Below are 55,387 nucleotides of genomic sequence, written 5' to 3'. Positions count from 1 at the left end.
GGTGCCGGACGACGCGGTTTCCGTGGCTGTCGCGCTTGCCGACAAGCTCGACACGCTGGTCGGATTCTGGGCCATTGACGAAAAGCCGACGGGCTCGAAAGATCCCTATGCGCTGCGCCGTGCGGCGCTTGGCGTTATCCGGCTGCTGCTTTCAAGCGACTGGCAGATCGCGCTGCTGCCGCTCTTCCAGACAGCCTTTGCGCAGCTGCGCGAAGACGCCATCGAAAAGCATGTCGAGCGCTACGAGGCGCAGCAGGCCGCCCAGAATTCCGGCGATGTCGATGGTGAGGAAGATGTCACCAACGCCATTTCCGGCTTTGAAAAGCGGTTGCGCGGCGAGGTGGCCGAAAGCGCCCATCCGGTTTTGCTTGATCTCCTGGCGTTCTTCCATGATCGCCTGAAAGTGCATCTGCGCGATCTCGGTGCACGGCATGACCTGATCGATGCGGTGCTGACGGATGGCGCCGACAATCTGCTGCTGATCGCCCGCCGCGTTGAAGCGCTGGTGGTCTATCTCAACTCGGAAGAGGGCAGGAATCTTCTGGCCGGCACCAAGCGCGCGGCCAATATTCTGAGCGCCGAGGAGAAGAAGGGGACGGTTGTCACCGATAGGGTTGACCCGGCGTTGCTTGCGCTCGATGCGGAGAAGAAGCTGTTTGCCGCGGTCAATCAGGCTGAGAAGGACGCGGCGCAAGCGATTCAAAAACAGGATTTTTCCGGCGCCATGATTGCACTGAGTGCTTTGCGTGAACCGGTTGATTCATTTTTTGAAGATGTGCTGGTTAATGACGGGAATCCCGACATCAGGGCCAATCGTCTGGCGCTGCTTGCCCGTATCCGCACGGCCACCAACACGGTCGCCGATTTCTCAAAAATCGCTGGATAATCAAGGGACAGGCGCGAAAACCTCGTGCTTGTCCGTTTGCCTTGGTCCGGCTTATTGCATGCTGGCGCGCAGCGGGGTTGCTTCGACCGCAAGCAGTCCGCTGGCGGGGGATGGTGCCGCAGGTTCCGGTGCTGCCGGTGTTTGGGCGACAGCTGCGGCATCCGTTGACGGCAATGTTGCGGCATTGGCGGTGGCGACGAAAGAGTCCGGTTTGGGGTCATTGCCCTGGAGGCGCGCCATGTACTGTCGCGACCTTTCGCGGCGCTCCAGATAGGCCTGAAGCTTGGCAGCTTCCGCCGCCCGCTGTTCGATGCAGGGCGTGCAGACCGGATTGCCATCGGCATCGAAACTGTCATAACCAACATAGGTCACGGAATTTGGCCGGGCCGAAGGCCCCTTGAGCTTGATGGATTCTCCGGCATGCGCGATGGCCGGTGCGATCAGGGCAGCAGCAATGATGGCAAGCAGATGGCGGAACATGTGGCTCTATCCTCGTTGACCGTTCAGCTTTATCAGGCAAACCTTGCTAATTTTTACCACGGGTGGATTCAATTTTACGCATCACCTCATACGGTGAGTTCATCAGCGCAGGCTTGCGGCAGGGCCTGCCCATCGTGTAGGCAATGCGCACGATCGGAGATGCGCCTTTGGCCGAGACAATAGCACCAGACGAACAGGCAATTCTGAAGGCGGCCCAAACGCTGGCTGCGGGCCAGCTTGTCGCCATTCCGACCGAGACAGTCTATGGCCTGGCCGCCGATGCCACCAATGGCGATGCCGTTGCCGGAATTTTCGAGGCGAAGGGCAGACCGCATTTCAATCCGCTGATCTGCCATGTTTCGGACGTCGCCATGGCGGAACGCTACGCGGTGATCGATCCGCTGTCGCGCCGGCTGATGGATGCGTTCTGGCCCGGCCCTTTGACACTGGTCCTGCCGCTGCGGCCCGGCACGCACATCCATCCCCTGGTGGCCGCCGGTCTCGATACGGTGGCACTGCGCATGCCGCGCGGTATTGCCGGAAAGATTATTGCTGCCCTCGGTCATCCCCTGGCCGCCCCCAGTGCCAACACATCCGGCAGGATCAGCGGCACCAGCGCCGCGGCGGTTGCCGATGACCTCGGCAGCAAGATCGCCCTGATCCTCGATGCCGGCCCGTCCGAGGTCGGTCTGGAATCGACCATCGTCAAGGTGAACGGCGATGCGGTCCTGCTGTTGCGGCCGGGCGGGCTTGCCGCCGAGGAGATCGAAGCTTTCACAGGTCAATCGCTGCGGCGCATGGACCAGCGTGCCGCGATCGAGGCACCCGGCATGATGGCCTCCCACTACGCGCCTTCAGCAGGTGTCCGCCTCAATGTGCACGCGGTGCGCGCTGGCGAGGCGCTCCTGGCCTTTGGCCCGACCCGTGCTGCGGATGCGCACCGGGCAAGCGCGCACCTCAATCTCAGCGAAACCGGCAATCTGCGCGAAGCCGCCACCAATCTTTTCGATTACATGAAGCGTCTCGACCGTCTCGGCGGTGCCGTCATCGCTGTCGAGCCGATCCCCTTCACCGGGCTGGGCGAAGCCATCAATGACCGCCTTGTCCGCGCCGCCGCGCCGCGCGTGCCTCCCATAGAAGAGTTGGAACAGATCAAATGACCCTGACGCCAGAGCTTGTTGCCCGTTTCATTGCCATAGTCGGCGAGAAGAACGCCCTGCTTAACGCGCACGACATCGAACCCTACCTCATCGAGCCGCGGGAAAAATTCGGCGGCAAGACAGGACTGGTCCTGCGGCCGTCCACCGTGGACGAGGTTTCGGCCATTCTCAAACTGGCGACCGAAACCGGTACGGCCATCGTACCGCAGGGCGGCAATACCGGCCTTGTCGGCGGCCAGATGCCTGATGATACGGGCCAGCAGGTTATCCTGTCCCTGTCGCGCCTCAACAGGATCCGCTCCGTCGAACCGGCCGGCAATCTCATTATCGTCGAAGCCGGTGTCGTCCTGCAGAAATTGCAGGAAGCGGCTGAACAGGCGGGGCGCCTGTTTCCGCTTTCGCTGGGCTCGGAAGGTTCCTGCCAGATCGGCGGCAATCTCTCCTCCAATGCGGGCGGCACGGCGGTGCTTGCCTATGGCAATACGCGCGAACTGTGCCTTGGCGTCGAGGTGGTGTTGCCGACGGGCGAGATTCTCAATGATCTGCGCTACGTCAAGAAGGACAATACCGGCTACGACCTGAAGGATCTGTTTGTCGGCGCGGAAGGCACGCTCGGCGTCATTACCGCTGCGGTGATGAAGCTCTTCCCGCTGCCCAAGGGCAAGGGCGTTGCCTATGCCGGGCTGAACAGCCCCGAGGATGCCTTGAAACTTCTGGGGCTGGCGCAGAGCCATGCGGGCGCGGCGCTCACCGGCTTCGAACTGATGCCGCGTATCGGCGTCGAGTTTTCGGTGGCGCATACGGAAGGTGTGCGCGATCCGCTGCAGGGCGTGCACAACTGGTATGTGCTGATCGATATTTCATCGTCGCGCTCTGCCGAGGATGCGCGCGAGACCGTCGAGGCTATTCTGACGGAGGCTTTTGAAGCGGGACTGGTCGAAGATGCCACCATCGCCGACAGCACCGCGCAGGAAAAATCCTTCTGGCATATGCGCGAAGCCATGTCGATGGCGCAAAAGCCCGAGGGCGGCTCGATCAAACACGACATATCGGTGCCCGTGGCCCGCATCCCGGAATTCATTGCCGAAGCCGATGCGGCTGTGCTCGATATGATACCCGGCGCGCGTATCGTGTCGTTCGGCCATATGGGTGACGGCAATCTGCATTATAACATCACCCAGCCCGCCGGTGCCGACAAGGAGGCGTTCCTTGCGCGCTGGGGCGAAGTCAATGCCCGCGTGCACGGGATTGTCCGCGCCTACAAGGGATCGATCTCTGCCGAGCACGGTATCGGCCAGCTGAAGCGCAAGGAATTGTCGCAAACCAAATCGCCGGTGGCGCTGGATCTGATGCGCCGGATCAAGGCATCCTTCGATCCGGCCGGCATCATGAATCCCGGCAAGGTGATCTGAACGCGCCGTTTCATGGTTTTATGCGTGGCGGGGACGTGTTTCGATGCAAGTCGAGCTTCCCCGTCAGTCTTTTGTTTATCTCTCTTTTTGAAATCTTACCGATGGTCGAATTTCGATAACCATTCCCCGCGATGAGAAACGGTTAACCGCGTTCGTTAAGCGGAAGCGGGGGGATTGGCGCCTATTGTTTCCCCATACGAGACCAGAAAAAATTGGTCCGCTTCTACAGGGAAATACAAAAGAGAAGACCGGAAAACCGGCTCTCAGGATCGACAGAAGGCGTCACATGAAAAAAGCCGGAGCAAAGCCGGTTTGGGCAGGCCAGGAATTCCGGCTCGACCCATTCCACCTGCCACAGACCGTCACCTACGCCACCCGCGATGACCGGGGCGACATTACCTTCTCGCTGCATGAGCGCGGTGCGGTGGTCAAGCGTGTGCTGCCGAACAGCAACCTGCCGGTCTCGCTGGCCCTGCCGGTCTGCGCCTTTCAGGGCGTGACGGCCCGTGCCGCCGAGGACGAGCTTGGCGACATCACCGTAACGCTCGAACTGATGCACAGCGATCCGCACCTTTCGGTGCCGCTGCTGGTCGCCCATGATCTCAATGACATCGCGGCGGACTGGCGCGCCTGGTCCAATCTGTTCAAGCTGCCGATGATGCTGGTCGAGGAAGACGGCGAAGCCCGCCAGCTCGAACAGAGCATCGGACCGGTTGCCGTGGGCGATCCTATGGAACGCCGCCAGGGCCGTGAACCGCGCCGCCGCCGTCCGCGTTTTCTCGCCCGCCGCAAGATGGGCAATCTCGGGCTGCGTCTCGTCGTCGGTGGCGAGGAAATCATCGCGTCCGGCAGCCGCTGAACAATCGGTTTTACTGTCAAGTCCTTCATGCTGTTGTGACATTGGAGCCCTAATCAGGAACCAGATGGAACACATGCGTGAAGGATCGGCCCGATGCCAGGTATAGAACGTCGTCATTTTTTGATGGGCAGCGCTGCAACCGCGCTCGCCGCAACAATCGTCAAGGCATCAGCCATGGAAACAGCGGTGCTTCCTGCCGCCAACGACACGGCGATTGCCACGGACCGCGCCTATTGGGCCGCTGTAAGCGATCTCTACGATGTCGAGCGCTCCATCGCCAATCTTGAGAACGGCTATTGGGGCATCATGGCCCGCCCTGTGCTGCAGGCTTATCTGGAAAACACCCAGCGCGTAAACCGGCAGAATACCGTCTATGCCCGCAATGCCTTTGGCAAGGATGCCGAGGACGTGCGCAACCGTGTTGCCGGTGCCGTTGGTGCAGCGCCGGAGGAAGTTGCCCTGACGCGCGGCGCCACCGAAGCCCTGCAAAAACTGATCACCGGTTACAACAAGCTGCAACCGGGCGATGCGGTGATCTATTCCGACCTCGATTATGACTCCATGCAGTATGCCATGAATGCGCTGGCGAGCCGCAGGGGTGTCGAGGTCAAGACCTTCGCCATTCCGGAGCCGGCAACGCGGGAAGCCGTGCTCGACGCCTATCGCGCCGTGCTGGAGGCGACCCCCAAGGCGAAGCTGCTGCTTCTGACCCATCTGTCCCATCGCACCGGACTTGTCATGCCCATTCGCGAGATTGCCGACATGGCCCGTGCCCGCGGCGTGGATGTGGTGGTCGATGCGGCCCATTCCTGGGGCCAGATGGATTTCAAGGTAACGGACCTTGGCGCCGATTTCGTCGGCTTCAATCTGCATAAATGGATCGGCGCACCCGTCGGCATGGGCTTCCTGTACATTCGCAAGGAAAGGCTGGCCGATGTGGACCGTGATCTGGCCGATGAGGACTGGCCGAAGGACGATATTCGCTCGCGTGTTCATACCGGCACGACGAATTTCGCTGCGACCCTGACCGTGCCAGCCGCGCTCGATCTCCATGAAATGATCACCTCGAAGCGTAAACAGGCGCGCCTGACCTATCTGCGCAACTACTGGGTGAAAAAGGTGCGGGCGATCGAAACTGTCGAGATCCTCACGCCCGATGACGACGCCCTGCATGCCGGCATCACATCATTCCGCATCAAGGGCAAGACCAGCAAGGACGATAACAATGCCCTGATGACGGCCCTGCGCGACAAGCACCGGGTGCTGACCGTCCGGCGCACCGGCGTGGCCAAGGGGCAGTGTCTGCGGGTTTCGCCCGCGCTTTACACGACCGAAGCCGAACTGGACCGGCTGGTGGAAGGTTTGAGTGCGATCAGTTCGAGCTAAAAGAACGGCTTGACCACCGTCCACAGCGCACCCAGCACCAGCCCGGCGAAGATCAGCCAGCCGACCACGGTGTTCGACTTGAACAGGCGCAGGCATTGCGCCGGATCGTCGATGTCGAGCACCATGATCTGGCGGTACATATGGGCTCCTGCTGCCAAAAGGCCGGCGACGGCGGGCATGGGCACCTCGGCCATGGCAAAGGCCCAGAGAAACAGCACGAGCGCGCCGCCATAGAGCACCATCAGCGCTTCGCGGGTGCGGCTGCCGAACAGCCGTGCCGTCGAACGCACGCCGACGAGCGCGTCATCTTCCTTGTCCTGATGGGCATAGATCGTGTCATAGCCGATCACCCAGAGGATCGAACCCGCGTAAAGCAGCAGGGCGGGGAGAAAGTCCTTCAGCGTTGCAGGTGCGCCGAAATGCGCCGACCAGCCGACCAGCGCGCCCCAGGAGAAGGCAAGCCCGAGCACAAGCTGCGGCCAGTTGGTGATGCGCTTCATGAACGGGTAGATCGCCACGATCACCAGCGAGGCGATGGCCAGAAGAATGGTGAAGCCATTGAACTGGATGAGCACCAGCAATCCGGCGAGTGCCTGCAGCACAAGAAAGATTTTGGCCTGTTTGCGCGTCACCTGACCCGAGGGCAGCGGACGTGAACGGGTGCGTGCCACCTGATTGTCGATGTCCTCGTCGGCCAGATCATTATAGGTGCAGCCCGCGCCGCGCATGGCGATCGCACCGATCAGGAACAGGATGAGGTGCCAGGGCGAGGGAACGATCGACCAGACGGAATCACCGACTTTGGCACCGGCACTGGACGCCAGCGCGACGGACCACCAGCAGGGCCAAAGCAAGAGCCACCAGCCAATGGGACGGTCCCAGCGCGCCAGCTGCGCATAGGGCCAGAGCCAGGCTGGCAGTGCGCGATAAACCCAATGGCCCGATGGCGCGTCGAAAACGCGGCCACGGCCTTCGCTCGACTGTATGATGTCTTTTTCCGGTGTCATGGCGTGACCTTGCAGCGGGCGCTTTGCCAGTCAAGTAAATTACGCCTGAATTCGGGGCAAATCTGTGATTGTGCGCTTGACCCTTCGCGCCCGAGGCCATACCGACACCATAACCCCTTCATGCACGGAGCAGAAAACGATGAACGTCTTGCTTATTGGTTCCGGTGGCCGCGAACACGCTCTCGCCTGGAAGATCGCGGCGTCCCCCGTGCTGACAAAGCTTTATTGCGCACCGGGCAATCCCGGCATTGCGGATGAGGCTGAATGTGTGGCGCTTGATCCGGCCGATCATGCCGCCATTGTTGCATTCTGCAAGGAAAAAGCGGTTGATTTCGTCGTTGTCGGTCCGGAAGCGCCGCTGGTGGCCGGTATAGCCGACGATCTGCGGACCGCTGGTATTTCGGTGTTCGGCCCGTCCAGGGCTGCGGCGCAGCTGGAGGGCTCAAAGGGTTTCACCAAGGATCTCTGTGCCCGCTTCAATATCCCGACCGGCGCCTATGGGCGCTTTGCCGATGCCGCCACCGCCCGCGCCTATGTGGAGAAGCAGGGCGCGCCCATCGTGGTCAAGGCGGATGGCCTGGCGGCGGGCAAGGGCGTCGTGGTGGCCATGACCGTACAGGAGGCCCTCGACGCGGTGGATGCCTGTTTTGACGGCGCATTCGGCGGCGCCGGCGCCGAAGTGGTGGTGGAAGAGTTTCTCGATGGCGAGGAAGCCAGTTTCTTCTGCCTCTGCGACGGCAAGACGGCATTGCCGTTCGGCACGGCACAGGATCACAAGCGCGTCGGCGACGGCGACACCGGCGCCAACACCGGCGGCATGGGCGCCTATTCGCCCGCACCTGTGATGACGCAGGCGATCATCGACCGCACCATGCGCGAGCTGATTGAGCCGACCATGCGCGGCATGGCGGAAATCGGTGCGCCGTTCAGCGGCGTACTGTTTGCCGGCCTGATGATCACCGGGGACGGTCCGAAGCTGATCGAATACAACACCCGTTTCGGCGACCCGGAAACACAGGTGCTGATGCTGCGGCTGAAGGATGACGTGCTTCTCCTGTTGAAGGCTACCGCCGATGGCGCGCTGGACCAGATGTCGGTGCGCTGGAATGATGATCCGGCGCTGACGGTCGTCATGGCGGCGAAGGGTTATCCCGCATCTCCGCAGAAGGGCAGCGTCATCCGCGGCGTGGATGTGGCGCAGTCGGACACCGTGAGAATATTCCATGCCGGCACCGCGGAGAAGGACGGCGCTCTTGTCGCCAATGGCGGGCGTGTGCTTAATGTCACAGCGAGCGGCAAAACGGTGCAGCAGGCGCAGGATGCCGCCTATGCGGCGATTGCCCGGATCGACTGGCCGGAAGGCTTTTACCGGCGGGATATTGGCTGGCGCGCTATCGCCCGCGAGAAGGGTGAGCTATAGTAAAAAGCGCCGTTCATCCGGTTTTCAACATTGACATCGGCGGTTCGTAGCGCAATGTCTCTTTCAAATCGGAACGAACGGTTCGCTGAGCCGAGTCTTCTGTTCAAACTGTCGGAGAAATTCACCGTGTCCATAACAGCCAAGCGAAGCCTCACTGCGATCCTGCTGATGACTTCGGTTCTGACGGCAACGCCTTCCATGGCCGAAACGATTTTCGGTGCGATGTCGAAGGCCTATCAGAACAATTCGACGCTGAATGCGAACCGCGCCGGCGTGCGGGTGACGGACGAGAACGTGGCGATTGCCAAGTCCGGTTACCGCCCGCGCGTGACCGGTCAGGTGTCGGTCAATACTCAGCGCAGCAAACTTGACGGGCAAAGGGCCGGAACGAAAAGCTCATCCACCGAGGGGGTCGAAGTCGACCAGATGCTGTTCGACGGTTTTCAGACCAGGAACAATGTCGCGGCGGCAGAGACCGGCGTTCTCGCAGCCCGCGAAGACCTGCGCGGTAGTGAACAGACAACGCTGGCCGCGGCGGTGCAGGCCTATATGGATGTGTACCTCAACCGTCAGATCGTCGCCCTGCGCGAAAAGAACCTGGCATTCCTCAATGAGCAGGTCCGCTCCAACCGGGCACGCTTCGATGTGGGCGAGGGCACCCGCACCGACGTTGCCCAGGCCGAGGCATCGCAGGCGACAGCGGTCAACGACCGCAACACCGCCCGCGCCAATGTGAAGATCGCCGAGGCCACCTATATCCAGACTGTCGGCGCGACTCCAGGCTCGCTGAGCGCGGCAGCTCCGGCAAAATCATTGCCGAAATCGCTCAATCAGGCCTATTCCATTGCCGATGCCAATCATCCCTCGATTGGTTCGGCGAAACTCAACACCGATGTTGCCGGGTATCAGGTCAAGGTGAATGAGGGTGTGCTGCTGCCGCAGGCCGGCCTCACGGGAACACTCAGCCGGACCGACGTTTTCCAGGGCGGATCGGCGACCTCACCCAACAACTCCTCCGCGTCGGCCAAGCTGAACGTGACGATTCCGATCTATGGCGCCGGCCAAACCGCGGCGAAAGTGCGCCAGTCGAAGGAAAATCTCGGCCAGCGGCGCATCGAGGTGGATGTGTCGAAAGACAGCGTTCGTCAGGCTGTTGCCGCCGCATGGTCCAAGCTGGATGCGGCGAGAGCTTCCATTGTCGCACAGAAGAGCGTCGTGGCCGCTGCACAGCTCGCACTCAACGGTGTGATCGAGGAGCGCAAGGTCGGCCAGCGCACGACCCTCGATGTTCTGAATGCCCAGGCGGATGTCATCACCGGCCAACTCGCGCTGGTGCAGGCGGAGCATGACAGCGTCGTCAGCAGCTATCAGGTTCTGTCCGCCATGGGCCGCTTGACGGCCAGGCAGGTTGGCCTGCAGGTCGCCGAATACAAGCCGGAAGAGCATTTTGACGCCGTGAAGGACAAGTGGGGCGGCACAAAAACCCCCGACGGACGCTGAACAGGCCTTCGGGCATCATTGATGCTCCTGCGTCTTGAAGCAAACACCGTCAAGCGGGACGATTCCCTTTAAGCAGGAAAGGCTCTAAATCAGCTCTTCTGCAGGGCGAGATGGACGCCGAGGCCGACCAGGATCGTTCCGCCGGCGCGCTGCATCAGCCGCTGGGCATGGCTTGAGCGCTTGAGGCGTGTGACCACGGCGCCCGCCAGGATCACACAGGCGAGATCGGCGGAAGAGAACATCAGGTTCACCATCGTTCCGAGCAGCACGAACTGCAGCCAGACCGGAAACGCCGCAGAAACGTCGATGAACTGCGGCAGGAATGCCATGAAGAAAATCGCCGTCTTCGGATTGAGGACTTCGACGCTGATGCTTTCAAGAAAGGCGCGGCGGGCGGATTTCTGCTCTACGCCAGGCATGGTGACGTCGCCATTGACCTTGGCTCGAAACAGGGAAATGCCGAGCCAGACCAGATAGGCCGCGCCGCAGAACTTGACCGCGAGATACAGCACCGGCACGGCGTGGAACAGCACCGACAATCCGGCCGCCGCAGCGAACACGTGCACGTAGCCGCCGAGGTGGATGCCGAACGCTGCCATCAGCCCGGACCAGCGGCCGCGCGCAATGGTTTGCGCCGCCGCGTAAAGCATGGCGGGACCGGGTATATAGGCGAAGATCGCCGTGGTGATGAAAAAGGCGATCAAAAGCTCGGTGGATGGCATGTGCGGCTCCGGATACGGGTCCCAAGGGGATGGAACTGGAAGTATAGACAAAAAGTGCTCTGGCGGAAGCGGCATTCGGTTTTGGTCCGGGTGTCCTATCGAGCATCCGCCTCTCCGGTCATTCTGGTTGATTGAAAACCGCTTCGACGTGGTGTCCATCGGGATCGACGGCGAAGGCGGCGTAATAATGCGCGCCATAGTGGGGCCGCAGTCCAGGTTTGCCATTGTCGCTGCCACCATGGCTGAGGGCAGCCGCATGAAACCGGTCGACCGCCTACCGGTCCGGTGCCGCAAAGGCAAGGTGAAAGCCGGGGCCGGGCACGTGCCTGCCTTCCGGCTGATGCTTGATCGCCAGCTTGTCGCCGCCGCCCGGCGCGCCATAACCGACCGCCTGATCCGCTTCGCCGGGCCGCAAATCTTCCCAGACCCTGACATATCCAAGCGGGGCGAGCGCCGCATCGTAAAAGGACGCCGCGCGCCCGATATCGGCAACGCCGAGGGAGAGGTGATGGAGCATGTGCATGGCGGGGGACTCCGGCGCAGTTTGATAGGGTGCGATGAAATGCTAAGCGCCCATCCGTTAGGACGCAAGCGGCGCCAGCATCTGGAATATCGCCAAGACACGCGGTTGACTTATTTCCACTATAGAGATAATTTCTCATATATGGGAAATATCTCGATTGATACCGGTTCTATGGATGAACGCATCGCCAGGCGCCTGAAAGGATTGCGGGTGGAGCGCGAGTGGTCGCTGGATGAGCTTGCCCGCCGTAGCATGGTGAGCCGCGCGACACTGTCCCGGCTCGAAAATGCCGAGGTCAGCCCGACCGCCCAGGTGCTTGGCAAGCTGTGCTCCGCCTATGGCCTCACGATGTCGCGGCTGATGCACATGGTCGAGGATGAATTCGCACCGCTCATTCGCCGCGATGCGCAGGCCGTGTGGATTGATCCGAGTGTCGGTTTTCGGCGCCGTTCCGTATCGCCGCCCGCGCAGACTCTGGCGGGAGAGGTGCTGGAATGCGAACTCGATCCTGGCGCCCGCATTTCCTATGACAATCCTCCGCGTCCGGGTCTTGAACATTATTTGCTGCTGATCGAAGGCCAGCTTGAGGTGAGTGTCGATGGTCAGGCCCACGCTCTCAATCCCGGTGACTGTCTGCGCTATCAGCTGTTCGGGCCCAGCACTTTCGCCACATCCGAACATTCCGGTGCACGTTACGTGCTTTTTATACTGTGAGGCTCAATTGACCACCACCATTGCCGTTTTTGATGCCGATGACGCCGAGGGCCATGTGCAGGCACTCGGTACACTCCTGCACGCCTGTGTGCATGATGGTGCCAGTATCGGCTTCGTCTTGCCGTTCTCGCAAGCGGACGCGGAGGCCTTCTGGACATTGAATGTGCTTCCGGCAGTCCGGCAGGGCAGGCGGCTGTTGCTTGTCGCCTGCAAGGACGGCAGGATCGCGGGGACCGGCCAGCTTGATTACGACACGCCGCCCAATCAGCCGCATCGGGCCGAAATCCGCAAAGTGATGGTGCATCCGGACTTCCGCCGCCAGGGGATCGCCAAGGCGTTGATGGCCGGGCTGGAAAGCGCGGCGCACCGGTTGGGGCGGGGACTGATTACCCTGGACACGCGTACCGGCGACAAGGCGGAACCGCTTTATCTGGCCCTGGGTTATCGGGTTGCCGGGGTCATTCCGGATTACTGCCGTGATCCGTTCAAGGACCATCTCGATGCCACGACCATCATGTACAAGGCCATTTCAGCTTAGTCCGCTGCCGTTTCGAACACCGGGAGCACACCGAGAATATTGGCCGAACGCCGGATGATTTCTGCGGCCATCGGCGCTGCGTTGAGGCCTGCACCGGCTGCAACCTGACCGTCGACGGGCTTGGGTTCGTCGATGATGGTCAGCACGACATAGCGTGGGTTCTCGATCGGGTAAGCGGCGATGAAGGTATTGAAGCGGACCTCTTTGGAGTAGCGTCCGTTGATGACTTTTTCGGCAGTTCCGGTTTTGCCGCCAACGCGATATCCGGGAACCTGCGTCCGGCTGGCGGAACCGCCCGTGCCCTTCTGCGCATTGAGCCGGTAGAGATAGCGCAGATCATCGCTGGTCTTCTTGCTCACCACACGTTTGGCCATCGTCCGCGCTTCCTCAATGTCGCGCGGCAGGAATGTCGGGGCGATCAGCATGCCGCCGTTGAGCAGGGCTGCGGCACCCACCGCCGTCTGCAGCGGCGTGGTGGCCATGCCATGGCCGAAGGAGATGGTGATCGAGTGGACTTTCTTCCATACTTTCGGCTCTGTCGGACGCGCCACCTCGGGCAATTCCGTCTGCATCCGGTCGAGCAGGCCGAGCCGGACCAGGAATTCACGGTGCCCTTCGATACCGACCACGTCCGCTTCCTTGGCCGAGCCGATATTGGAGGAAAACAGGAATACTTCCGGTAAAGTCAGCACGCGGCGTTTGCCGTGGAAATCATGGATGGTCTGGCGGCCGATGGTGATGGGGCGGGTGGCGTCAAAGGTGCTGTTGAGATCCACCTTGCCGGAATCGAGCGCCATGGCCGTGGTGAAGGTCTTGATGGTCGAGCCCATCTCGTAGACACCGGCGGACATGCGGTTGAGCCGGTCCTTCTCCAGCGCGTTGAACGGATTGTTCGGATCAAAATCCGGCACCGAGCCCATCGCCAGGACTTCGCCGGTATTGGCATCGAGCACCACGGCACCCGCGGCAATGGCACGGTAACGCTCGACCGCATTGACCAGCACATCACGCACCACATGCTGGACCCTGAGGTCAATGGAAAGCTTCACCGGCGCAAGCTTGCGCCCATGGGCAAGGCCGACGTCACGCAGGTCCGACAGCCCTTGCGAGTCGATATATTTTTCCATGCCGGCAATGCCCTGATTGTCGATGTTGACGAGGCCGAGAATATGCGCCGCCGTCGGGCCGCCGGGATAGAAGCGCGACTTCTCCGTGCGGAACCCGATACCGGGTATGCCCAGCGCCATGATCTGGCTCTTGTGTTTGGGCGTCAGGCCGCGTTTGAGCCAGGCAAAACCGGCATTGCCCTTCAGGCGGGCGTAGGTCTGCTCGAAATTGAGATCCGGCAGGACGGTGGCAAGCAGCTCGAACGCCTCGTCAGGGTCGATGATCTTGCGCGGTTCGGCATAGAGCGAGACCGTATTGATATCGGTCGCCAGCACCGCACCATTGCGGTCGAGAATGTCGGGGCGGGCGGCCAGAACGGAACCCGTCGGCCCGTTGAAATCCACCGGATCGTCCTTCATGCCGTAAAAGACCAGCCGCCCGCTGATAATGCAGAAAATCCCGATGAAACAGGCCATGACGATCAGGATACGGTTTTGGGCGCGGGCGCTGCGTGGGGTCATCATCTCATTGTGAAACTGTGGATTGGGGCTGATTGCAGCAAGGTAGCATCGTTTGATCAGCTGCAATTCTCACGATTTCCGGAATGTCTTGTTAACCTGAACAGATGCTTAACATCGGTTTTTAGCGTGGATAACTTCGGGAAAATGCTGGCGGCCTCTGGTCAAAATCCGCTTGCAGGCGTTCCGCGAAAATGGTCCGTGCGAAGCTGCCCCGCAAAAGCGGCAGGAGATTGGGATGAGGGAAATTCATCCCTGCCTTCGGCCTGAATGCGCATGAAAATTTACTTATAAATTTGAAATATTTTACAAGTAAAACAAGTATACATAATGTTTTTTGTTTTCATAAAACGACACTTGCTTGTCACGAGTCCTTACATATACTCCGCCATCACAAGCTTTTGGGGAGATCATTTTGATGGCAAAGATAGTAGGTGGTGGCGCAAGCGATGTTCTGCACGGGACGGACGAGAACGACAATCTCTGGGGTCTCGGCGGCAATGACATTCTCGATGGTGGCGCGGGCGATGACTTTCTCTATGGCGGGGCCGGGAATGACATCCTGACCAGCTCAAGCGGCTTTGACCAGCTTGAAGGTGGCGATGGAGACGACCGGCTGGTGTTCAACGGTGTTGGCGGAGCCGCGCGCGGCGGCACGGGGATCGACACCCTTGCGGTCGATCTTTCCCGCTCTGCCGAACCGGTCACGTTCAACGGTTCCAGCGGTCACCTCTTTTTCGGTGATGCGACCGTTCCGGCCAATCACCTCTATTTCGTCGACCTGGAGCGGCTCGAGCTGACGACCGGTGCGGGCAATGACAAGATCATTGCCACGAACTTTTCCCAAATCGACGTCAACGCTGGCGCAGGCGATGACCGCGTCGAAGGGGGCGATGGCAATGACCGCATATTTGGCGGCGATGGCAATGACACGCTGTTCGGCGGCGGCGGCAATGATGAACTGCATGGTGATGGCGGCAACGACTACATCGACGGCGGCAATGGTGATGACAGCATCTGGGGCGGCGATGGCAAAGATGCACTCTTCGGCGGTCGCGGCAATGATTACCTTGATGGCGGTGCCGGCAATGACACCCTGAACGGCGGCGATGGCAATGACACGCTGCTGGGCGGTGCGGGTGATGACGTCCTCAAGGGCGGGACGGGCAATGATTTCCTGGACGGAGGTACCGGCACGGACCATCTCTTCGGCGGCGCGGGCGCCGATACATTTATCTTCGATGCGAAAACCCTCGGTGGCGTCGACCACATTGCGGATTTCAATGTGGCGGAGGGTGATGTGATCAATCTTCGCGATTTCACCGCGGGCAGCACCGGCATTCACGACTTCGACAGTTTTCTCGCGGCCTCGCACGACACGGCTGACGGCGTCTATGTCAGCTTTGACGGCGATTCCAGCGGTATCCTGATCGAGCACGTGTCCCTTGCTGATCTCTCACCGGATGACGTTGTATTTTCTTGAGCAAGAGATCGAATGCGTTGCCCCGTGCGGGACAGCCCAAAGGTATTCCAGGAGGCATGTAAATAGAAACGACCTGAGGGAGGACGAGGGTCATGGCAAAGATAGTCGGTAGTGGCGCAAGTGATGTCCTGCACGGGACGGATGAGAATGATAATCTCTGGGGTCTTGGCGGCAACGATACTCTGGACGGTGGCGCCGGGGATGATTTCCTCTATGGCGGCGCCGGAAATGATACATTGACGACATCAAGCGGCTTCGACCAACTCGACGGTGGCGATGGCGATGATCGCCTGGTTTTTATTGGCGTTGGCGGGGCCGCCCGTGGCGGCGCAGGAACCGACACGCTGGCTGTTGATCTTTCAAACTCCGCTCAGGCCATCACGTTGAATGGCTCCAGCGGCCACTTTGCCTTCGGTGATCCGGCCATTCAGGCCAATCACCTCTATTTCGCCGACATCGAACGACTGGGGCTGAAGACCGGCAGCGGCGATGATTCAATCGTCGCCACCAATTTCACCCAGATCAATGTTGACACGGGTGCCGGCAACGACCGCGTTGACGCTGGCGAGGGCAATGACATCGTGTCGGGCGGTGACGGCAAGGACATGCTGTTCGGCTACGGCGGCAATGATGAAATCCACGGTGGCGCCGGCGATGACTACATCGATGGTGGCAATGGCAACGACAAGATTTGGGGCGATGCCGGCAATGACAGCCTCGCTGGCGGCCGTGGTGATGATTGGATCGATGGCGGCGACGGCAACAACAACATTAATGGCGGTGACGGCAACGACACTCTTTATGGCGGTGCTGGCAATGACATTCTCACGGGCGGGGCCGGTAACGACAACATTTGGGGCGGTACCGGAGGGGATGATCGCCTGTTCGGCGGCGATGGCAATGATAGCCTTTCCAGCGACGGTGGGTGGGATGTCCTCCTCGACGGCGGCAACGGTGATGACACGTTGAGAGACGGGAGCGTGGACGCCCCTTTCCTCGGAGGCAATGCCAATCTTCGCGGCGGCGCCGGGAATGATCACCTCATTGTATATTCAGAGGGTGGAATCGGCGGTTTGAATGGGGGAGATGGCTACGATACGGCTCACCTGAATTTCTCCTCCACGCCGCAAGGATTCACGTTCGACGCAGCGCTTTACTCAACGGTTGAGGAGTTTCACGTCTCGGTATTCGGCGGTTATCAGGGCGTCAAGCTATATGGCGCCGACGGTAATGATGAGCTTGGAAGCTACGATGCCTACAGACCCGGTGCCAGCGGCAATGATTACATCGATGGCCGCGGCGGTGATGACGTGCTGAATGGAGGCGGCGGTGCCGATCATCTGATCGGCGGTGCCGGCAATGACACGCTTACCGGTGAAGGGCTCGTCACAATTCCCAGTGCCTACAACGATATTCTTGAAGGTGGCGAAGGCAACGATATCCTCAGGGGTATGTATGGGGCGGATATTCTCGATGGCGGTACGGGCGCCGATACGCTGGAAGGCGGCAGTGAGGCCGACACCTTTGTCTGGGATGAGGCAACGGCGCGCGAGAATGGTGGCATCGATCACATCACCGATTTTGATGCGGCAGGCGGCGATGTGATCAGCTTGCGCGGATTTGAGCCCGGCAGCGCTACCGGCATCTACGATTTTACCAGCTTTCTTGCCGCCTCGCACGATACTGCGGCGGGTGTCTATGTCAGCTTTGATGGCGATTCCAGCGGCATCCTGATCGAGCAGGTGTCCCTTGCCGATCTCTCATCGAGCGATGTCGTCTTTTCCTGAGATTGCGCAGGCAGGCGGATGAGCTTTGAAGCGGCGTTTGTGTTCAAGCGCCTCTGTCTCCCTGAAGGTCAATGCTGCAGGACGTAGGCCGGCAGAGGGCGCATGCCCGCGCTGGTTTCATCAAAGCAGAAGCTGACCATCCCGGCGATCATGCGGCTGTCCGGGTGGTCGTCGGGCGGTGCCACCGGTTCTCGCAGGCTGGTCCCGATCGTTTCCAGTGTCGGTTTTTCACTTGGGTGTGATTTGGCCATGCGGCTGACGGACGCCGTTGCCATGGCATCGACCGCTGGCGGTGTCTCGCCGAGGCTATCGATATAGGCGTGCACGGTGGCAGCCAGTGCTTCGGCAGCGGCGATCAGCTGACCCGGCATGTGCCGGAAGCCGCTATAGTCGACAAGCGGGAGGTCCATCGACGCCATCAGTATATCGTTTGGCAGGGCAGGCCGCTCGCCGGGTTTCGGCATGTCATCGGGCGGGATAGCCGGGACGAGCGTGTCGAACGGCCAGGCCCGTTTCAACTCTGCAACGGTCATATCGGCGATGTTCACATCGATGTCGCGGTTCGTGCCATTGGGCCGGTAGGGGCAGCGCGTCTTGCTGCAATTGTTCTGCGAGGCAAACTGCCAGAGCGCGTAGTCCTGCCAGTTGCCTTTCGGAAAATGCGGGGCGATGTCGGTCTCGTACCGTGCATACCAGAGCGGCAGGCGCGAAAGGACCGGCAGTGCCAGCCGGTGATCGGCAATGTATTTGGCCGTGGTGCCATTGGTGTAGAGCACGGGATAGCGGCCGGTGCGCAGTTTGATCTGTGCGACGAATATCTCACCGTCCGCCAGCGACATGAACCGGGCGGGGTCATTGTCCTCAATATCGATGGCCATCAACTCGTCGCTGGTCGGCTCGGCATAATCGATGAAATGGTTTGCCTGTTCTATGGGATTGCCGGGGCGGGCCAGATGATAGGAGCCCCATTTCAGGCCGAGCGCTTTGGCCAGAACACGCCGCGTCTGGTAAAGCTCGCGCGACACCGCGTAGTTGCGCCAGATGCGGCGGCATATTTCCTGGTCCTTCGCATCGGCAATCCGCCCGCAATGGTACGTGGCGGGCATGCCGTCGGATGCCTTGTGAATGAAGGCGGCAATGCGGGGATCCCTCACGATTTCCGGGAGATTGAATGAATTGTGCTCATAGCCATCGAGAACAATGGCGCGCTGCTGGTTGGACCATGGGGTCTGGAACTGGGAGTCCGCACGGGAGGGGGCGCTGTAAAGCAACGCGGTGACAAGGGCAGCAAGGGCGAAAACCTGCGCTTGGATTGTCAAATGCCTGTCCCTTCACACCTCGTGGTCTGCTGCTTCGGATACAAGCGCCTATGGTCGCTGGTTCATGGTTAAAATGCTGTAAATACGGCCGCGACATTGCTCGGGCCTTTGTCTGGACAAGTGGCGGACAGGTTTTGCGCCATGCATTTCATGCTCCATAGACCGCCTCGATACGTGTTTTCTTACGTTTACGTAAAAATCCGCTTGCCTTGCCCGGCGGGGGGCGGCAATGTCTATCCGCAACGACGCAGCATCACTGGATGAGGAGACATGTGATCAATGTACCGGGCGCCCGTCGAGGAAATCGCACATACTTTGAAGAAGATTGCCGGTCTGGATGAGGCCATCGCCGCGGGGCGTTTTGCTGACCTCTCCGACGATCTGGTCGATGCCATCCTGGAAGAGGCCGGAAAGTTCGCGTCTACGCGCGTTGCGCCGCTTCTGGAGGTCGGCGACAAGCACGGAACACCGCTCAGGGATGCCGAGGTCACCATGCCGCCCGGCTGGAAAGACGTCTACAACGAATGGATCGGCGGTGGCTGGAATGCCCTGACCGGCAAGGAAGAGTTCGGCGGGCAGGGCCTGCCGATGATGCTTGCGGTGGCGGCGCTGGAAATGTGGAATTCCGGCTCCATGGCCTTCGGTATCGGCCCGACCTTGACGCTCGGCGCCATCGAGGCGCTTGAAGCCCATGCGACGGACGATCTGAAACACACCTATCTGCCAAAGCTGGTTTCGGGCGAGTGGATGGGGACCATGAACCTCACCGAACCGCAGGCGGGTTCCGATGTGGGAGCATTGCGCTCACGGGCCGAGCGGGCCGATGACGGCACATACCGCATTTTTGGCCAGAAGATTTTCATCACCTATGGCGAGCATGATCTGACCGACAACATCATCCATCTGGTTCTGGCGCGGCTGCCCGATGCGCCGCAGGGAACCAAGGGGATATCGCTGTTTCTGGTGCCGAAATTCCTGGTGAATGCCGATGGTTCGCTCGGTGCCCGCAATGACGTGTTCTGCAGCGGCGTCGAGCACAAGATGGGCATTCACGGATCGCCCACCTGCACGATGATCTATGGCGATGGTTTTGCCAAGGATGCCAAGCCGGGGGCCATCGGCTGGCTTATCGGCGAGGAAAACCGCGGTCTGGCCTGCATGTTCACCATGATGAACAATGCAAGGCTTGCCGTGGGCATTCAGGGGGTTGCGGTGGCGGAAGCGGCCTATCAGAAATCCCTGGCCTATGCACAGGAGCGCCGCCAGATGCGCGCGCCAGGCTGGACCGGCGAGGGCATGAGCCCGATCATCGAGCACCCCGACGTGCAGCGCAACCTTCTGACCATGAAGGGTCTGACGGGTGCGGCACGCTCCATCGCCTATGCCTGCGCCCACGCGCTCGATATGGCCCGGACCGGCGCGGGCGATGACAAAAAGCATTGGGCGGATCGCGCCAATCTGCTGACGCCGGTTGCCAAGGCGTTTTCCACCGATGTGGGTGTGGACGTTGCCTCGATCGGCATCCAGATTCATGGCGGCATGGGCTTCATCGAGGAGACAGGCGCCGCGCAGTTTTTGCGCGATGCCCGCATTGCTCCAATCTATGAGGGAACCAACGGCATTCAGGCGATCGACCTTGTCCAGCGCAAGCTGCCGCTCGATGGCGGCAACCACGTCAAGGACTATATCGCCGAGCTGCGCACGGTTGCGGAAGCCGTTTCGCTGAGCAACAGCGCCGGCTTCGGCCAGACGGCGGCGCGCCTGCAGGCTGGTCTTGACGATCTGGAGGTCGCGACATTGTGGCTGCAGAAGACCCTCGCCGATGGTGATGTAAGCAATGTGCTTGCCGGTGCGACGCCCTATCTGCGCCTCTTTGGCCTTGCCGCCGGGGCGAGCTATCTCGCCAAGGGTGCCCTGGGCGAAAACAATGCGGGGCGGACAACGCTCGCGCGGTTCTTTGCCGAAAATCTTCTCAACGAAACATCGGCGCTGAAGGATCGCGTCATCAACGGTGCCCCGAGCCTGCTCGGTGCCCGCGCCGCATTGCAATAGGAAAACGCCATGTCAGATCATATCGTCATCGAGCGCCATGGCGCCGTCCAGACCATCCGGATGAACCGCCCGGACAAGAAGAACGCCCTGACCCGCGCCATGTATACCGCCATGACCGAAGCATTGGTGGAGGGCGATGCGAACCCGGATATTCGTGCACATGTTTTCTTCGGCGTGCCGGGCGCATTTTCATCGGGCAACGATCTGCAGGATTTCATGGCCTTTGCCACGTCAGGCACGATGGGCACGGAAGTTATTGATTTCCTCATCACATTGACCAACGGCAGGAAGCCTGTTGTTGCGGGTGTGGATGGGCTTGCCATCGGCATCGGCACGACGCTCAATTTCCATTGCGATCTGACCTTCGCCACGCCGCAATCCCTGTTCAAGACGCCCTTTGTCGATCTGGGCCTCGTGCCGGAAGCGGGCTCAAGCCTGCTCGGACCCGCCCTGATGGGCCGCCAGCAGGCCTTTGCCTTCCTGGCCATGGGGAGCGAGCTGAACGCTGCCGAGGCGAAGGATGCCGGCCTTGTCTACCGGATCGTCGAAGCGGACCAGCTGGAAAGCACTGTTCTGGCCGTGGCGACGGAAATCGCCGCCAAGCCGCCGGAAGCCATGCGGATCGCGCGTGATCTCCTGCGCATGCCGCGCGCTGAAACAGTCGAGCGCATCAAGCTGGAAGCCGGGCATTTTGCCGACCGGCTCCAGTCGGAAGAGGCGCGGGGCGCCCTGATGGCCTTCCTGACGCGCAAGAAGGGCTAGTGGAACGAATTTGACGTTCGCATCCCATTTCACATCACGGGCAGCATGCGAACGTCAAATTCAAAGTTCCACTAGAATCATATCGTTACTAGTGGTCCTTTGATTCTGACATTTGCCTGAACGGCCTGTATCAACGGGATGCAAATGTCAGAATCGGACCACTAGTGGGTTTATGGGTACAGACGGGTTTTGCCCCAGTTGCCATCCGGCGTCTCGCGGCTGAAAACCACGCGGTCATGCAGGCGGAACGGCCGGTCATGCCAGAATTCAATGGATGTCGGGCGGATGCGGAAGCCCGACCAATGGGCTGGCCGGGGAATCTCGCCAATGGCGTAGCGGGCGGTGTATTCCGCCACGGCTTTTTCCAGGGCAAAACGGCTTTCCAGCGGCCGCGATTGCTTGGATGCCCAGGCGCCGATGCGGCTGCCGCGCGGGCGGGTGGCGTAGTAGGTATCGGCTTCCGCATCGCTGACAATTTCCACAGGACCGCGCACCCGCACTTGACGGCGCAGCGTTTTCCAATGAAAACACATGGCGGCCTTCATTGAGCCCAGTATTTCCTGACCTTTCTGACTTTCAAAATTTGTATAAAAAACAAAGCCTTGCTCGTCAAAACCTTTAAGAAGAACCATGCGGACATCCGGTAGACCATCATTATCCACCGTTGCGAGAGCGACAGCATTGGGGTCGTTCGGCTCCGATTTGGCCGCATCTTTAAGCCATTCGTCGAAGAGCGCGAAGGGCTCGGTTTTTTCTGTGAAGTCACCGGTTGTTAACTTCATTTCACCCATAGTCATAGCTGGTTGACCTTGTTAAAGAGAGATATGCGTTTGGCATTGGCAATACCAGATATCAAGAACCTTGGGGCGAAAATTCCGGTGCGGACAGCGCCGTTCGCCGCTGTTTTTGCGCTTTGTCTTCTCTCCGGCTGCGCCATGAAAAGCTTCAGCATCGAGAATGCGGTCCCGGACAAGGCGACGGTAACGGGCTCGGTTGCTCCGGCACCGCAGGTGGATGCCAAGGGTGCCGCCGATCAGTCGACGGTCCGCAATATCGTGTCGGCCCTCAATTTCACCCAATGGGGCAACAAGCCGCTGCCATGGTCCAATCCGGAGACCGGCAGTCAGGGTACGATCACGGCAATTGCCGAGAAGAAGACCGAGACGGGGCTTTGCCGCGAGTTTCAGACATCCCGCGAATCCTTTGACGGCGTCATGCTCTACAAGGGTGAGACCTGCATGCAGGACGGCGGGCAATGGACCCTGAAATCCTTCGCGCCGATTTGATTCTCTGAAGCTGAATGATATTTTCGATGAAACCGGGCAGCGATTGCAGATTTCTTGACAGGAAGTCTGGAATTTCTTCCTATTAATGCGCATATAACGGGCAATTATCCCCAACGCACCCCGTTTATGCCAGTGGAACGAATTTGACATTCGCATCCCATTGTACATGACGAGGAATATGCGAATGTCAAATTCGTTCCTCCAGGAAAGGCACACACATGCGCGATCCTTATACCGTGCTGGGCGTCGCCAAGACGGCGAAGCCTGAAGAAATCAAGTCGGCGTTTCGCAAGCTCGCCAAGAAATACCATCCTGACCAGAATCAGGATGATCCGAAGGCACAGGCAAATTTCTCCGAAATCAACCAGGCCTATGAGATTATTGGTGACAAGGAGCGCCGTGGCCAGTTTGACCGGGGCGAGATCGACGCCGAGGGCAAGCAGCGCGCGCCGCAGGGGTTTGAGGGTTTTGCCGGCGGCGGCGATCCCTTCGCCGGTTTCGGCGGCGCACGCGGTGCGCGGTCGGGTGGATTCGACTACCGTAGCGGTACGGCCGGTTTCGGCGCTGAAGATATTCTAAGCAGCCTCTTCGGTGAGGGCGCTGGTGCTTTCGGCGGCGGGCCGCGCCGCGCCGGTCCGCGCAAGGGCACGGACCTGCAGGCAACCATCGACGTGACGCTGGAGCAGGCTGTCGGTGCCGAGAAGGTTGAAGCGGTTTTCCCCAATGGCAAAAGGCTGGCGATCAAGCTGCCCGCGCAGGTTGAAAACGGCCAAACGATTCGCTTGAAGGGGCAGGGCGAGGCTATTCCCGGCGGAACGCCAGGCGATGCGCTGGTCACGATCCGTTTCAAGCCTCATCCAAAATTCAAGGTGGAGGGGCATGACCTGCATCTCGACCTGCCGGTGTCCTTGCGCGATGCGGTGCTCGGTTCCAGGCAGGAAGTGGAGACCCTGAACGGCCGTGTGGCGGTGAAAATAGCGCCATGGACCAGTTCCGACCGGGTTTTGCGCCTGAAAGGCAAGGGTTTGCCGAAAAAGCCGGATGGTCACGGCGATCTTTTTGTTCATGTTCGCGTCATGTTGCCCGAGCATGGTGATGCGGCATTGGAAGCATTTCTGCGCGATTCGAGTCTCTGAAAATCAACGGTTCCCGAAAATCCTTGACGAAACTGACACGATGCTTGAAGCCCGGCGCGGGCTGTGCGATACCGCAAATCAATCATATGTCTTTCGTGAAGGGTTGGTAAATGACCGCCAAAACTGGTTTGATGCAAGGTAAACGCGGACTTATTATGGGCGTTGCCAATAATCGGTCGATCGCCTGGGGCATTGCCAAGGCGGCCCATGATGCCGGTGCCGAGCTTGCTTTCACCTATCAGGGCGATGCGCTGAAGAAGCGCGTCGAGCCGCTGGCGCAGGAACTCGGGGCTTTTCTCTGCGGCCATTGCGATGTTTCCGATGCCTCGACCATCGATGCATGCTTTGCCGCGCTGGAAGAAAAATGGGGCAAGATCGACTTTCTCGTGCATGCCATCGGCTTCTCCGACAAGGATGAACTGACCGGCCGCTATGTCGATACGTCGGAAGCGAATTTCACCAAGACCATGCTGATTTCCGTATTCTCGCTGACGGCGGTTGCCAAGCGTGCGGAAAAGCTGATGACCGATGGCGGATCGATCCTGACGCTGACCTATTACGGCGCGGAAAAGGTCATGCCCAACTACAACGTCATGGGTGTTGCCAAGGCGGCACTGGAAGCCAGCGTGAAATATCTGGCTGTCGATCTCGGCCCGGACAATATCCGCGTCAACGCGATCTCCGCCGGTCCGATCAAGACACTGGCCGCATCCGGCATCGGCGATTTCCGCTACATCCTCAAATGGAACGAATACAATGCGCCGTTGCGCCGTACCGTTACCATCGAGGAAGTCGGCGACGCCGGCCTGTATTTCCTCTCCGACCTGTCCCGTTCGGTCACGGGCGAAATTCACCATGCCGACAGCGGCTATCATGTCGTTGGCATGAAGGCTGTGGACGCGCCGGATATCTCTGTCGTCAAGGACTGACCTTAAAGTGAACCTGCCGGACTCGATTGTTTATTTCTCGCGTCACGGCGAGACGGACTGGAACGTGTCCGAGCGAATCCAGGGGCAGGAAGACGTCGATATCAATGCGCGCGGCGAGCAGCAGGCTGCGCGCAACGGCGATATGCTTAAATCGCTGATCGGGGAGGGCGCGGGTTTCGACTTTGTTGCCAGCCCTTTGCGCCGGACCCGCGATACGATGGAGCGGATCAGGACCCGCATGGGGATCGATCCCTGGGCCTACCGGACCGACGCCCGCCTCATGGAGGTGAATTTCGGCGATTGGCAGGGCTTTATGCTGGAAGATATCGAGGCCCGTTCTCCGGAGCTTGTGGCGGCGCGTGCCCGCGACAAATGGAATTTTGTTCCGCCGGGACCCACGGCCGAAAGCTATGCCATCCTGGCAAAACGCATAGGCAGCTGGTTGTCGGAGGTCCGCGAGCCGACCGTATGCGTGACGCATGGCGGCTGCATGCGGACCATCTTCCAGATGGTTGAAGACCTTGACGGCCATGATGCGGCGAATCTTGCCATCACCCAGGATAAAATTCTGCGTCTTGAAAAAGGCAGTCTGACCTGGATGTAGCCATCCAGGTCCTAGCTTGTGACAAACAGGTGCCTATTGCACCGATTCTTCAATATCGGTGATGAAGCGCTCTTTGTTGACGAGGTCGAACATCAACGTGACCTTCATGCCCTTTTCAATGGCGCTGAAATCAAACTCACCTGGAAGCTTGTAAACCTTGCCATCGTCGAGCGTAATGGTCGAGTTGTCTTCGTCGATTTTGGTGATGGTGCCCTGTGCATCGTCAGCGAGCGCGCCGACCGGAAGCAGGGAAGCGACGAACATGAAGGTTGCGACGATGAAACGCATTTTGATATCCTCTTTAATCAAAATCTGGTGGCCGATTTGTCCGTCACCTTAAAGCGCGCATTTGTGGCAAAACAATTGCTTTTTTCGCGGTGGATGAAGGAATTTCAGCGACGGGTTTGACCACGGGCGTAAACGCTCATAAAACCCCCTGACATAACGCCGGGTAACCTCATGTCGCATAATACTTTCGGTCATCTTTTTCGTGTCACTACCTGGGGTGAAAGCCATGGAATCGCGCTTGGTTGCGTGGTGGACGGCTGTCCGCCCGGCATCCATTTCACCGAAGCCGAAATTCAGGCCTATCTCGACAAGCGCAAGCCCGGCCAGTCGAAATACACCACGCAGCGGCGCGAACCGGACCAGGTGAAAGTCCTGTCCGGTTTCATGCTGCAGGACGACGGCGTGACCATGATCTCCACCGGCACGCCGATCTCGATGATGATCGAGAACACCGACCAGCGCTCCAAGGATTATGGCGACATTGCCCGCCAGTACCGTCCCGGCCACGCCGATTACACCTATGATGTCAAATACGGCATCCGCGACTATCGCGGCGGCGGGCGATCGTCGGCGCGCGAAACCGCGGCACGGGTTGCCGCCGGTGCCATCGCCCGCAAGGTTGTGCCTGGCCTGATCGTGCGCGGCGCGCTGGTCGGCATGGGCATCCATACGATCGACCGTGATCGCTGGGACTGGGACGAGGTGGACAACAACCCGTTCTTCACGCCGGACCCCGGCTCGGTCGACCTTTTCGCCGGATATCTCGATGGTATCCGCAAGGCTGGTTCCTCCATCGGCGCTGTCGTTGAAATCGTCGCCGAAAACGTGCCTGCCGGGCTCGGTGCACCCGTCTATGGCAAGCTCGATCAGGATATCGCCAGCTATCTCATGTCCATCAATGCGGTGAAGGGCGTTGAAATCGGCGACGGTTTCGCAGCGGCCACGCTCAGCGGCGAGGAAAATGCCGATCAGATGCGCATGGACAATCACGGCAAGCCGATTTTCCTGTCCAATCATGCCGGCGGCATTCTTGGCGGCATTTCCAGCGGCGCGCCTGTCGTCGCGCGCTTTGCCGTCAAGCCCACGTCCTCCATCCTCACCCCGCGCCAGAGCATCGATGCCGATGGCAGGCAGGTGGATGTGATGACCAAGGGCCGCCACGATCCCTGCGTCGGCATCCGCGCTGTTCCCATCGGCGAAGCCATGGTTGCCTGTGCGATTGCCGATCATTATCTCAGACATCGCGGTCAGACCGGCCGCATTTAATCAAGAGGCGCATACATGGCTTACAATCAGAAACGGGTCGTCGATGCGCTGCGCGCGTTCGAACGCGGTGAAATCGTCGTTGTCATGGATGATGACGGGCGCGAGAACGAGGGTGATCTGATCGTCGCGGCGGTGCATTGCACTCCGGAAAAGATGGCGTTCATCGTGCGCCACACCTCCGGCATCGTCTGCACGCCCATGCCGCGCGACCACGCCAAGCGTCTCAACCTCGCGCCGATGGTGGCCGAGAACGACGCGCCGCATTCGACGGCCTTCACCGTGACCGTGGACTACAAACACGGAACCACCACAGGTATTTCCGCCGATGACCGCACCTTGACCGTGCGCAACCTCGCCAATCCCAATGCCGGGGCGACGGATTTCGTGCGTCCGGGGCACATTTTCCCGCTGATCGCGCGCGAGGGCGGTGTGCTCATGCGCTCCGGCCATACCGAAGCCGCCGTCGACCTGTGCAAGCTGGCCGGTCTGCCGCCGGTCGGCGTGATCTGCGAGCTTGTCAACGACGACGGGTCGGTGATGCGCGGCCCGCAGGTGGCAAGCTTTGCCGAGACGCACACGCTGCAGCAGGTGACGGTGGCCGACCTCATCGCCTACCGCCAGCGCAAGGAAACCCTGATCGAACGCATCGGCGAATATGAGATCGATACCTGCGCCGGAGAGGCAAAGGCCATTACCTACGCGCTGCCGTGGGAGCCGATGCATCACGCCGCCATTGTGTTCGGCGATATCCGCGACGGCGAGGACGTGCCCGTCCGCCTGCAGCGTGAGGACATCCTCAGCGATGTCTTTGGCGCGCGCAACACGCTCGACAGCATCATGAAGCGCATTGCCGAGGAAAAACGCGGCGTCATTGTCTATCTGCGCGAAGGCTCTGTCGGCGTCGGCCGCGATGACGACCGCAACCGCGCCACGCTGCAGGACCGCGAGGCCCATGCGGAAGCCAAGGTGCGCGAAGAGGAATGGCGCCAGATCGGCCTTGGCGCGCAGATCCTGAAAGATCTCGGCATCACTTCGATCCGCCTTCTATCATCGCGCGAACGGCACTATGTCGGTCTTGAAGGCTTTGGTATCCAGATCACCCGGACGGATATTATCTGAGCGGTTTCAGCATGAGGCTGTTTATCACTCGCAAGGTAGTCAGCAGCCTGCTTCAATTGGCAAGAATATGCTGTTGCCGCTGCTACACGTAAATCTTCGGGATGTGTTCGCGCATGGCGCAATATATTTCTTCCGGATCAACAGACCACTGTTGGGCAAGATCGAATGCTGTGATTGACTGATCAGCTTGATCTCCGAGCAAAACCACTTCGTCGCCAATCGAAGCGCTTTTTATGTGAGTCAAGTCAATACGAATCTGCTCGAGATGCACTGGTATCAGCACCTTGGCGAGTTCGCCGTTGACGAGAACAAAAGCATCTTCAGATACACGTTTTGGAAAGCCGTCACCCCAGCCAAAAGTGACAACCCCAAGCCTTTTGACCGATGGCGGAATGTCGATTGAGCTGGGAAGATCGGGAACGACTGATTTGATCGTGGTAACGTGTGACTTGATGGCGGATAGTGCACCCTTGAGTTTCAGCTTTTTGATATTTTCCTGCGAGGTCAAGCCAAAGAGCAGCGCGCCAACATCGACCGTGTTATAATCGAGCGCCCGGTAGGAAATGATGGTTTCGGAGCTGGAAGCACATATATAATCCAAGTCGGGTAAAATTTGACGGCACAACATAACGGCGTGATCGAATATCCGCTTTTGCTCTTCAATGCCTTCGTGGCCAATATCCGTTCTCTCTGACAAATGTGTATAAACGCCAACGAAAACCAACTGATCGCAGGCATGCAATCCATTGTTTAGAAAATCCGCCAGTTCTGCCAGGCTAAAGCCGAAGCGCAACAAGCCCACATCAATCTTGATGAATGCCGGCCGCTTTCGCGTTACGCGCCGGTTCCATTCTTTCGCGTCATTGGCCGAGCCAATCGTAATGGTAAGATCAAACTCCTCAACTGAAGCAATTTGGTCAGGAAGCGTTCCCCCATATAGCAAAATTGGGGTTTTAACGCCGCTTGAGCGGATGCGCATGGCATCTGCAAGAGCGGCCACTGCAAATCCATCTGCACCAGCGTCCGCCAGAACGCGCGCCACCTCTTTTGCTCCGCAACCGTAACCATCGCGCTTAAGGCAGCAAAAAATGTGGGTCTCGGGGGCGAGAAGTGCACGTAAACGCCGGAAGTTATCGCGAATGGCAGTATGACTTATCTCATAGCGCGGAGATGCAACATTGTTGGTTTCTTTTGACATAGGAGAATCTGGTTCACTAGTCGGGAATGAACGAGAAATATGACTTCTCTGCTCGAAGGAATTTGGCGAATGTTTTGACCAAGTGTTCGCCATTTGGCGGAAGCTTTGTGGTCTTACGTTGTGCGAGCCATAATTCCGTTCGCGGCTCCGGACTTAGCGGAAGGGAAGGGACGATGTCTCGCAATGCAAAGCTGGCATGAGCGTCAACGATTGCAATCGCATTATGGCGAAGCACCCAGGCGCAGCACATAAATCGATGTTTGTGACGAACGCGGGATGGTATTCTATGCCGCAAGATCGAAACCATTGTTCGACGATCTCTAGGGATCCTTCGTCTTCTTCGATTCCGATCAGCGGCGCATTTACAAAGTCTGCTCCTGTTAGGCGTGAATTCCCCGTCTCGTCTTGAAAAGTCGGAGGAATAATCGCTCTCAGTGCATATGTTCCGAAGCGCCAGGTTTCGAAACTCGGGTCAAGCAATGGCCTTGCCACAATTCCGATGTCGATTTCCCGGCTGTGTAAGCTCTCTGTAATTTGCCGGGCGGAAAACGCCCGGATAATAAGTTGCGGCGATGTGGTTAGCCAGTTTGAACTGATCGCTGAAAAGATATCGCTCAAGGCGGCAGCTACAGACGGCATGCACCCGATCTTTAAAACGGTATTGTCAGGCTGACCCAAACGCTTTGCCTTGCGAGCGATCTGACGGACACTGTGAACCGCGCCGTCAAGTTCTTCCTTGAGTAGTAGTGCTTGATCGGTCGGCACCAGACCAAAGCCGGATCGTGTAAACATGGAGACGCCGAGTTCGGCTTCCAGGTCGCGGATCAGGCCACTTAGCGTAGGCTGGGATACTCCAAGACGTCGTGCCGCAAGACTGATCGATCCGTATTCCAGAACGGCCTGCAGTGCTTCAATTTGGCGAAACGTTATCCGTTCTTTCGGCATCTCGCTCACCTCAAATCGTATTGTAAACACCTATATTGATGCCAGCATATTTATCAATATATCCCGGTCAATTCTAAGATACTAACCAGAAATGCGCTTTCAAACAGGCGCATAATTCATAATTTGATATTGGAAAAACCTATGTCAAATTATCAAAGCTGTTGTGGCGACGCGGTCACCGCCCCGTTAATTTCCCCTGATGATTAGGTGCGAGCTTCGAAACTCGATCAAAATAAAGTCATAAGGAGGGAAACGATGAACCCGAAGCTAATTGCGATCTCCATCCTATCAGCTTTGGCTTTTACATGTGGCGCGAACGCTGGCGATCTAAAGAAAATTCGCATTGGAACGGAGGGCGCTTATCCGCCATTCAATCAAATCAATGCCGATGGCTCCCTTGCTGGGTTTGATATCGAACTTGCTCGTGCGCTTTGCTCGGATATGAAGGTGGAGTGTGAGTTTGTAACGCAGGATTGGGACGGGATTATTCCGGGACTTATCACTGGTAAGTTCGATGCCATTGTCGCGTCGATGTCGATCACCGCTGAAAGGGCCCAGAAAGTGGCCTTTACTGATTCATATTACCGGACACCAAAATACTTCGTTGCAGCAAATGACACTGGCATGACCGATACTTCGGTGACTGGCATGAAAGGTAAGGTTATTGGGGCACAGTCGTCGACAGCGGCGGCAAACTATCTTCAAGACCTTTATCGAGAATCCGACCTACGTCTCTATGAAAAATTGGATGACGCAACTCACGATCTTCAGGCAAGGCGTATTGATGCGATTTTGGGGGACGGTATTGTTTTGGCAGAGTGGCTGAAGAAGGCTGGTAAAGAATGTTGTGCCGTAATCGGTGAGCGCGTTGAGAATGTTGAATATTTTGGCGCAGGTATCGGCATTGCTGTCAGAAAAGATTCAGAGGATCTGCGACAAAAAATAAATGCTTCTATCAAGTATATTCGATCGAATGGCGAGTATGCAAAAATCAATGCACGGTATTTCGGCTTTGACATATTTTAATTGAGGCTTCTCGGCGGATTCAGATATCCCATTTATCCGGGCCGATATAGTCTGAATATTGACAGCGGACGCCCGGTGTTACCTAACACACCAAGGCCCCCGCAGTCTGGACAAATATGTATTGAAATACATGGAAAAAACTGCAGTCAAGCGGCTTCGTGCCTCTTATGGATATCAAGAAGCGATTTGGTCTGGCTGTGAAGGAAAGACGAGGAGCCCTCGGCATCTCGCAGGAAGAATTGGCGATGCGCATTGGCGCAGATCAGGCCTACGTCAGCCGCATGGAAGCGGGGCGGATGAACGTTACCCTGGAAACCGCCGAGCAGGTTGCAGCGGCAATGCTTTGCGACGTTGCAGAGCTGCTTGGCAAAACCGGATAGCGTGTTGATGAGGTTTCCGGGCGGAAGAACTGATCGGCGGTCAGGCCCTTCTTTGAACCTTCTTCTCATCATGCACGAGATGATAGGGCTGTACGAGAAGTTCGGCAGGAATATGCCATTCGCGATTAAGCTTGAACACCATATCCATCGTTAGGGCGCGCTTTCTCGCCATGACTTCGGAGGCTCTCGGTGCAGAGCCAAGAACCTCTGCCAGGGCCCGGCGATTCAGCCCGGCCATTTCCATGTGTGCGGCGATGGTGGAAATTGGGTCCAATGCCGGAATGGGATAATGCTCGTCTTCATAGGCTTCGATTAAAATTGCAAGAACGTCGAACCGGTCACCCTCAGGTGTTCCCGGCTCGGGTTGATTGTCGAAATAGTGCGTGATTTCACCAATCGCCCAGTCATAGTCTTCTTCAGTTTTGATCGGCCGAATGTTTTTCATCACACAGTTTCCGGGTCGATAGCATCGTACTCTTTATGCGTGCCGACAAATTTGATGAGCACACGTTCGAACGGGTAGGCGACATGCACGATAAGGCGGTACTTGTTGCCGGCAATGTCAAAGATCACCCTGTTGTCGCGGACAACGTCGACAGAGTTGCCGAATTGCATTTTTACGTCCGCCGGTGTTTTCCATTCAGCCCTGCTCACAGCCACATACCAAGCCGCCAAGGGTACTTCAGCCTGATTGTGCGCCAGCCAAAATGCCCGCAGCGCTTTCTTGGCTATGATCTGCATCAGGCATGTATAGCAGCTTCCCATATTGGGAACAAGTGAAAATTCCCATTTTGGGAATGAATGACCTAAACCCGCCGCTCCTTGATCGTGTTCATGACAAAGCTGGTCTCGATGGAAGCGACGCATTTCAGCCGCGCAATCTTCTCCTTGATGAAGCGTTCATACTGTTCCAGTCCGGCGCTCATGACTTTCAGCACATAATCGCGCGAGCCTGTGACAAGGTGGCATTCCAGCACTTCATCCCAGCCGCGGATCGCCTCCTCGAACATGACAATCTCATCCTCATGCTGGCGGCTAAGCCGGATCGTGGCGATGGCGGCCATGGTCCAGCCCTCGATGATGGGGTCGACAAGGGCGGTGTAGCCACGGATGATCCCGGCTTCCTCCATGCGCCGCAGGCGGCGCAGGCAGGGGGACGGGGACAGTCCGACCCGCTCGGCCAGATCGTTGTTGGTGATGCGCGCATCCGCCTGCAGTTCCCTGAGAATGCGCCGGTCGGTCTCGTCAGCAATTTTCTGCGTCATAATCTATCATTCATGGCAATTGTTGGCGTCAATCAATGCAATTTGATCGTAAAAAGCAAGGATTGATCCCAGCATTTGATATAATTTGCTTGATAGCACCCCACCCCTCACGCGAGGAGATTCGCATGGCCGCTCCCCATCCGTCCAAAACCCATATCGGCAACCACAAATTGCATCCTGAAACATTGATGCTGAATTATGGCTACGATCCGGAACTGTCGGAAGGCGCGGTCAAGCCGCCGGTGTTCCTGACGTCGACCTTCGTGTTCAAATCCGCCGAGGAAGGCCGCGATTTCTTCGATTTCGTCTCCGGCCGCAAGGAGCCGCCGGCCGGTGTCGGTGCGGGTCTTGTCTATTCCCGCTTCAACCACCCCAACAGCGAGATCGTCGAGGACCGTCTGGCCGTCTATGAGCGTACGGAAAGCTGCGCGCTGTTTTCCTCCGGCATGTCGGCCATTGCCACGACCCTGCTGGCCTTCGTGCGTCCGGGCGACGCGGTGCTGCATTCGCAGCCGCTCTACGGCGGCACGGAAACCCTGCTGGCCAAAACGTTCCTCAACATGGGCGTGGCTGCCATCGGTTTTGCCGATGGCGTCAACGAGGCTTCGGTGCAGGCGGCGGCCGACGAGGCGATGACCAAGGGCCGCGTCTCCATCATCCTCATCGAAACGCCTGCCAACCCCACCAACAGCCTGGTTGATGTGGCGATGATCCGCCGCATTGCCGACGCCATCGGCGAAAAGCAGGGGCACACGCCGGTGATCGCCTGCGACAACACCCTGCTCGGACCGGTTTTCCAGCGCCCGATCGAACATGGCGCCGATATTTCCTTGTACTCACTGACCAAATATGTCGGCGGCCATTCCGACCTGATCGCCGGTGCAGCACTCGGCTCGAAAGCCGTGATGAAACAGGTCAAGGCCCTGCGCGGTGCCATTGGCACGCAGCTCGACCCGCACTCCTGCTGGATGCTCGGCCGCTCGCTCGAAACCCTGAGCATCCGCATGGAGAAGGCCAACAACAATGCGCTTGCCGTCGCGGATTTCCTGCGCGATCACCCGAAAGTGGAGAAAATCCACTATCTGCCCTACCATGACGCGAATTCACCGCTCGGCCGCACTTTTGCCGCGCAATGCACCGGCGCCGGTTCCACCTTCTCGTTCGATATACGCGGCGGCCAGCCCGCAGCCTTCAAATTCCTGAATGCACTGCAAATCCTCAAGCTGGCGGTCAGCCTCGGCGGCACCGAATCCCTCGCCAGCCATCCCGCCACCATGACCCATTCCGGCGTGCCTGTGGATGTGCGCCAAAGGATCGGCGTGCTTGATTCGACCATCCGGCTGTCCATCGGCATCGAACACCCCGACGACCTGATCGCCGATCTTACCCAGGCCCTGGCTGCGGCCTGATCGGCGGAGCGCCCTCCAGTTCCAGCGGGAAGGGCGTTGGCTCCCAGAATTTCTCCAGTTTGCATTTCTGGACAGCCAGCGCCTCCCATTCGTGCAGAATTCTGGCGATTTCGACGCGGTCTCGCGCCAGCAGGGCGGGGCAGAATGACGGTGCCAGTTGCGCGAGATAGTGTTGCATGCTCGGCAATGGTTCGACGATGGATTGAGCAAGGTCCAAATTGCCTGTCGCCGTCGCAACCAGCATTTCAAAGAAGCGATCCCAGTCATAATAGTCACCCGAAGCCTCGTACTGTGCTGCCAGTGCTCGATAATGTTCAAATGCCGTTGTGGAACGAAGTTTTGGCAGAATCCTTTCTTCGAGCACATCGAAAAGCCGCTGAACGGAGTCCGGATTCGTAGCATCCCAGTATCCTGTTTTGGGATCAGAAAGGAAATCGCCAAACCCTAATGTGATGACGTCACTTGGCGGGATCAGGAGAGCAACGACGGTTCTTGGATCAAACATCCACGGATTTCTGCAATAGTCGATGTAGATGCCGCGTCGAAAGTGGTGAATGGGTTTGACAACCATGAAACGTCCCACCATTGCCAGATCATCGTTACGTTCGAGCAATGGTTTTACCATCTTGCGAATTTCAGCGCCGGTGGTCATCAACCTCCCTCCAGTTCCAGCGGGAAGGGCGTTGGCTCCCAGAATTTCTCCAGTTTGTATGTTGCTATCGTCTGAGCTTCCCATTGGTGTAAAAATGCTGCTAGAGCTAAGCGGTCTTTGCTTAAAAGCGCGGTGTAGAAAAACGGAACTTTTGACATCATGTATCGAGAAATTTGAGGGTCGGAATCCCAGATTTCTCGTGCTTTATCAAAATCACCGTGGGCGACAGCCAGAAGCATATGCATGCCCGTAAAAGCTTCGTAACTGACACGCTCGCTCAGTGGTCTTTTTTCTGATGCGACCGCGACAAAGTCGCCAAATGAGATGATCTGACGTAACCCTGGCAGAACCTCATACTCAATCATTTCGCACATTGTATTTATCGCAACAGCATTGTTAGCATCCCATATCCGGTAGGGTGCTTTGTAGAGCTGTCCACCCCATCCCAGCGTCATCATGTGACGGCCAGGCAAGAGGATGTCGACGACCTTGATCGGTACAAATGCGTTGGGATTTCCGCAGCGATCAACGAAAACACCGCGCAATATATGATGGACCGGCTTGATGATGAGAAATCGCCCAACCAGTGCCAGATCGGAATGGCGTGACAGAAGCGGGCGCAACACTTGGCGAACCTGCGCAGTCGTGGTCATCGATCTGGCCTCACTTCAGTGATAATGATTTTGGGGTTGGTGCGATAGCGCCTTGAGACCGATTCACCTATTTCGATTACACGGGGGATACTAAGGCCACTGCGTCCAGTTTTGATGTCGTAGACACAAACAACCTGGTGATGTTCTCTACCTAGAACGTCGATTCTGATAGAACCTCTTTTGCTATATGAAGGATCCTGATGATAAAAACTCTTATCATCCATCACGTCCTCATTGTATTTCACGTAGGAACGCTCAGCGAACAATTGACCGGAATAGTTCTTGTCAACCATCTCTTTCATTCTTGAATGCACTGCCGTTCCCCACAATACCGGTGATGAATAACTGGAGGCTTTGCCTGCGGAGTTTTTGGCTAGATTGGTGAGGTTCTGAACAGTGTCGTATTCAGGGCAGTCCTCTTTGACCTGATCCTTCGTAATCAATTTCACCTCCGCAGACGGTCTTGTCGTCGTTCTTTCTCCGGGATTGTCGGGCTTCCAATCTTTCGGTCGAAACAGAAATATCGGTGTCTTTGTCGGATCGGGTTGTTTTAAGAGACGATTGAACTCGTCTATGCCTTCCTTCAATGGCTTTGAGCCCGGTTCGTCGGGCTTTCGCAGAACATGCTCGACCAGAGCTCTGGCGCCCATCACCGTTGCGGCAGCCAATCCAACAGCACTTCCCCCAACGCTGATCCACTGTCCACCCTCCGGTGTTCCGGCAGGCTCGCGCGGCTGGTCGGGATCGTATTTGCGCAGAAGGTCGATTTCCTCCTGCAGCCTGAGTTCGGCCTCCAGCAAGGCGCGCTCATAGTCGAGCTGGCGGTACTGATCGCGGCGACAGCTGTTGGGCGGTGCGAGTTTCAGTGCCTTGAGCTGGAGCGCGTTGGCGGAAAGATGCCAGCGGAGCCGGAGATGTCTGGAAGAATGTTCATTGTATAAATTCATGAATACTATCCTTTAAAGGGATAATATTCCTACATCGGGCGGGAGGCCGTCAATTAGACATTGGTCGGGGTTTTCGCTGAAATATGCAAAATTTCAATCGCGGCGGCACGGCTGATTCCGCCCGAAGTTCGGGAAAGCCATGCAAGGTCCGCTGCTTTGGCTCTTGTGCGAAGCGCGGTGTCTGTGCACATTCTCCCGGCGCAGCCCAAGCCTGTACCGATGTCCATTCACAGTTGCAGAAAGCCGATATGGTCACCCGTCTTTATTCGCACCCGATCTATCTCGAGCATTTGACGCCCGTCGGCCATCCCGAACGGCCGGACCGGCTGCGCGCGTTGAACAAGGTGCTGGAGGACAGTGCGTTCGATGCGCTGGACCGGACGCTGGCGCCGCCGGGTGACGCGGCGACCATCCTCTATGCGCACCCGGAGCATTATATCGGGCGGGTCCGCGAGGCCATTCCGGATGCGGGGCTTACCCGGGTCGATGCCGATACCTCCGTCAGCCCGAAGAGCTGGGAAGCCGCGCTTGCCGCCATCGGCGCGGCCAATGCGGCGGTCGATGATGTCTTTACCGGCCAGGCGGACAATGTCTTTGTCGCGTCGCGCCCGCCGGGCCACCATGCGGAGCGCAACCGGGCCATGGGCTTTTGCCTGTTCAACAATGCCGCCATTGCTGCCCGCCACGCCCAGAAGGCGCATGGGGCGGAGCGGATCGCCATCGTCGACTGGGATGTGCACCACGGCAATGGCACGCAGGACATTTTCTGGGACGATCCATCCGTGCTGTACTGCTCGACCCATCAGATGCCGCTCTATCCCGGCACCGGCGCCAGGGATGAAACGGGCGCAGGCAATATCGTCAATGCGCCGCTCGCGCCCCAGACCGGAAGCGCGGATTTCCGCGAGGCGTTCCTGACGCGAATCCTGCCGTCGCTCGACAGTTTCAAGCCGGACCTTATCATCATTTCGGCCGGTTTTGATGCGCATCATCGCGATCCCCTGGCCGAGATCAATCTGGACGAGGATGATTTCGACTGGGCCACCGGCGTTTTGCTGGAAAGAGCTGGGAAGTACGCGTCGAACCGGCTTGTCAGCCTGCTGGAAGGCGGCTACGACCTCAAGGGCATGTCGCAGTCTGCCGGTGCACATATCAAACGTTTGATGAAAGGTTGAAACCATGGCCGATGTACAACCCAATGCCGATATCGCCGCCATGAGCTTCGAGCAGGCGCTCGATCAACTGGAAAAGATTGTCGATGACCTCGAGCGCGGCGATGTGCCGCTTGAGCAGTCGATCCGCATTTATGAACGCGGCGAAGCCCTGAAAAAACATTGCGATACGCTGCTGCGCGCCGCCGAGGACAAGGTCGAAAAAATCCGGCTGGGCCGCGACGGCCAGCCCGCAGGCACCGAGCCGCTCGACCCGGAATAGTCCGCGGCTGTTCAGGCGGGCTGCGAGACGCTATGATGCGGCTCCGATGAGTTGGAGCAGCGTTGATGAGCTTTTTTCCCGGCAATGATCCGCAACCCGGCGATTTCACCGCTGTTGATTCGATCGAAACGCTGATCATTCCGCGCACAAGCGATATTGGCGGGTTGGAAGTCCGCCGTGCGCTGCCCACCGCCAAGCGGCGGCTGGTTGGCCCCTTCATTTTCTTTGACCGCATGGGACCGGCCATTCTGCGTCCCACCGATGCGCTGGATGTGCGGCCGCATCCGCATATCGGCCTGTCGACGGTCACCTATCTCTTTGACGGCAATATCCGTCATCGTGACAGTCTCGGCACCGAAATGGTCATCCGTCCGGGCGACGTCAATCTGATGACGGCCGGGCGCGGCATTGTCCATTCCGAACGCTCACCGGAAGAGCTGCGCACCCAGCCACTGCCCATATCGGGCCTGCAGACATGGCTGGCGCTGCCCGACCATCTCGAGGAAATCGACCCCACCTTTGCCAATACGGCGGCGGGCGAACTGCCGGTGCTGCGCGAGGCGGGCATGGAGGCCCGCGTTGTCATGGGAACGTTCCATGGTGCGCAATCTCTGGTCAAGCAGCATGCCGAGACACTCTATGTCGATATCCGCCTGCAACCGGGCGCGCATATCCAGATAAAGGCGGATGCGGCGGAAGAACGGGCAATCTATACGCTGGACGGGCCGGTCGAGATTTCCGGGGAGCGTTTTCCGGCCGACCGCCTGCTGGCCTTCCGCGCCGGAGACGAGATTGTCATATCGGCACCGCAGGGCGCGCATTTCATGCTGTTCGGCGGCGCCACCATGCCATCCAAGCGTTATGTCTGGTGGAATTTCGTCTCGTCATCGAAAGAGCGGATTGAACAGGCGAAGGAGGAATGGCGCTCGGGCCGCTTCGATATCGTACCGGGTGATGAGGAAGAGTTCATACCCCTGCCTGAAAATTGACATGGGCTGGGCGTGACATGGGCTGGGGCAAGGCTGGGCTTCTTGCTGCTTTGGCTGAATTCATCTAGGAAGCGCCAGCCTTCCGGCAAGAATTGACTGTGCAACTGGAACCTGTGCTTTGGCGAAAAAACTGCAAACACCGCTGCTCGACCGCGTCGTCATCCCCACGGATTTGCGTGCCTTGCCGGAGAGCGACCTGCCGCAACTGGCACAGGAGCTGCGGGCGGAGCTGGTGGATGCCGTGTCGACCACGGGCGGCCATCTCGGTGCCGGTCTCGGCGTTGTCGAGCTGACGGTTGCCCTGCATCATGTTTTCGATACGCCGCATGACCGGATCATCTGGGATGTCGGCCACCAGGCCTACCCGCACAAGATACTGACCGGACGCCGCGACCGGATCCGCACGTTGCGGCAGGAGGGCGGGCTGTCCGGCTTTACCAGGCGCAGCGAAAGCCAATACGACCCTTTTGGCGCCGCCCATTCCTCGACCTCCATTTCCGCCGGCCTCGGCATGGCGGTTGCCAGCGATCTCTCAGGCATCAAGCGCAATGTGATCTCGGTCATCGGCGATGGCGCCATGTCGGCGGGCATGGCCTATGAGGCGATGAACAATGCCGGCGCGCTGGATGCGCGGCTGATCGTGATCCTCAATGACAATGACATGTCGATTGCGCCGCCGACGGGGGCCATGAGCGCCTATCTGGCGCGGCTCGTGTCCGGCCGGACCTACCGTTCCATTCGCGAGACCGCCAAGCAATTGGCGAAGAAACTGCCGAAATTCCTGCAGGAAAAGGCGCGGCTTTCGGAAGAATATGTGCGCGGTTTCTGGACCGGCGGCACAATGTTCGAGGAGCTCGGCTTTTACTATGTCGGCCCGATTGACGGGCACAACCTCGACCATCTCCTGCCGGTTCTGAAAAATGTCCGCGATACGATGGATGGCCCGGTGCTTGTTCATGTGGTCACGCAGAAGGGCAAGGGATACGCGCCCGCAGAAGCGGCCGCCGACAAGTATCATGGCGTCAACAAATTCGACGTCATCACCGGCGCGCAGGCCAAGCCGCCTGCCAATGCGCCGAGCTACACCAAGATTTTTGCAACGAGCCTGATCGAGGAAGCCCGCCACGACGACAGGATCGTTGCCGTCACCGCCGCCATGCCGGGCGGCACCGGACTCGATCTCTTCGGTGAAGTCTTTCCCGACCGGGTGTTCGATGTCGGCATTGCCGAACAGCACGCCGTCACCTTTGCCGCGGGCCTTGCGACGGAAGGTTTCAAGCCGTTTGCTGCGATCTATTCCACCTTCCTGCAGCGCGGCTACGACCAGGTCGTGCACGACGTTTCCCTGCAGAATCTCCCCGTGCGTTTCCCGATTGACCGCGCGGGTCTGGTCGGTGCCGACGGCGCGACCCATGCGGGTTCGTTCGATACGGGTTTTCTCGCGGCCCTGCCGGGCTTCGTGGTGATGGCAGCCTCCGACGAGGCCGAACTGCGCCACATGGTGCGCACCGCCGCCGAATATGATGAGGGCCCGATTTCGTTCCGCTATCCGCGCGGCGACGGCATTGGCATCGATCTGCCCGAACGCGGACAAATCCTGCAGATCGGCAAGGGTCGCATCATCCGCGAAGGCAGTAAGGTTGCGCTGCTCTCCTTTGGCACGCGCCTGCAGGAATGTCTGGCGGCTGCCGATGAGCTGGATGCCGCCGGGCTTTCCACCACCGTTGCCGATGCCCGCTTCGCCAAGCCGCTGGATGAGGCCATGATCCGTCGTCTGGCGCGTGAGCATCAGGTGCTTGTGACGGTGGAAGAGGGGGCAATCGGCGGCTTTGCCTCGCACGTCCTGCATTTCCTCAGCCGCGATGGTCTGCTTGACCATGGCTTGCGCGTCCGCACGCTGACTTTGCCGGACCTCTATCTCGACCATGCCAAGCCGGAAGCCATGTATGCACGCTCGGGTCTCGACCGGGCTGGCATCGTCCAGACCGTCTTCGGGGCGCTCGGCCGCGACGATCTGGCAGCACCGGCCAGGGCATAGGCGGCAATGCGGCTGGATCAACTGCTTGTCGAAAAGGGCCTGTTTGCCAGCCGTTCGCGGGCAAGAGACGCAATTGTGCGCGGCACGGTCACCGTCGACCATTCGGTTGTCACCAAGCCCGGAGCAACGTTTTCCGATGCCGCCGTCATTGGCGTTGACGACCCGGCAAGCGGTTACGTCTCACGTGCCGCATTGAAACTGATTGCCGGTCTTGACCGGTTTTCGATCGATGTGCGTGACCGCAGTGCTCTGGATATCGGTGCGTCCACCGGCGGTTTTACCCAGGTCCTGCTGGAACGCGGTGCAGCTCACGTCATTGCCGTCGATGTCGGTCACGACCAGCTGCATGATAGCTTGCGCACCGATGTGCGTGTCAGCAATCTCGAAGGCTTGAATGCACGGGTGCTGTCCCGCAACCATCTGGGCGGGCAAAGAATCGGTCTGGTGGTGTCGGATGTCAGCTTCATCTCGCTGAAACTCGCTTTGCCGCCCGCATTGGAACTGGCAGAGCCCGGCAGTCACTGCGTCCTCCTCGTCAAGCCGCAGTTCGAGGCCGGCCGCGAGGCAATCGGCAAGGGTGGCATTTTGCGCGATCCAATGGATGGCGAACGTGCCGCAAATGATCTAAGGAACTGGCTGGATGGATTGCCGGGCTGGAAAGCCCTGGGGCTGTGCCCTTCGCCCATAGAGGGCGGCGATGGCAATCGCGAATATCTTCTGGCCGGTTTGAAGAGAAAAGATTGAAGAGCTGATGAGCACGCGCGTAACAATTGAGCGGATGGGCGCCGGTGGCGATGGCATTGCCGCAACCACGGCAGGCAGTGTCTATGTACCATTCTCGCTGCCGGGCGAGATTGCCAATGTCGCGCTGGAAAATGGCCGTGCGACGATGATGGCGCTGCTCGAGGCATCAGCGGAGCGGATCAATCCCGCCTGCCGTCATTTCGAGGAATGCGGTGGCTGCGCGCTCCAGCATTGGCAGGAGAGTGCCTACCAGGACTGGAAGCGTTCCCTGGTGCAGGAGGCGCTCGGCGGGCGCGGATTGCAGTTCAAGCTTGATCCGCTCATCCCCTGCGCGCCGCAGACCCGCCGCCGGGCAGTCTTTGCCGTGCGCACGAGTGACCATGGCGCCGTCCTCGGCTTTAACCGGCACCAGAGCCACGAACTCATCGACATCAGCGACTGTGCGGTCACCGTTCCGGAAATCGTTGCACGGCTGGATGATCTGCGCGAGATCGTTGCGGTGCTGGGCGGCGGCATGAAGCCGTTCAAACTGACCGTGACCGCGACGGCATCCGGCCTCGACATCATGGCCTCGGGCTGCGGTGCCCCGGATGCAGCCAAGCGTCACGCCCTGACCAATCTTGTGCTGAAGAAGGGCTTTGCCCGGCTCAGCTTCGAGGGTGAAATCATTGTCGAGCCGAAAAAGCCGCTGGTGCATTTCGGCAAGGTTCCGGTCTATCTTCCGGCCGGCGGGTTCCTGCAGGCAACCGTCGAGGCGGAAGAGGCCATGGCTGCGCTGGTGACGGGGCATCTGGCAAAGGCAAAGAAATCCCTCGATCTGTTCTGTGGTTCCGGCACGTTCGCGCTGCGGATCGCGGAAAAGTCAGCCGTTCATGCGGTGGAGAGCGAGCAGGTCGCGCTTGATGCACTGGACCGTGGCGCACGCCACATGCAGGGCCTGAAGCCGGTCAGTGTCGAGCGCCGCGATCTGTTCCGCCGGCCGTTTCTGGCGCGCGAACTCGCCCCCTATAGCGGGCTGGTCTTTGATCCGCCGCGTGCGGGCGCCGAAACGCAGGCCATCGAGATTGCAAAATCGAATGTGCCGAAAGTGGCAGCCGTCTCCTGCAATCCGGTGACGCTCGGGCGCGATCTGAGCATCCTCGTCAAGGGCGGCTACAAGATTGACCGCGTCGTGCCGATCGACCAGTTTCTCTGGTCGTCGCACGTCGAAGCGGTGGCGCTGCTCTCGAAGAAATAGGCAAGAGAAAACGGCAGATCAGACCGCCGTGCCGCCCACGGTCATCTGGTCCATGCGCAGATGCGGCTGGCCGACGCCAACAGGCACCCACTGGCCGCCCTTGCCGCAATTGCCCATGCCCGTGTCGAGCTGCAGATCGTTGCCGATCATGGAAATGCGCTGCATGGCGTCCGGGCCATTGCCGATCAGCATCGCGCCCTTCACCGGCGCGCCGATCCTGCCATTCTCGATCATGTAGGCCTCGGTGCAGCCGAACACGAACTTGCCCGACGTGATGTCCACCTGGCCGCCACCGAACGACACCGCATAGATACCGTTCTTGACCGAAGCAATGATCTCTTCCGGTGTCTTGTCGCCATCAAGCATATAGGTGTTGGTCATGCGGGGCATCGGCGCGTGCGCATAGGATTCGCGCCGTCCGTTTCCGGTGGGTTGCATGCCCATCAGGCGCGCGTTCTGCCGGTCCTGCATATAGCCGACGAGAATGCCGTCATCGATCAGAACGGTCTTGTTGGTCGGCATGCCTTCGTCATCGACGGTCAGCGAGCCGCGGCGCTCGGAAATCGTGCCGTCATCGACCACGGTGACGCCTTTCGACGCCACCCTCTGGCCGAGCAGGCCGGCAAAAGCCGACGTCTTCTTGCGGTTGAAGTCGCCCTCGAGCCCATGCCCGACCGCCTCATGTAGCATGACGCCGGGCCAGCCATTGGACAGGACAATATCGAATGTTCCCGCCGGGGCAGGGATGGCCTCGAGATTGACCAGCGCCTGGCGCAGCGCTTCATCCGCTGCATGCTGCCATTTCTCGGTGGTGATGAACGCGCCGAAACCGCTGCGTCCGCCGGTTCCGTAGCTGCCGCTTTCCTGCCGGTCGCCATCACCGGCGACAACGGACACGTTGAGCCGGACCATGGGGCGGATGTCGCGGACAAAATGCCCATCGGCACGCAAGATCTCGACCTGCTGCCACGATCCTGCCAGCGAAACGGACACCTGCCGGACCTTCGGATCCTTGGCGCGCAGATAGGCATCGATTTCCTGCAGCAGTTTGACTTTGACTTCGAAGCTGGGCGAGCCAATCGGATTTTCATCGCCGTAAAGGCTGCGGTTGGTTCCGGGAGGAGCCGCGGTATAGGCGCCGGCATAGCCGGTGCGCACGGCCGAGGCCGCATCGGCAGCGCGTTTGAGCGCACCAAGCGAAAGCTCGCCCGCATGCGCATAGCCGACGGCTTCACCGGCAACGGCGCGCAGGCCAAATCCCTGGTCCTGATGGAAGGTCCCGTTCTTCAGGCGGCCATTGTCGAAAGTAAGGCCTTCCGATTCCCGATATTCGATGAAAAGCTCGCCGTCATCGGCGCCATCAAGGCTTTGCTTGACGGTTTCGAGGATTTTTTCGCGCGGCGCGTCAAAACTGTCGATGAGGCTTTTCATGATCATTCATCCGTTCAGGTGATTATGAAGCGGATGTAGGGCCTCGCCCGGCCCGCTACAACAGAAAACTTATGGCGCGATCAGGGAAGGGCGTCGAAACCTTCGCCGAATCCATTGAGTTCGACGGGAATACCGATGCCTTCTTCCGGCGTCTGGAAGACGATGAAGGTTGCAGCCTTGCCAGTCTTGAAGGTCTGGACAAGCTGATCTTCCAGGATAACTTCCGCATAGCAGCCGTCTTCGAAGCAGCGGACGAAATAGGCGCGGCCGATATCCTTGCCATCCACGTTCAGGCCGAGACCGTTGGGCAGAAGCACGCCGAGCGGCGCGAGCACGCGCAGGATCTTGGCCTTGTTGTCGGCGGTTTTGAGAACCACGACCGAAAGACCCATTTCCGGGCGATCCGCTGCGACGACATTCTGAATGAGAGCGCACTGCTCTGATTTTGCGCCTGCCGGCGTGTCGCACAGGATCGACCATGCGCCGTGAGTGGATTTGACCGTGCCGCTCTGCTGTGCTGCCATGGCACCGCCGGAAAAACCGGCAATGGACAGGGAAAGCAGACCGAGGGCGATGCTACGTAGCGCGAAAGAGGACATGTAGGCTCCAAAACGAATCATCCAGACGTTAAACCGCCACGGCCCGGATGAAAAGAATACCGCTCAAACACTCCCCAGCATACAGCGGCTCTGTCATCTCTGGTGTAATGCAAAAATGGCCGGATTGTGAGCCCACCCCGTGTCGCGGGCCAAAATCGTCGGGAAAATGAAAAAAGACACGTCTTTACAAGATGCTGTCATCCACAGGCAGCGCGCTGCGCGCAAAAATGCCGCACGGCATCACGTTCGCCTTCCTTGCGATGTAGGCTAATGTGTGATTTGAACGCGGCATATCTCCGGGCCAGTCATGAAGCCCGGTCTTAACGTATGGAATTGAAGCTTCATTCGGGAGATTTCTAGGTGAAGAAGAACATTGTCACGCTGATGGGTGTCCTGGGGGGCCTGTTGAGTGCCGGTACTGCATATGCTGCACAGCCCGAGCCTTGGCAGATGACGTTCCAGCCAGCTGGATCTGCCATTATGGAGCAGATCATCTGGTTCGAGCACTATACATTGTGGTTCATCGTCCCGATTACACTGTTCGTGATGGTCCTTTTGGGCTGGGTCATGATTCGCTACCGCGCCAGTGCCAATCCGGTTCCGTCCAAGACGAGCCATAACACGGCGGTGGAAGTGGTGTGGACCGTTGGTCCGGTCGTTATCCTTCTGTTCCTGGCAATTCCTTCCTTCCAGCTTCTGACCGCGCAATATTCGCCTGAAGAAGCCAAGATGACGATCAAGGCGACGGGTTACCAGTGGTATTGGGGATATGAATACCAGGTGGGTGATGCGCCTGTCTCCTTCGACTCCGTCATGCTGAAAGATGCTGATCGCGCTGCCGCAGGCAAGGAAGACCGCAAGGCCTATCCGCGTCTGCTTGCTGTTGACAATGAAATGGTTGTTCCCGTGAACACGACCGTTCGTCTTCTGGTAACGGGTGCCGACGTGATCCACTCCTTCTCGATGCCGGCCTTCGGCGTGAAGATGGATGCCGTCACCGGCCGCAGCAACGAAACATGGTTCAAGGCGGATAAGGAAGGCATGTATTATGGTCAGTGCTCGCAGATTTGCGGCAAGGATCATGCCTTCATGCCGATTGCGATCCATGTGGTTTCGCAAAGCCAGTATGATGCGTGGTTTGCTGCTGCCGGGAAGGATCTTCCGGGCGCATACAAGACACTCACCGCTAAAATCGACGCAGACAAGAACATAAACGTAGCCGGCAACTAAGCTGGTTGACGCGAATTATTGAGGAACGGGAGCACTTTGATGGCAGGTTCTGCAGCTCACGAGGCCCATGACGCTCATAAGCCGACAGGCTGGACGCGCTGGGTTTATTCGACCAACCACAAGGATATCGGCACGCTCTATCTGATCTTCGCGATCGTTGCCGGCATCATTGGCGGTTGCCTTTCGATCGCCATGCGTGCCGAGCTTCAGCAGCCCGGCATCCAGATTTTCAGCGGTCTTGCATCGATGGTCTACGGCTTCCAGGGTGATGCCGCCATCGATGGTGGCAAGCAGATGTACAATGTGTTCTCGACGGCACATGGCCTGGTCATGATCTTCTTCATGGTCATGCCGGCGCTGATCGGTGGGTTCGCCAACTGGATGGTTCCGATCATGATCGGTGCACCTGACATGGCCTTCCCGCGCATGAACAACATCTCGTTCTGGCTGCTTCCGCCTGCGCTGCTTCTGCTCCTCCTGTCCATGTTCGTTCCCGGCCCTGCCGGCGGCTATGGCACGGGTGGCGGCTGGACCATCTATCCCCCGTATTCGACAACCGGCCAGCCCGGTCCGGCGATGGATTTTGCCATCCTGTCGCTGCACATTGCCGGTGCATCGTCGATCCTGGGTGCGATCAACTTCATCACCACGATCTTCAACATGCGTGCACCCGGCATGACGCTGCACAAGATGCCGCTGTTTGCCTGGTCCGTGCTGATCACCGCATTCCTGCTGCTGCTGGCTCTGCCGGTTCTGGCGGGTGGTATCACCATGCTTTTGACCGATCGCAACTTCGGCACGACATTCTTCTCGCCGGAAGGCGGCGGCGATCCGCTGCTGTTCCAGCATCTCTTCTGGTTCTTCGGTCATCCTGAAGTGTACATCATGATCCTGCCGGCCTTCGGCATCATCAGCCACATCGTCTCGACCTTCTCGCGCAAGCCGATCTTCGGTTACCTCGGCATGGCCTATGCCATGGTTGCAATCGGCGTGGTCGGCTTCATCGTCTGGGCGCACCACATGTACACCGTTGGCCTGTCGCTGGACACACAGCGCTACTTCGTCTTCGCGACGATGGTCATCGCCGTGCCGACGGGCGTGAAGATCTTCTCGTGGATCGCGACCATGTGGGGCGGTTCCATCGAGTTCAAGCCGCCGATGGTCTGGGCAATCGGCTTCATCTTCCTGTTCACCGTTGGCGGTGTGACGGGTGTGCAGTTGGCCAATGCCGGTCTCGACCGTGCGATGCATGACACCTACTACGTGATCGCGCACTTCCATTACGTGCTGTCGCTGGGTGCCGTGTTCGGAATTTTCGCGGGCTGGTACTACTGGTTCCCGAAGATGACCGGCTATATGTACAACCACACCATTGCGCACACGCACTTCTGGGTGATGTTCGTCGGTGTCAACCTGGTGTTCTTCCCGCAGCACTTCCTCGGACTTGCCGGCATGCCGCGCCGCTACATCGACTATCCCGATGCATTCGCCGGCTGGAATGAAGTATCGTCCATCGGTTCCTACATCTCCGGTGTTGCCGTGCTGATCTTCCTCTTCGGTGTCTTCGAGGCTTTTGCCAAGAAGCGTGAAGCCGGCGCCAACCCCTGGGGTCCAGGTGCGACCACGCTGGAATGGCAGCTGTCTTCGCCGCCGCCCTTCCATCAGTGGGAACAGCTTCCACGCATCAAGTAAGAATACAACCGGGCCGCTGAACCCCAGCGGCCCGGGCATCTTCAAGTTGAAACGACTGAAACAACAAGACTGATCGAATGGCCCTGATTGAGAAAAACGCAACTGTAGATACCGCGATTGGCCTGTCTGAAGCCAATGCGTCGGACTATATTGCCTTGCTCAAGCCACGCGTGATGTCGCTGGTGGTCTTCACTGCCATTGTCGGCATGATGGCCGCACCCGGCCATATCAATCCCATTCTCGGTGTTATCGCCATTCTCTGCATCGCCGTTGGCGCCGGAGCCTCGGGCGCGCTGAACATGTGGTACGATTCCGATATCGATGCCGTGATGAAGCGTACCGCCAACCGTCCCATTCCGGCCGGCCGGATCACGCGTGAAGAGGTGCTGACCTTCGGTCTGCTGCTGTCCGCGTTCTCGGTGGTCACGCTCGGCCTTTTCGTCAATCTTCTCTCGGCGTTCCTGCTGGCCTTCACCATCTTCTTCTATGCGGTGGTCTATACGATGTGGCTGAAGCGCTCGACGCCGCAGAACATCGTTATCGGCGGGGCTGCGGGTGCATTCCCGCCCATGATCGGCTGGGCTGCCGTGACCAATTCGGTCGGCATCGAAAGCATCGTGCTGTTCCTCATCATCTTCCTGTGGACGCCGCCGCATTTCTGGGCGCTGTCGCTGTTCATGTCGGATGATTACGAGAAAGCCAAAATCCCGATGATGCCCAACGTCATGGGTGAAGCGTCGACAAAGTTCCAGATTTTCCTCTATACGCTGCTGGTGGCGCCGGTTGCGGTGCTGCCATGGGTCATGGGCTTTGCCGGGATTGTCTATGGCGTGTTTTCCATTGGCGCCGGTGCACTGTTCCTTTTCTACGCCTGGACCGTCTGGCGTGCGCCGGTTGGTGCGCCGATGATCAAGCCGGCCAAGAAGATGTTCGCTTTCTCGATCTTCTATCTCTTCAGCCTCTACGCCGTGCTTCTCGGCGAAATCCTTGTGCGCAAAGCACTTTTCCTGGCAGGTGCATGACATGAGCGATGATCGCGTTACACTGACACCCAAACAGAAAAGGGCGCAGCGCAGCCGCTCCATCGCGCTTGCCCTGGCCTTGGCCGCGTTTGTCATCCTCGTCTATGTCGGCACGTGGGCCAAGCTTGGTGCCAGGATACTTGAACGGCAAATGTGATGAGCGCTCCTGTGGAAGATAACCAGATACCAGCGGCGGCAAGCACGCCTGAATCCAAGCGCCGGGTTTCCGACCGGACAATTGCGATTTCCTGCCTTGCCTTCTTCTTCGGCATGGTCGGCATGGCCTTTGCCGCCGTGCCGCTCTACGCCATGTTCTGTCAGGTGACCGGTTATGGTGGTACGACCCAGCGGGTCGAGCAGATGTCCGATACGATCCTCGACAAGAAGATCACGGTTCGTTTCGATGCCAATACCTCAGACGGATTGGCATGGCAGTTCAAGCCTGTGCAGCGCGAAGTGACGATGAACATTGGCGAGACCAAGCTCATTCACTACGAAGCGATCAATAAACTGGACAAACCATCAGCTGGCCGCGCAGCCTTCAACGTCACGCCGCAGGCGGCCGGTGCCTATTTCAACAAGGTGGAATGCTTCTGCTTTACCGACACTGTCCTGAAGCCAGGCGAAGACATGCAGATGCCCGTCGTGTTCTTTGTCGATCCGGATATCGTCAATTCGGAAGAACTCAAGGGCGTCAACACGATTACGCTGTCCTATACATTCTTTCCGATCGCGATGCCGGCACCGGTTGCTGCCAGTGCGGATGTGAAGAAAGACAAGCCGTCGGGACAGCTTTGAACTTGCGCTGACATTTTGTCAGTGGCTAAACAGATGAATAGAACTTGCGGGGGTTAAAATGGCCGAAGCGCACACAAAGAACCACGACTACCATATTATTGATCCAAGCCCATGGCCGTTCCTTGGCTCCGTTGGTGCGTTTGTCATGGCTATCGGCGGTATCGCTTACATGCGCTACCACAGTGGCGGTGAGCTGCCGCTTTTCGGGCATAACCTGGCGCAGCCATGGCTGTTCTTCATCGGCCTTGTCATCGTTCTCTACACTATGTTCGGCTGGTGGTCTGATACCATCAGGGAGAGCAAGGAAGGACACCACACCCGCGTCGTATCCCTGCATCTGCGCTATGGCATGATCATGTTCATCGCGTCGGAAGTGATGTTCTTCGTTGCCTGGTTCTGGGCCTTCTTCGATGCCAGCCTGTTCCCCGGCGAAGCGGAGCAGGTCGCCCGTGCGGCCTTCACCGGCGGTCACTGGCCTCCCAAGGGCATTGAAGTTCTCGATCCGCTGCATCTGCCGCTGTACAACACCATCATCCTGCTGCTGTCGGGAACCACGGTCACCTGGGCGCACCATGCGCTGATCCACAAGGACCGCAAGGGCCTGATCACCGGCCTGACGCTGACGGTCCTGCTCGGCATGCTCTTCTCGTTCGTGCAGGGTTACGAATACATGCACGCACCGTTCGCGTTCAAGGATTCGATCTACGGCGCGACCTTCTTCATGGCCACGGGTTTCCATGGCTTTCACGTGATCATCGGAACGATCTTCCTGCTGGTCTGCCTGCTGCGCGCCATGCGCGGTGATTTCACTCCGCAGAAGCATTTCGGCTTCGAGGCTGCCGCCTGGTACTGGCACTTCGTCGACGTGGTCTGGCTGTTCCTGTTCTTCTCGATCTACGTCTGGGCCTCATGGGGCGCGACGCTGGCCGTCGAATAAGCAAGCCGCTGCAAACAGAAATAAAGAGGGCGGTCATGGAAACATGGCCGCCCTTATTGTTTGGCATGATCTCAATGCGGGGCGGGTGCTTCAACTTATCGACTGGACAGGGGGAAGCAATGCCGTCACTAATCGCGCAATGGATGAAATCTGGGCGCTGGTCCAGGATGGAACACCGATCGAGACCAACCCATGAGTGAAGACAGAGCCCTTTATCCGCCAGTTGACCCGTTCAGGGCAGGCGTCAAGGCGCGTTGCCCCCGCTGCGGACAGGGCAGGCTGTTCGATGGCTTTCTGACCCCGGCCCGGCAATGCTCCAGCTGCGGGCTCGATTATTCCTTTATCGATTCGGGTGACGGTCCGGCTGTCCTGGTGATGCTGCTGATCGGGTTTATCGTCGTCGGGCTGGCGCTGTGGATGGAAGTTACGCTCGATCCGCCGCTTTGGGTGCATTTCATCCTGTGGATACCGCTGGCGCTTGTGCTTTGTCTGATGGCCTTGCGCTGGATGAAAGGTGTCCTGATTGCCCTTCAATACAAGCACAAGGCTGCGGAAGGGCGCCTTGATAGTCCCACTGCCCATGAGTGACGTCGCAATGCTAGCAAAATCTGCCCGGTTTCCATGGATCACGCTGAGCCTTAGCGCCATCCTCTTTGTCATTCTGATCGGGCTCGGTACCTGGCAGATGGAACGCCTGCAGTGGAAGGAAGCGCTGCTGGCAACCATCGCCGCGCGCACCCATTCCGCACCGCAACCCCTGGCAGAGATTGAAAAGATCTGGGCACAGGATCATGACGTCGAATACCGTCCCGTGACCGTCACAGGGCGTCTGCTCAATGACCGCGAACGGCATTTCTTTGCCACCTATGAGGGTTATTCCGGTTACTTCATCTATACCCCGCTGCAACTCGACGATGGCCGGGCGGTTTTCGTCAACCGCGGCTTTGTGCCCTACGACCAGAAGAATGCGTCGACGCGCCAGCAGGGTGAAGTGGCAGGACCGGTGACCGTTACCGGGCTTGCGCGCAATCCATTGGCTGGAAAACCGTCCTCCATCCTTCCCGACAATGATCTCGTCAAGAACATCTATTTCTGGAAAGACCTGCCTGTTATGGCGGCGCAGTCCAGCATCAATCCCGAACAGCTCGTGCCGTTTTTCATTGATGCTGATAAAACGCCCAATCCCGGCGGCTTTCCCATCGGCGGCGTCACCATCATCGATCTTCCCAACAGCCATCTGCAATATGCGGTCACGTGGTATGGTCTGGCGGCGACGCTGCTCGCCATCGTGATCATCTCGATGGTGCGGCGCAGGAAGGGCGACAAAGCAGAAACTCAACCTTCGGACTTGACTTCCCGTTGATTGCCGCCCAATTCCATGGGCACATCAAACGCTTCGACTTCCGCGAGACCTATGACCATGGCTGACAAGAAACCACTGACAATCCGCCTGTGCGGACCGCGCGGATTTTGCGCTGGAGTGGATCGCGCCATCCAGATCGTTGTCCTGGCGCTGAAGAAATATGGTGCGCCGGTCTATGTCCGGCATGAGATCGTCCACAATCGCTATGTCGTGCAGGGCCTGCAGGCGCGCGGTGCCGTTTTCGTCGAAGAACTCGACGAAATCCCGGCAGAACATCGCAGCCAGCCCGTGGTTTTCTCCGCGCACGGCGTACCGAAGTCGGTGCCGGAGGACGCGGAACACAAGAACCTTTTTTATCTCGATGCCACCTGTCCGCTTGTCTCCAAGGTGCATAAGCAGGCCATGCGGCATCAGCGGCTTGGACGCCATGTCATTTTGGTCGGCCATTCCGGTCATCCGGAAGTCATCGGAACGATGGGGCAACTGCCGGAGGGCGCGGTAACATTGATCGAAACCATTGAAGACGCGGAGACGTATCAGCCGGCGGACCCCAAGAACCTCGGCTTCGTGACGCAGACGACGCTGTCCGTCGATGACACCGCCGGCATCATTGCCGCCCTGCAGAGCCGCTTTCCGGATCTGACCGCACCGGCGGCCGAATCCATCTGCTATGCCACGACAAACCGGCAGGATGCGGTGAAGGCGGCAGCACCCGGCTGCGATCTCTTCCTTGTCGTTGGTGCGCCGAATTCATCCAATTCGAAACGGCTGGTGGAAGTGGCGGAGCGGTCGGGTGCGGTGCAATCGCTGCTGGTGCAGCGGGCGGCTGATATCGACTGGGATCTGATCGGCGATATTGCGACCGTCGGCCTCTCCGCCGGTGCATCCGCGCCTGAAATCATTGTCGATGAAATCATCCAGTCCTTTTCGGAGCGCTATTCCGTGTCGATTGACCTTGCCGAGACGACCATCGAAACCGAGAATTTCCATGTCATGCGCGATCTGCGCGATGTGGAACTGACCAGCGGCGACATGGCATTCGTCAACGGAAGTCACTGATTATGGCCGTCTATACCGATATCAACGAAATCGACCTCGCGCACTTCCTTCGGGATTATGACATCGGTGAGCTGCTCTCCTACAAGGGCATTGCCGAAGGTGTCGAGAATTCCAACTATCTGCTGCATACCAGCAAGGGATCCTACATCCTGACGCTCTATGAAAAGCGGGTGAACAGCAATGATCTGCCGTTCTTTCTGGGGCTGATGCAGCACCTGGCACGCAAGGGGATCAGCTGTCCCTTGCCGGTCGGACAGAAGAACGGCTCCAGCATAGGTGAACTCGCGGGGCGCCCGGCGGCTATCGTGACCTTCCTGGAAGGCATGTGGATGCGCAGGCCCACGGTGCAGCACTGCCACGCGCTGGGAGAGGCACTGGCGCGCATGCACGTGGCCGGTGCAGATTTCCCCATGCGCCGCACGAATGCGCTCTCCGTCGCTGGCTGGCGGCCATTGTGGAACAATTCAAAGGCCAATGCCGACCGGGTCGAGCCGGGCCTTGCCAGTGAGACGGAAGCCGATCTGGCATTTTTCGAAGCCCATTGGCCGCAACATCTGCCGGCCGGTGTTATTCATGCCGACCTTTTCCCGGACAATGTGTTCTTTCTCGGCGACAAACTTTCCGGCCTGATCGATTTCTATTTCGCCTGCACGGATCTGCTTGCCTACGATGTCGCGGTCTGCCTGAATGCCTGGTGCTTTGAAAAAGACCATTCGTTCAATCTGACCAAGGGCACGGCATTGCTGCGCGGTTATAATTCCGTGCGTCCCCTTTCGGCGCAGGAGGCGGAGAGCCTGCCCATCCTCGCGCGGGGCTCGGCCCTGCGTTTCATGCTGACCCGGCTCTATGACTGGCTGACGGTTCCCGAGGGCAGCTTTGTCGTCAAGAAAGACCCGATGGAATATGTCCGCCGCATGCGCTTCCATCGCCAGATCAAATCCGCCGAAGAATATGGCCTGCTGCCAGTGGATGCCGCCTCGTGAAGTCGATACAGGTTTTTACCGATGGCGCCTGCTCCGGCAATCCCGGCCCCGGCGGCTGGGGCGCTGTCCTGCGCTGGAACGGCAATGAGAAAGAGCTTTCCGGCGGTGAAGCCGATACCACCAACAACCGCATGGAGCTGATGGCCGCCATAGCCGCGCTCAATGCGCTGAAGGAGCCTTGTTCCGTCGATCTCTATACGGATTCGGTCTATGTCCGTGATGGTATTTCCGGCTGGATCGAGGGCTGGAAGCGCAATGGCTGGAAAACCGCCGCCAAGAAGCCCGTGAAGAATGCCGAGCTTTGGCAGGCTCTCGATGAGGCGCGCAAGCGCCACAAGGTGGTCTGGCACTGGGTCAAGGGCCATGCGGGCCATCCGGAGAACGAGCGCGCCGACGAGCTTGCCCGAACCGGCATGGCGCCTTTCAAGAACAAATCCTGAGCAAACAAAAGGGCCGGTCAGACCGGCCCTCTGCATAGGTTCGCTCCATCGCTGCTTACAGCTGGCCGAGCAGGGTCGCTGCGCTTGACGTCACTGCCTGACCCGGCGAATCCTCGATGTTGAGTTCCTTGACCACGCCATCCTCAACAAGCATGGAATAGCGCTTGGAGCGCACGCCCATCGTGCCGGCGGCAAGGTCGATATCAAGGCCGACCGCCTTGGTGAAGGTCGCATTGCCATCCGACAGGTACTGGATCTTGCCTTCGCCATTGGTGGCCTTGGCCCAGGCGCCCATCACATGCGGATCATTGACGGCGACAACGGCGATGGTGTCGACACCCTTGGCCAGAATGGCATCGCGGTTTTCAAGATAACCCGGCAGATGGTTCATGCTGCAGGTCGGGGTGAAGGCACCCGGTACAGCGAACAGCACCACCTTCTTGCCCTTGAACAGCGCGTCCGAGCTGACTTCGCTGACACCGTCATCGGATTTTGTCTTGAACGTGGCGTCCGGCAAACGCTCGCCTACCTTGATTGTCATGAATTGGCTCCATATGAACAAAACTAGCCCTATGGAGATAGGGCGTGCATGATCAAAAGTCGAGGGCGGGCAGGTGCTATTCCTGTGCCTCAAGCTTGCCTGAAACCGCTTT

58 protein-coding genes and 2 pseudogenes (2 of these 60 cut by a window edge) are annotated in these 55,387 nt (G+C 58.8%); 40 read left to right on the top strand and 20 right to left on the bottom strand.

Annotated elements, in window-relative coordinates; genetic code table 11:
• On the top strand, positions 1–886 hold the final stretch of the coding sequence (gene glyS, locus ACTJJ7_RS05055) for a glycine--tRNA ligase subunit beta (RefSeq protein WP_440965755.1). 1,409 nt of this gene lie to the left of the window's left edge; 886 of the gene's 2,295 nt are visible here — the last part of the coding sequence; the start codon falls outside the window, past its left edge; it ends in the stop codon at positions 884–886.
• A 51-nt stretch (positions 887–937) separates the two neighbouring features.
• Here glyS and ACTJJ7_RS05050 read toward each other — a convergent pair whose 3' ends face one another.
• Positions 938–1,366: a hypothetical protein gene (locus ACTJJ7_RS05050; RefSeq protein ID WP_440965753.1), complete on the bottom strand. Its 429-nt coding sequence runs from the start codon at positions 1,364–1,366 to the stop codon at positions 938–940.
• Positions 1,367–1,533: 167 nt separating this feature from the next.
• Here ACTJJ7_RS05050 and ACTJJ7_RS05045 point away from each other — a divergent pair, with 167 nt between their 5' ends.
• From ACTJJ7_RS05045 to ACTJJ7_RS05030, 4 genes are all read left to right on the top strand, one after another.
• The gene (locus ACTJJ7_RS05045; RefSeq protein ID WP_440965752.1) at positions 1,534–2,526 is read left to right on the top strand and encodes an L-threonylcarbamoyladenylate synthase; all 993 of its coding nucleotides are present in this window, start codon (positions 1,534–1,536) and stop codon (positions 2,524–2,526) included.
• Positions 2,523–3,938: an FAD-binding oxidoreductase gene (locus tag ACTJJ7_RS05040; protein ID WP_440965751.1), complete on the top strand. Its 1,416-nt coding sequence runs from the start codon at positions 2,523–2,525 to the stop codon at positions 3,936–3,938. The genes ACTJJ7_RS05045 and ACTJJ7_RS05040 overlap by 4 nt, the downstream gene beginning before the upstream one ends.
• 286 nt (positions 3,939–4,224) lie before the next feature.
• Complete coding sequence (locus ACTJJ7_RS05035) at positions 4,225–4,797, top strand: DUF6101 family protein (protein ID WP_105736943.1); 573 nt, start codon at positions 4,225–4,227, stop codon at positions 4,795–4,797.
• A gap of 93 nt (positions 4,798–4,890) precedes the next feature.
• Complete coding sequence (locus tag ACTJJ7_RS05030) at positions 4,891–6,183, top strand: aminotransferase class V-fold PLP-dependent enzyme (RefSeq protein ID WP_440965749.1); 1,293 nt, start codon at positions 4,891–4,893, stop codon at positions 6,181–6,183.
• Here the strand turns inward: ACTJJ7_RS05030 and ubiA are convergent.
• Positions 6,180–7,190 carry a 4-hydroxybenzoate octaprenyltransferase gene (ubiA, locus tag ACTJJ7_RS05025; protein ID WP_105736948.1) on the bottom strand — a complete coding sequence of 337 codons (1,011 nt, stop codon included), beginning with the start codon at positions 7,188–7,190 and terminating at the stop codon, positions 6,180–6,182. The genes ACTJJ7_RS05030 and ubiA overlap by 4 nt on opposite strands.
• A 139-nt stretch (positions 7,191–7,329) precedes the next feature.
• Here ubiA and purD point away from each other — a divergent pair, with 139 nt between their 5' ends.
• Positions 7,330–8,610 carry a phosphoribosylamine--glycine ligase gene (gene purD / locus ACTJJ7_RS05020; protein WP_440965746.1) on the top strand — a complete coding sequence of 427 codons (1,281 nt, stop codon included), beginning with the start codon at positions 7,330–7,332 and terminating at the stop codon, positions 8,608–8,610.
• Between the two features lie 168 nt (positions 8,611–8,778).
• Entirely contained in the window at positions 8,779–10,110 is a 1,332-nt protein-coding gene (locus ACTJJ7_RS05015) for a TolC family outer membrane protein (RefSeq protein WP_245421222.1), read from the top strand.
• A gap of 89 nt (positions 10,111–10,199) precedes the next feature.
• Here the strand turns inward: ACTJJ7_RS05015 and ACTJJ7_RS05010 are convergent, their stop codons facing one another.
• Both ACTJJ7_RS05010 and ACTJJ7_RS05005 read right to left on the bottom strand, forming a co-directional pair.
• Positions 10,200–10,832, bottom strand: a complete 633-nt coding sequence (locus ACTJJ7_RS05010) for a LysE family translocator (protein WP_105736953.1) — start codon at positions 10,830–10,832, stop codon at positions 10,200–10,202.
• Between the two features lie 118 nt (positions 10,833–10,950).
• Positions 10,951–11,349 (bottom strand): annotated as a pseudogene (locus tag ACTJJ7_RS05005) (VOC family protein).
• A gap of 177 nt (positions 11,350–11,526) precedes the next feature.
• Here ACTJJ7_RS05005 and ACTJJ7_RS05000 point away from each other — a divergent pair.
• The gene (locus tag ACTJJ7_RS05000) at positions 11,527–12,069 is read left to right on the top strand and encodes a helix-turn-helix domain-containing protein (protein WP_440965744.1); all 543 of its coding nucleotides are present in this window, start codon (positions 11,527–11,529) and stop codon (positions 12,067–12,069) included.
• Between the two features lie 7 nt (positions 12,070–12,076).
• Positions 12,077–12,607, top strand: a complete 531-nt coding sequence (locus tag ACTJJ7_RS04995; RefSeq protein WP_440965742.1) for a GNAT family N-acetyltransferase — start codon at positions 12,077–12,079, stop codon at positions 12,605–12,607.
• Here the strand turns inward: ACTJJ7_RS04995 and ACTJJ7_RS04990 are convergent.
• A pseudogene (locus ACTJJ7_RS04990) lies at positions 12,604–14,217 on the bottom strand (peptidoglycan D,D-transpeptidase FtsI family protein); the annotation flags it as partial. The gene ACTJJ7_RS04995 and the pseudogene ACTJJ7_RS04990 sit on opposite strands and share 4 nt — an antisense overlap.
• A gap of 433 nt (positions 14,218–14,650) precedes the next feature.
• On the opposite strand from ACTJJ7_RS04990, the gene ACTJJ7_RS04985 reads away from it, so the two are divergent.
• Both ACTJJ7_RS04985 and ACTJJ7_RS04980 read left to right on the top strand, forming a co-directional pair.
• On the top strand, positions 14,651–15,715 hold the full coding sequence (locus ACTJJ7_RS04985) for a calcium-binding protein (RefSeq protein WP_440965740.1): 1,065 nt from the start codon (positions 14,651–14,653) through the stop codon (positions 15,713–15,715).
• Between the two features lie 92 nt (positions 15,716–15,807).
• A complete protein-coding gene (locus ACTJJ7_RS04980; protein WP_440965738.1) occupies positions 15,808–17,502 on the top strand; it encodes a calcium-binding protein in 1,695 nt (564 codons plus the stop codon).
• 68 nt (positions 17,503–17,570) lie between these two features.
• Here the strand turns inward: ACTJJ7_RS04980 and ACTJJ7_RS04975 are convergent, their stop codons facing one another.
• A complete protein-coding gene (locus ACTJJ7_RS04975; RefSeq protein ID WP_440965736.1) occupies positions 17,571–18,821 on the bottom strand; it encodes a glycoside hydrolase family 25 protein in 1,251 nt (416 codons plus the stop codon).
• 279 nt (positions 18,822–19,100) lie between these two features.
• Here ACTJJ7_RS04975 and ACTJJ7_RS04970 point away from each other — a divergent pair, with 279 nt between their 5' ends.
• On the top strand, positions 19,101–20,873 hold the full coding sequence (locus ACTJJ7_RS04970; RefSeq protein ID WP_440965734.1) for an acyl-CoA dehydrogenase: 1,773 nt from the start codon (positions 19,101–19,103) through the stop codon (positions 20,871–20,873).
• A 9-nt stretch (positions 20,874–20,882) separates the two neighbouring features.
• Entirely contained in the window at positions 20,883–21,635 is a 753-nt protein-coding gene (locus ACTJJ7_RS04965) for a crotonase/enoyl-CoA hydratase family protein (RefSeq protein ID WP_440965732.1), read from the top strand.
• Between the two features lie 170 nt (positions 21,636–21,805).
• Here ACTJJ7_RS04965 and pdxH read toward each other — a convergent pair whose 3' ends face one another.
• Entirely contained in the window at positions 21,806–22,426 is a 621-nt protein-coding gene (gene pdxH / locus ACTJJ7_RS04960) for a pyridoxamine 5'-phosphate oxidase (protein ID WP_440965730.1), read from the bottom strand.
• Positions 22,427–22,459: 33 nt separating this feature from the next.
• On the opposite strand from pdxH, the gene ACTJJ7_RS04955 reads away from it, so the two are divergent.
• From ACTJJ7_RS04955 to ACTJJ7_RS04940, 4 genes are all read left to right on the top strand, one after another.
• Positions 22,460–22,921 (top strand): RT0821/Lpp0805 family surface protein, encoded by a 462-nt coding sequence (locus tag ACTJJ7_RS04955; RefSeq protein WP_440965728.1) that lies wholly within the window; start codon positions 22,460–22,462, stop codon positions 22,919–22,921.
• A 218-nt stretch (positions 22,922–23,139) separates the two neighbouring features.
• Complete coding sequence (locus ACTJJ7_RS04950) at positions 23,140–24,057, top strand: DnaJ C-terminal domain-containing protein (protein WP_440965726.1); 918 nt, start codon at positions 23,140–23,142, stop codon at positions 24,055–24,057.
• A gap of 110 nt (positions 24,058–24,167) precedes the next feature.
• Positions 24,168–24,986 (top strand): enoyl-ACP reductase FabI, encoded by an 819-nt coding sequence (fabI, locus tag ACTJJ7_RS04945; protein ID WP_091880942.1) that lies wholly within the window; start codon positions 24,168–24,170, stop codon positions 24,984–24,986.
• Between the two features lie 13 nt (positions 24,987–24,999).
• Positions 25,000–25,590, top strand: a complete 591-nt coding sequence (locus ACTJJ7_RS04940; protein ID WP_440965884.1) for a histidine phosphatase family protein — start codon at positions 25,000–25,002, stop codon at positions 25,588–25,590.
• A gap of 33 nt (positions 25,591–25,623) precedes the next feature.
• Here ACTJJ7_RS04940 and ACTJJ7_RS04935 read toward each other — a convergent pair whose 3' ends face one another.
• Positions 25,624–25,878 (bottom strand): DUF1344 domain-containing protein, encoded by a 255-nt coding sequence (locus tag ACTJJ7_RS04935; RefSeq protein WP_105736970.1) that lies wholly within the window; start codon positions 25,876–25,878, stop codon positions 25,624–25,626.
• 171 nt (positions 25,879–26,049) lie between these two features.
• Here ACTJJ7_RS04935 and aroC point away from each other — a divergent pair, with 171 nt between their 5' ends.
• Together aroC and ribB are read left to right on the top strand one after the other, a co-directional pair.
• Positions 26,050–27,144, top strand: a complete 1,095-nt coding sequence (aroC, locus tag ACTJJ7_RS04930) for a chorismate synthase (protein ID WP_105736972.1) — start codon at positions 26,050–26,052, stop codon at positions 27,142–27,144.
• Positions 27,145–27,159: 15 nt separating this feature from the next.
• A complete protein-coding gene (gene ribB, locus ACTJJ7_RS04925) occupies positions 27,160–28,263 on the top strand; it encodes a 3,4-dihydroxy-2-butanone-4-phosphate synthase (protein ID WP_440965722.1) in 1,104 nt (367 codons plus the stop codon).
• Positions 28,264–28,345: 82 nt separating this feature from the next.
• Here ribB and alr read toward each other — a convergent pair whose 3' ends face one another.
• Together alr and ACTJJ7_RS04915 are read right to left on the bottom strand one after the other, a co-directional pair.
• Entirely contained in the window at positions 28,346–29,461 is a 1,116-nt protein-coding gene (gene alr, locus ACTJJ7_RS04920; RefSeq protein ID WP_440965720.1) for an alanine racemase, read from the bottom strand.
• Between the two features lie 153 nt (positions 29,462–29,614).
• Positions 29,615–30,406: a LysR family transcriptional regulator gene (locus ACTJJ7_RS04915; protein ID WP_440965718.1), complete on the bottom strand. Its 792-nt coding sequence runs from the start codon at positions 30,404–30,406 to the stop codon at positions 29,615–29,617.
• 255 nt (positions 30,407–30,661) lie between these two features.
• Here ACTJJ7_RS04915 and ACTJJ7_RS04910 point away from each other — a divergent pair, with 255 nt between their 5' ends.
• Together ACTJJ7_RS04910 and ACTJJ7_RS04905 are read left to right on the top strand one after the other, a co-directional pair.
• Positions 30,662–31,432: a transporter substrate-binding domain-containing protein gene (locus tag ACTJJ7_RS04910; RefSeq protein ID WP_440965716.1), complete on the top strand. Its 771-nt coding sequence runs from the start codon at positions 30,662–30,664 to the stop codon at positions 31,430–31,432.
• Positions 31,433–31,599: 167 nt separating this feature from the next.
• Positions 31,600–31,812, top strand: coding sequence for a helix-turn-helix domain-containing protein (locus tag ACTJJ7_RS04905; RefSeq protein ID WP_440965714.1), 213 nt, complete (start codon positions 31,600–31,602; stop codon positions 31,810–31,812).
• A 40-nt stretch (positions 31,813–31,852) separates the two neighbouring features.
• Here ACTJJ7_RS04905 and ACTJJ7_RS04900 read toward each other — a convergent pair whose 3' ends face one another.
• The 3 genes from ACTJJ7_RS04900 to ACTJJ7_RS04890 all read right to left on the bottom strand — a co-directional run bounded on the left by ACTJJ7_RS04900 (position 31,853) and on the right by ACTJJ7_RS04890 (position 33,077).
• Positions 31,853–32,257, bottom strand: coding sequence for a helix-turn-helix domain-containing protein (locus ACTJJ7_RS04900; RefSeq protein WP_105736979.1), 405 nt, complete (start codon positions 32,255–32,257; stop codon positions 31,853–31,855).
• Complete coding sequence (locus tag ACTJJ7_RS04895) at positions 32,257–32,553, bottom strand: type II toxin-antitoxin system HigB family toxin (RefSeq protein ID WP_440965712.1); 297 nt, start codon at positions 32,551–32,553, stop codon at positions 32,257–32,259. Before ACTJJ7_RS04895 ends, ACTJJ7_RS04900 begins: the two co-directional genes overlap by 1 nt.
• Positions 32,554–32,618: 65 nt before the next feature.
• The gene (locus ACTJJ7_RS04890) at positions 32,619–33,077 is read right to left on the bottom strand and encodes an Lrp/AsnC family transcriptional regulator (protein WP_105736981.1); all 459 of its coding nucleotides are present in this window, start codon (positions 33,075–33,077) and stop codon (positions 32,619–32,621) included.
• A gap of 125 nt (positions 33,078–33,202) precedes the next feature.
• Here ACTJJ7_RS04890 and ACTJJ7_RS04885 point away from each other — a divergent pair, with 125 nt between their 5' ends.
• Positions 33,203–34,486: a cystathionine gamma-synthase family protein gene (locus ACTJJ7_RS04885; RefSeq protein WP_440965710.1), complete on the top strand. Its 1,284-nt coding sequence runs from the start codon at positions 33,203–33,205 to the stop codon at positions 34,484–34,486.
• Here the strand turns inward: ACTJJ7_RS04885 and ACTJJ7_RS04880 are convergent.
• The 3 genes from ACTJJ7_RS04880 to ACTJJ7_RS04870 are packed head-to-tail and all read right to left on the bottom strand — an operon-like array spanning position 34,461 to position 36,738.
• Positions 34,461–35,138, bottom strand: a complete 678-nt coding sequence (locus ACTJJ7_RS04880; RefSeq protein ID WP_440965708.1) for a hypothetical protein — start codon at positions 35,136–35,138, stop codon at positions 34,461–34,463. The genes ACTJJ7_RS04885 and ACTJJ7_RS04880 overlap by 26 nt on opposite strands.
• Entirely contained in the window at positions 35,138–35,791 is a 654-nt protein-coding gene (locus ACTJJ7_RS04875; protein ID WP_440965706.1) for a hypothetical protein, read from the bottom strand. Before ACTJJ7_RS04875 ends, ACTJJ7_RS04880 begins: the two co-directional genes overlap by 1 nt.
• Positions 35,788–36,738 (bottom strand): hypothetical protein, encoded by a 951-nt coding sequence (locus tag ACTJJ7_RS04870; RefSeq protein ID WP_440965704.1) that lies wholly within the window; start codon positions 36,736–36,738, stop codon positions 35,788–35,790. The genes ACTJJ7_RS04875 and ACTJJ7_RS04870 overlap by 4 nt, the downstream gene beginning before the upstream one ends.
• A 248-nt stretch (positions 36,739–36,986) precedes the next feature.
• Between ACTJJ7_RS04870 and ACTJJ7_RS04865 the strand changes: the two genes are divergently transcribed.
• The 6 genes from ACTJJ7_RS04865 (at position 36,987) to ACTJJ7_RS04840 (ending at position 43,180) form a co-directional block, all read left to right on the top strand.
• A complete protein-coding gene (locus ACTJJ7_RS04865; protein ID WP_440965702.1) occupies positions 36,987–37,913 on the top strand; it encodes a histone deacetylase family protein in 927 nt (308 codons plus the stop codon).
• Positions 37,914–37,917: 4 nt separating this feature from the next.
• Positions 37,918–38,172 carry an exodeoxyribonuclease VII small subunit gene (locus ACTJJ7_RS04860; RefSeq protein WP_105736989.1) on the top strand — a complete coding sequence of 85 codons (255 nt, stop codon included), beginning with the start codon at positions 37,918–37,920 and terminating at the stop codon, positions 38,170–38,172.
• 65 nt (positions 38,173–38,237) lie between these two features.
• A complete protein-coding gene (locus tag ACTJJ7_RS04855; RefSeq protein ID WP_105736991.1) occupies positions 38,238–39,161 on the top strand; it encodes a pirin family protein in 924 nt (307 codons plus the stop codon).
• Positions 39,162–39,279: 118 nt separating this feature from the next.
• Positions 39,280–41,199: a 1-deoxy-D-xylulose-5-phosphate synthase gene (gene dxs, locus ACTJJ7_RS04850; protein ID WP_440965700.1), complete on the top strand. Its 1,920-nt coding sequence runs from the start codon at positions 39,280–39,282 to the stop codon at positions 41,197–41,199.
• Positions 41,200–41,205: 6 nt separating this feature from the next.
• On the top strand, positions 41,206–41,943 hold the full coding sequence (locus ACTJJ7_RS04845) for a TlyA family RNA methyltransferase (protein WP_440965698.1): 738 nt from the start codon (positions 41,206–41,208) through the stop codon (positions 41,941–41,943).
• A complete protein-coding gene (locus ACTJJ7_RS04840; RefSeq protein WP_440965882.1) occupies positions 41,939–43,180 on the top strand; it encodes a class I SAM-dependent RNA methyltransferase in 1,242 nt (413 codons plus the stop codon). Before ACTJJ7_RS04845 ends, ACTJJ7_RS04840 begins: the two co-directional genes overlap by 5 nt.
• Positions 43,181–43,198: 18 nt before the next feature.
• Here the strand turns inward: ACTJJ7_RS04840 and tldD are convergent, their stop codons facing one another.
• Positions 43,199–44,611, bottom strand: a complete 1,413-nt coding sequence (gene tldD / locus ACTJJ7_RS04835; protein WP_440965696.1) for a metalloprotease TldD — start codon at positions 44,609–44,611, stop codon at positions 43,199–43,201.
• Between the two features lie 80 nt (positions 44,612–44,691).
• Complete coding sequence (locus tag ACTJJ7_RS04830) at positions 44,692–45,210, bottom strand: invasion associated locus B family protein (protein WP_223611539.1); 519 nt, start codon at positions 45,208–45,210, stop codon at positions 44,692–44,694.
• Between the two features lie 384 nt (positions 45,211–45,594).
• On the opposite strand from ACTJJ7_RS04830, the gene coxB reads away from it, so the two are divergent.
• The 12 genes from coxB (at position 45,595) to rnhA (ending at position 54,734) form a co-directional block, all read left to right on the top strand.
• Positions 45,595–46,440 (top strand): cytochrome c oxidase subunit II, encoded by an 846-nt coding sequence (coxB, locus tag ACTJJ7_RS04825; protein WP_105737343.1) that lies wholly within the window; start codon positions 45,595–45,597, stop codon positions 46,438–46,440.
• Between the two features lie 39 nt (positions 46,441–46,479).
• On the top strand, positions 46,480–48,132 hold the full coding sequence (gene ctaD / locus ACTJJ7_RS04820) for a cytochrome c oxidase subunit I (RefSeq protein WP_105737001.1): 1,653 nt from the start codon (positions 46,480–46,482) through the stop codon (positions 48,130–48,132).
• A 77-nt stretch (positions 48,133–48,209) separates the two neighbouring features.
• Positions 48,210–49,154, top strand: a complete 945-nt coding sequence (cyoE, locus tag ACTJJ7_RS04815) for a heme o synthase (RefSeq protein ID WP_105737003.1) — start codon at positions 48,210–48,212, stop codon at positions 49,152–49,154.
• A gap of 1 nt (position 49,155) precedes the next feature.
• Positions 49,156–49,311, top strand: coding sequence for a hypothetical protein (locus ACTJJ7_RS04810; protein WP_165401776.1), 156 nt, complete (start codon positions 49,156–49,158; stop codon positions 49,309–49,311).
• Positions 49,311–49,952 carry a cytochrome c oxidase assembly protein gene (locus tag ACTJJ7_RS04805; RefSeq protein WP_440965693.1) on the top strand — a complete coding sequence of 214 codons (642 nt, stop codon included), beginning with the start codon at positions 49,311–49,313 and terminating at the stop codon, positions 49,950–49,952. Before ACTJJ7_RS04810 ends, ACTJJ7_RS04805 begins: the two co-directional genes overlap by 1 nt.
• A gap of 58 nt (positions 49,953–50,010) precedes the next feature.
• Entirely contained in the window at positions 50,011–50,889 is an 879-nt protein-coding gene (locus tag ACTJJ7_RS04800; RefSeq protein WP_105737007.1) for a cytochrome c oxidase subunit 3, read from the top strand.
• A 43-nt stretch (positions 50,890–50,932) separates the two neighbouring features.
• A complete protein-coding gene (locus ACTJJ7_RS04795) occupies positions 50,933–51,085 on the top strand; it encodes a hypothetical protein (RefSeq protein WP_440965691.1) in 153 nt (50 codons plus the stop codon).
• Positions 51,082–51,477 carry a DUF983 domain-containing protein gene (locus ACTJJ7_RS04790; RefSeq protein ID WP_440965689.1) on the top strand — a complete coding sequence of 132 codons (396 nt, stop codon included), beginning with the start codon at positions 51,082–51,084 and terminating at the stop codon, positions 51,475–51,477. The genes ACTJJ7_RS04795 and ACTJJ7_RS04790 overlap by 4 nt, the downstream gene beginning before the upstream one ends.
• A gap of 7 nt (positions 51,478–51,484) precedes the next feature.
• A complete protein-coding gene (locus tag ACTJJ7_RS04785; RefSeq protein WP_440965687.1) occupies positions 51,485–52,252 on the top strand; it encodes an SURF1 family protein in 768 nt (255 codons plus the stop codon).
• Between the two features lie 57 nt (positions 52,253–52,309).
• Complete coding sequence (gene ispH / locus ACTJJ7_RS04780) at positions 52,310–53,311, top strand: 4-hydroxy-3-methylbut-2-enyl diphosphate reductase (protein ID WP_207226718.1); 1,002 nt, start codon at positions 52,310–52,312, stop codon at positions 53,309–53,311.
• A gap of 2 nt (positions 53,312–53,313) precedes the next feature.
• Positions 53,314–54,294, top strand: a complete 981-nt coding sequence (locus ACTJJ7_RS04775; protein ID WP_440965685.1) for a homoserine kinase — start codon at positions 53,314–53,316, stop codon at positions 54,292–54,294.
• Positions 54,291–54,734, top strand: coding sequence for a ribonuclease HI (rnhA, locus tag ACTJJ7_RS04770; protein ID WP_105737018.1), 444 nt, complete (start codon positions 54,291–54,293; stop codon positions 54,732–54,734). Before ACTJJ7_RS04775 ends, rnhA begins: the two co-directional genes overlap by 4 nt.
• A gap of 55 nt (positions 54,735–54,789) precedes the next feature.
• Here the strand turns inward: rnhA and ACTJJ7_RS04765 are convergent, their stop codons facing one another.
• Positions 54,790–55,275, bottom strand: a complete 486-nt coding sequence (locus ACTJJ7_RS04765) for a peroxiredoxin (protein ID WP_105737020.1) — start codon at positions 55,273–55,275, stop codon at positions 54,790–54,792.
• A 76-nt stretch (positions 55,276–55,351) separates the two neighbouring features.
• On the bottom strand, positions 55,352–55,387 hold the end of the coding sequence (locus ACTJJ7_RS04760) for a protein-disulfide reductase DsbD domain-containing protein (protein ID WP_105737022.1). The gene runs 834 nt beyond the window's last position; only the last 36 of its 870 coding nucleotides appear in the window; its start codon lies off the right edge, out of view; the stop codon is at positions 55,352–55,354.

This window comes from Phyllobacterium sp. 22229 (assembly GCF_052056495.1).
In the GTDB taxonomy this organism is placed as follows: Bacteria; Pseudomonadota; Alphaproteobacteria; order Rhizobiales; family Rhizobiaceae; genus Phyllobacterium; species Phyllobacterium myrsinacearum.
Note: the sequence above shows the minus strand (reverse complement) of the source record. Positions and strands in the feature narration are given on the sequence as shown.

Bases quoted from the DNA above. Each gene is read 5' to 3' on its own strand.
- ACTJJ7_RS04985 (WP_440965740.1), top strand. From the start codon at position 14,651: ATGGCAAAGATAGTAGGTGGTGGCGCAAGCGATGTTCTGCACGGGACG.
- fabI (WP_091880942.1), top strand. From the start codon at position 24,168: ATGACCGCCAAAACTGGTTTGATGCAAGGTAAACGCGGACTTATTATG.
- ACTJJ7_RS04865 (WP_440965702.1), top strand. From the start codon at position 36,987: ATGGTCACCCGTCTTTATTCGCACCCGATCTATCTCGAGCATTTGACG.
- ACTJJ7_RS04885 (WP_440965710.1), top strand. From the start codon at position 33,203: ATGGCCGCTCCCCATCCGTCCAAAACCCATATCGGCAACCACAAATTG.
- ACTJJ7_RS05030 (WP_440965749.1), top strand. From the start codon at position 4,891: ATGCCAGGTATAGAACGTCGTCATTTTTTGATGGGCAGCGCTGCAACC.
- ctaD (WP_105737001.1), top strand. From the start codon at position 46,480: ATGGCAGGTTCTGCAGCTCACGAGGCCCATGACGCTCATAAGCCGACA.
- ACTJJ7_RS04910 (WP_440965716.1), top strand. From the start codon at position 30,662: ATGAACCCGAAGCTAATTGCGATCTCCATCCTATCAGCTTTGGCTTTT.
- aroC (WP_105736972.1), top strand. From the start codon at position 26,050: ATGTCGCATAATACTTTCGGTCATCTTTTTCGTGTCACTACCTGGGGT.
- ACTJJ7_RS04965 (WP_440965732.1), top strand. From the start codon at position 20,883: ATGTCAGATCATATCGTCATCGAGCGCCATGGCGCCGTCCAGACCATC.
- cyoE (WP_105737003.1), top strand. From the start codon at position 48,210: ATGGCCCTGATTGAGAAAAACGCAACTGTAGATACCGCGATTGGCCTG.
- ACTJJ7_RS05035 (WP_105736943.1), top strand. From the start codon at position 4,225: ATGAAAAAAGCCGGAGCAAAGCCGGTTTGGGCAGGCCAGGAATTCCGG.
- ACTJJ7_RS04805 (WP_440965693.1), top strand. From the start codon at position 49,311: ATGAGCGCTCCTGTGGAAGATAACCAGATACCAGCGGCGGCAAGCACG.
- ACTJJ7_RS04800 (WP_105737007.1), top strand. From the start codon at position 50,011: ATGGCCGAAGCGCACACAAAGAACCACGACTACCATATTATTGATCCA.
- ACTJJ7_RS05010 (WP_105736953.1), bottom strand. From the start codon at position 10,832: ATGCCATCCACCGAGCTTTTGATCGCCTTTTTCATCACCACGGCGATC.
- ACTJJ7_RS04955 (WP_440965728.1), top strand. From the start codon at position 22,460: ATGCGTTTGGCATTGGCAATACCAGATATCAAGAACCTTGGGGCGAAA.
- purD (WP_440965746.1), top strand. From the start codon at position 7,330: ATGAACGTCTTGCTTATTGGTTCCGGTGGCCGCGAACACGCTCTCGCC.
- ACTJJ7_RS05050 (WP_440965753.1), bottom strand. From the start codon at position 1,366: ATGTTCCGCCATCTGCTTGCCATCATTGCTGCTGCCCTGATCGCACCG.
- alr (WP_440965720.1), bottom strand. From the start codon at position 29,461: ATGTCAAAAGAAACCAACAATGTTGCATCTCCGCGCTATGAGATAAGT.
- ACTJJ7_RS04795 (WP_440965691.1), top strand. From the start codon at position 50,933: ATGGCCGCCCTTATTGTTTGGCATGATCTCAATGCGGGGCGGGTGCTT.
- ACTJJ7_RS04870 (WP_440965704.1), bottom strand. From the start codon at position 36,738: ATGAATTTATACAATGAACATTCTTCCAGACATCTCCGGCTCCGCTGG.
- tldD (WP_440965696.1), bottom strand. From the start codon at position 44,611: ATGAAAAGCCTCATCGACAGTTTTGACGCGCCGCGCGAAAAAATCCTC.
- ACTJJ7_RS04875 (WP_440965706.1), bottom strand. From the start codon at position 35,791: ATGACCACGACTGCGCAGGTTCGCCAAGTGTTGCGCCCGCTTCTGTCA.
- ACTJJ7_RS04895 (WP_440965712.1), bottom strand. From the start codon at position 32,553: ATGCAGATCATAGCCAAGAAAGCGCTGCGGGCATTTTGGCTGGCGCAC.
- ACTJJ7_RS04765 (WP_105737020.1), bottom strand. From the start codon at position 55,275: ATGACAATCAAGGTAGGCGAGCGTTTGCCGGACGCCACGTTCAAGACA.
- ACTJJ7_RS04980 (WP_440965738.1), top strand. From the start codon at position 15,808: ATGGCAAAGATAGTCGGTAGTGGCGCAAGTGATGTCCTGCACGGGACG.
- ACTJJ7_RS04970 (WP_440965734.1), top strand. From the start codon at position 19,101: ATGTACCGGGCGCCCGTCGAGGAAATCGCACATACTTTGAAGAAGATT.
- ACTJJ7_RS04790 (WP_440965689.1), top strand. From the start codon at position 51,082: ATGAGTGAAGACAGAGCCCTTTATCCGCCAGTTGACCCGTTCAGGGCA.
- ACTJJ7_RS04905 (WP_440965714.1), top strand. From the start codon at position 31,600: ATGGATATCAAGAAGCGATTTGGTCTGGCTGTGAAGGAAAGACGAGGA.
- ACTJJ7_RS04935 (WP_105736970.1), bottom strand. From the start codon at position 25,878: ATGCGTTTCATCGTCGCAACCTTCATGTTCGTCGCTTCCCTGCTTCCG.
- ACTJJ7_RS04900 (WP_105736979.1), bottom strand. From the start codon at position 32,257: ATGAAAAACATTCGGCCGATCAAAACTGAAGAAGACTATGACTGGGCG.
- ACTJJ7_RS04830 (WP_223611539.1), bottom strand. From the start codon at position 45,210: ATGTCCTCTTTCGCGCTACGTAGCATCGCCCTCGGTCTGCTTTCCCTG.
- ACTJJ7_RS05040 (WP_440965751.1), top strand. From the start codon at position 2,523: ATGACCCTGACGCCAGAGCTTGTTGCCCGTTTCATTGCCATAGTCGGC.
- ACTJJ7_RS04915 (WP_440965718.1), bottom strand. From the start codon at position 30,406: ATGCCGAAAGAACGGATAACGTTTCGCCAAATTGAAGCACTGCAGGCC.
- ACTJJ7_RS05015 (WP_245421222.1), top strand. From the start codon at position 8,779: ATGACTTCGGTTCTGACGGCAACGCCTTCCATGGCCGAAACGATTTTC.
- coxB (WP_105737343.1), top strand. From the start codon at position 45,595: ATGGGTGTCCTGGGGGGCCTGTTGAGTGCCGGTACTGCATATGCTGCA.
- ACTJJ7_RS04860 (WP_105736989.1), top strand. From the start codon at position 37,918: ATGGCCGATGTACAACCCAATGCCGATATCGCCGCCATGAGCTTCGAG.
- ACTJJ7_RS04845 (WP_440965698.1), top strand. From the start codon at position 41,206: ATGCGGCTGGATCAACTGCTTGTCGAAAAGGGCCTGTTTGCCAGCCGT.
- ACTJJ7_RS04785 (WP_440965687.1), top strand. From the start codon at position 51,485: ATGCTAGCAAAATCTGCCCGGTTTCCATGGATCACGCTGAGCCTTAGC.
- ACTJJ7_RS04950 (WP_440965726.1), top strand. From the start codon at position 23,140: ATGCGCGATCCTTATACCGTGCTGGGCGTCGCCAAGACGGCGAAGCCT.
- ACTJJ7_RS04880 (WP_440965708.1), bottom strand. From the start codon at position 35,138: ATGACCACCGGCGCTGAAATTCGCAAGATGGTAAAACCATTGCTCGAA.
- ACTJJ7_RS04775 (WP_440965685.1), top strand. From the start codon at position 53,314: ATGGCCGTCTATACCGATATCAACGAAATCGACCTCGCGCACTTCCTT.
- ACTJJ7_RS05000 (WP_440965744.1), top strand. From the start codon at position 11,527: ATGGATGAACGCATCGCCAGGCGCCTGAAAGGATTGCGGGTGGAGCGC.
- ubiA (WP_105736948.1), bottom strand. From the start codon at position 7,190: ATGACACCGGAAAAAGACATCATACAGTCGAGCGAAGGCCGTGGCCGC.
- ribB (WP_440965722.1), top strand. From the start codon at position 27,160: ATGGCTTACAATCAGAAACGGGTCGTCGATGCGCTGCGCGCGTTCGAA.
- pdxH (WP_440965730.1), bottom strand. From the start codon at position 22,426: ATGGGTGAAATGAAGTTAACAACCGGTGACTTCACAGAAAAAACCGAG.
- ACTJJ7_RS04855 (WP_105736991.1), top strand. From the start codon at position 38,238: ATGAGCTTTTTTCCCGGCAATGATCCGCAACCCGGCGATTTCACCGCT.
- ACTJJ7_RS04810 (WP_165401776.1), top strand. From the start codon at position 49,156: ATGAGCGATGATCGCGTTACACTGACACCCAAACAGAAAAGGGCGCAG.
- ispH (WP_207226718.1), top strand. From the start codon at position 52,310: ATGGCTGACAAGAAACCACTGACAATCCGCCTGTGCGGACCGCGCGGA.
- ACTJJ7_RS04890 (WP_105736981.1), bottom strand. From the start codon at position 33,077: ATGACGCAGAAAATTGCTGACGAGACCGACCGGCGCATTCTCAGGGAA.